The sequence below is a fragment of the Sphingobium sp. JS3065 genome (assembly GCF_026427355.1).
In the GTDB taxonomy this organism is placed as follows: domain Bacteria; phylum Pseudomonadota; class Alphaproteobacteria; order Sphingomonadales; family Sphingomonadaceae; genus Sphingobium.
Genome location: NZ_CP102664.1, coordinates 2,917,501 through 2,972,388, shown reverse-complemented (window position 1 = coordinate 2,972,388; position 54,888 = coordinate 2,917,501). Strand labels below are relative to the sequence as shown.

Below are 54,888 nucleotides of genomic sequence, written 5' to 3'. Positions count from 1 at the left end.
ACGGATCTTAGCTATTATCCCGAAGCCAGCTTCGATTATGCCATCCTCAGCCAGACGCTCCAGACCACCCGCCGCCCGGACCGCGTGGTGGAGGAATTGCTGCGCATCGGGCGGCAGGCCTTCGTCTCCTTCCCCAATTTCGCCCATTGGCGCGGGCGGCTGTCGCTCTTCTGGGGCGGAAGGATGCCGGTGACGCGGCTGCTGCCGGACACATGGTATGACACGCTCAACATCCACCATGTCACGGTCGACGATTTCCGGGCGCTGGTGAAGGAACGCGGCTGGACCATAGACGGCCAGTGGTTCCTGAAAGGTGACAGGGAAACCACCCATGCGAACGCCAATCTGTTCGCGGAACATGCGGTGTTCCTGCTGCGGCGGTGAGCGGGTGGGGTGGGGAGCCGTCATTCCCCTCCCGCCTGCGGGAGGGGAATATGTTGGGTTGGCCACTTGCGGCCACCCCGCGTCACCGCTCCTTGGTGGCGCTGAACTTGACCTTGGGGTGGCGTTCCTGCTGATAACCGATGTCCCAGGCGCTCTTCGCCATGAAGACCTGGTTGCCATCGCGATCCTTGGCCATGTTGGCGCCATTGAACGACACCAGATCCTTGATCGCGGCCTCATCCCCGGAAATCCAGCGCGCCGTGTCGAAGGGGGAAGCCTCCAGCCCCGCCGCGACCTTATATTCCGCCTCCAACCGCGAAATCAGCACGTCCAACTGCAACTGCCCGACCACGCCGACGATCCAGTTGGACCCGATCTCCGGATAGAAGACCTGGATCACGCCCTCCTCGGACAGGTCGTCCAGCGCCTTCCTCAACTGCTTCGTCTTGGTCGGGTCTTTCAGCGCCACGCGCCGCAATATTTCCGGCGCGAAGTTCGGTAGGCCGGTGAACCGCACCCCCGCCTTCTCGCTCAGCGTATCCCCGACCCGGAGCGTGCCGTGGTTGGGAATGCCGATGATGTCGCCGGGATAGGCCTCATCCGCTATCTCGCGGTCCTGCGCGAAGAAAAGGATGGGCGAATGCACCGCGATCGGCTTGCCGCTGCCCGAAGGGGTCAGTTTCATGCCCCGCTTGAACTTGCCCGAACAGAGCCGCATGAACGCGATCCGGTCGCGATGCTGCGGGTCCATATTGGCCTGCACCTTGAAGATGAAGCCGGTGACTTCGCTATTCTCCGGCTCGACCGGCGCGGGTTCGGCCGGCTGCGCGCGCGGCGGCGGCGCATGGGCGGCCAGCGCCTCGATCAACTCGGTCACGCCGAACAGCTTCAGCGCAGACCCGAAATAAACCGGCGTCAGGTCGCCATGCCGATAGGCGGCGAGATCGAAATCGGCATAGCCGCCAACCGCCAGTTCCGCCTCCTCCCGCAGCCGCGCCAGACCCTGTTCCGACAGCGATCCCGCCAGCGCATCGTCGTCTATGCCGGAGAAAAAGGCTTCCTTCCCCTCAAACTCCTTGCTGGCTCCGGTGGGCTGGCGCAGCCGGTTCTTCGCGAAGTCGTAAATCCCCTCAAACTCGCCGCCCATGCCGACCGGCCAGCTCATCGGGCACACGTCCAGCGCCAGCGCGTCCGCCACCTCATCCAACAGGGCGAAAGCGTCGCGCCCCTCCCGGTCCACCTTGTTGACGAAGGTGATGATGGGAACATTGCGCAACCGGCACACTTCGAACAGCTTGCGCGTCTGCGGCTCTATGCCCTTGGCGGCGTCGATCACCATCACCGCCGAGTCCACCGCCGTCAGCGTGCGATAGGTATCCTCGGAAAAATCCTCGTGCCCCGGCGTGTCGAGCAGATTGAAAGTGATCCCGTCCCGCTCGAACGTCATGACCGAGGAGGTCACGGAAATCCCGCGCTGCTGTTCGATCTTCATCCAGTCCGACCGCGCGCGCCGGTTCGCCCCGCGCGCCTTGACCTCTCCGGCCAGATGGATCGCGCCGCCCTCCAGCAACAGCTTTTCGGTCAGGGTGGTCTTGCCCGCATCCGGATGCGAGATGATGGCGAAGGTGCGGCGGGAGGGAATGCTCATGGGCGGCCCATATAGCGATTCGCGGGGAATTCGCCAGCCGCGCCTCAGCCGGTGATGCCGACATCCATCCGAAATCGCCGTTCCCCGCCGGGCGCCAGCCGCATGATCCCCTGCTTGCCCCAGATATCGCCGGTGAAGCCGACCGGATCGGCCATCCCCGCCCACGGTTCGACGCACAGATAATGCGCGCCCGGTTTCTGCCACAGCCCCAGCCAGGGCGTATCGGGAAAGTCGATCTTCAGTCCCCTGCCGCCCGGCACGCCCCAGAACAGGCTGCGGCTTTCCAGCCGGTCCCAGATCAGCGCATCGCCTTCGAACATCGCATGGGTCGGCGCCAGCGCATGGCCCTCGACCGGGGTTTCCACGCTCTCCAGCGCGATCAGTCCCGGCTCATCGCCCACCTTGCGGATCGGCGCGGGTTCAGCCTTTTCGAACAGCACCCGATGCGCCTCCACCGCGCCGCCATAGGGCAGCGGCCAGGCGAAGGCCGGATGATAGCCGAAGGAAAAGGGCATGTCGGTCGCCCCTAAATTGCCGACCGTCGCCGTCATCCGCAACGTCTGCCCCTCGACCGCGAAGCGCATGTCCAGCCGGAAATCGAAGGGATAGACCGCCCGCGTCTGCGCATCCGCCTCCAGCCGGAAGGTCACGGCGTCGGCGCTCCGCTCCACCGCCGCGAAATTCCTCTGCCGCGCAAAGCCGTGCTGCGGCATAGGATAATCCCGCCCCTCGAAGCGGTAGACGTCACCCCGCGACCGCCCCACGAAGGGAAAGAGCAAGGGCGCATGCCCCGCCCACCAGCGCGGATCGGCGTCGGTCATCAACTCGCGCCCGTCGGCATCCCTGAGCGACCATAGTTCCGCGCCAAGAGGATGGATGCTGGCGCTCATGCCGTCCGAGCCGATGCCGATATATTCGTCCGCCATGCGTCAAGAATCTCCCATTGCCTGGCAAAGGCATAGCGATGAAGCGGGCCGGGAACCACGCCCCATGTCAAAGGGTTGGAAGTCCGGGAGAAAAACGGATGAAATGGATATTCTTGACCGCGCCGCTGCTTTTTTCGACTGCCGCTATGGCGCAGGAACAGGAAAAAAAGGACGACACCCTCAAAAAGGCGGGCGATATCGCCACCCAACCGGCGCGCGACGTCGGCATCGACAAGGACAAGATTCCCGAAGTGCTGCAACAGGCGGTCGAAGACCCTTATGCACGCCCCGCCTCGCGCAGTTGCAAGAACCTCCAGGCATCGCTGGCCGAACTGAACGCCGTCCTGGGCGCGGACTTCACCGTGGGGCAAAAGGCCAATGAAAACCGCACCGGCAAGATCGCCGAGGCGGTGGGCAAGACGATCGTCAATTCGATCATCCCCTTTCGCGGCCTGGTGCGGGAGATCAGCGGCGCCGCCCCCGCCGAGCGCCGCCTGGAAGCCGCCGTCACAGCTGGCATAGCCCGGCGCGGCTATCTGCGCGGGATTGCTGCGGAAAGGGGCTGCAAGATCACGAGTCCGCCGCCGACCGCTCAGGAGAAGGCCGAGGACGCCAAAAAATAAACAGCGAAAGCGCGAAGGCGGCTTCGGCCAGCAGCGCGACTATATCCGCCTGAATCACCGTCGCGTCGGCAAGCTCCGGCGCGACCAGCGCCACTGACCGCACCGCCATCTGGACGAAGCCGCCCAGCGCCAGCCCGATGCCCACCGCCCTGGGCAACCGCCCCGACCGAAAGGCCAGCAACCCGATCAGCAGCAGATAAAGCCCGATGAAGATGCGCCCGATCCCCTGAACCGCCTGGCCCAGCGCGAGGGAGAGTTGCACCAGCGAATGCGCCTCCGTCATGCCGATGCCCGGATGCGGCGCACCGTCGAGCAGGACCGACGGCGCCATGGTCATGATGCCGCTCGCCGCCAGCGTGGCGACCCCGGTCAGCGACATCAACGCCGCCACCCGCGCCAGATTGCGTCCCATGGGCGCGAATAGCGCATAAAGCAGCGCCGTCGCCACGATCATCCCGCACAGCATCGCCACGTCGGCGGCTTCCCCGGCGCGATAGAGCCAGGGATAATCAGCGATATTGCGCGCCGTTTCCCGCCCATTGCCGGGCACGACCAGCGCCGCCCGGACCACCGCATCGCCAAAGATATGCGCCGCCATCGCGCCGAGGGTGAAGAGTCCGGCGAGCCGCGCTTTCCCTTCCATCCCGGCGAACGGCTTCATAGCGCGCCCCTCAAGCCCTGAGCGTGCCGCCCAGCTTCTCGGCGGCCTTGACCACCGCCGCGCTGATCGCGTCCAGTTCCTCCTGGGAGAAGCTCTTTTCGCCCGGTTGCAGGGTGATCTCGATGGCGAGGCTCTTCTTGCCCTCTTCCACGCCCGGCCCGACGAAGAGGTCGAACAGCCGCGCATCGACGATGGCCTTCTTGTCCGCGTTCCTGACGGCGCGGACCAGCGCATCGGCCTCGACCGCCTGATCGATGACGAACGCGAAGTCCCGCTTCACCGCCTGCAAGGCTGGCGGCGCATAGGGCGCACGCATGAAGCCGCTCGCCCGCCTGGCCGGGATGGCGTCGAGGAAGATCTCGCCCGCGACCACCGTGCCGGTCAGGCCGAACTGCCTGGCGAGGGAGGGGTGCAGCACGCCGAATTCGGCCAGCACCACTTTCGGCCCCAGCCGCAATGTGCCCGACTGGCCGGGATGATAGGCGCCCGACGCATCGCCATAGCTCTGCAAATTGGCGACCGGCGCGCCCGCGGCGGCCAGCAGCGCGATCACCTCACCCTTGGCGTCGAAGGCGGTGAAGGGCTGCGCCTTGCCCGTCTGCCAGCCACGGGCGACCTTCTCGCCCGCCAGCACGAAACCGACCGTAGCCCGTTCCTTATCGGCAAAATAGCGCCGCCCCAGTTCGAACAACCGCACCGCAGCCGCGCCGCGATCCATGTTCCGCCGCGTGGCCGACAGCAGGCCGGGCAGCAGCGAAGGGCGCATGACCTTCAAATCTTCGGAGATCGGATTGGCCAGCGTCCAGTCGCCGCCGCCGACCGAAGCCGCTTCCTTTTCCGAGATGAAGGACCAGTTGATCGCCTCGGCCAGGCCACGCGCCGCCGCCGTCCGGCGCACGCGCCGTTCGACATTCTGTTCGGGCGTGGCGGTCGGCTTGGCGACGCCGGGTGCGCGGGGCAAGGGGGTGGAAGGCACCTGATCCAGGCCGACGATGCGCACCACTTCTTCTACAATGTCGGGCCAGCCGTCGACGTCACGACGCCAGCTCGGCACGCTGACGGTCCAGTTGGCCGGCGTCGTCACCGGCACCCCGTCCTGATATTCGAAGGTGGAATCATTGCCGGTGATCCCGAAACCCAGGCTTTCGAGGACGCGCTTCTGCTCATCCTCGGGCACATCGACCCCCGCCAGCGCCAGGCACTGCGACGGTTCATAGGTCACGGTCTTGTCCGCCACCGGCGGCGAACCCGCCCGCGTCGCCTCGCTCGCGGTGCCGCCGCACAGCTTCACCACCAGATCGGTCGCGATGGACAGGCCGTCGTCCAGGAAAGCCGGGTCCACCCCCCGCTCGAACCGTCCACGCGCATCGCTGGTCAGCGCCAGCTTCTGCCCCGTCACGGCGATCCGTTCCGGCGTGAAATAGGCGCATTCGATCAGCACGTCGGTCGTGCCGTCCTGCGCGCCCGAATGCTCGCCGCCCATGATGCCGCCAATGTCGTGCACGGCTTCGTCGTCCGCGATCACGGTCATCGTCGCGTCGACGGTGTAGCTCTTGCCATTGAGCGCCAGCACCTGCTCGCCGGGGCGCCCCTTGCGCGCCACCAGCGGCCCCTTGAGCGTCGCCATGTCATAGACGTGCAGCGGCCGCCCCAGGTCGATCATGATATAATTGGTGATGTCGACCAGGGTGCTGATCGGCTTCTGCCCGATGGCCTTCAACCGCTTCGCCATCCATTCGGGCGACGCGCCGTTCGTCACGCCCTTGACCGTTCGCGCGAAGAAAGCGGGGCAGCCATCGGCATCCTCAACCCGCACATCCGGCCCCGGCCCGACGCCCTGGACGGTCGGGACGACGATCGCGTTCAGCGTGCCCAGCCCCGCCGCCGCCAGATCGCGGGCGATGCCGCGCACGCCCATGCAATCCTGCCGGTTCGGCGTGATCGACACGTCGATGACCGGATCGTCGAGGCCAGCCCATTGCGCATAGACCTGTCCCACCGGCGCGTCCGGGCTGAGTTCGATGATCCCGTCATGATCCTCGCCCAGTTCCAGTTCGCGGAAGGAACACATCATGCCGTTGGATTCGACGCCGCGAATGGCGGTCTTTTTCAGCACCATGCCGTTGACCGGCACCACCGCGCCCTCGGTCCCGAACACGCCGACCAGACCGGCCCGCGCATTGGGCGCGCCGCAGACGACCTGCAACGCGCCGTCGCCCGCATCCACGGTCAGCACCTGCAACTTGTCGGCCTGCGGATGGGGATCGGCGGTCAGCACCTTCGCGATGCGGAAGGGGGCGAGTTTTTCCGCCGGATTCTCGACGCCCTCGACCTCCAGGCCGATATTGGTCAGGCCCTTGAGGATCGTCGGCAGATCGGCACCGGTGTTGAGATGCGTCTTGAGCCAGCTCAGGGTGAACTTCATGCGCCCACTCCCCCGCTCAGCGTGGGAACATCCAGCGCCGAGAAGCCATAATGTTTCAGCCAGCGCAGATCGCCGTCGAAGAAAGCGCGCAAGTCGTTCATCCCATATTTCAGCATGGCGAGCCGGTCGACGCCGGTGCCGAAGGCAAAGCCCTGCCACTCATCCGGGTCCAGCCCGCAAGCCTCGATCACCCGGCGATTGACCATGCCGCTGCCCAGCACTTCCAACCAGCCGCCGCCGGGCGCATCGCCGTCGCCGCCGATCACCCGCTGGCCGTTGGTCAGGGTATAGCCCACATCGACCTCGACCGAAGGTTCGGTGAAGGGGAAATAGCTTGGCCGCAGGCGCAGCACGATGTCGTCCCGCTCGAAGAAGGCCTTGAGGAAGGTCTCCAGCGTCCATTTGAGATGCCCAAGGGTGATGCCCTTGTCGATCACCAGCCCCTCGATCTGATGGAACATCGGCGTGTGGGTCGCGTCGGAATCGGAGCGATAGACCCGCCCCGGCGCGATGATGCGGATCGGCGGCTCGCCATTCATCATCGTCCGGATCTGCACCGGCGACGTATGGGTGCGCAGCAGCATCTTCTTGCCGTCTTCGGCGTCGGGGAAATAGAAAGTGTCGTGCATCGCCCGCGCCGGATGGGTTTCCGGAATGTTGAGCGCGGTGAAATTATGCCAGTCGTCCTCGATCTCCGGTCCCGTCGCGACGGAAAAGCCGAGGTCCGCGAAAATCTCCGCCAGTTCGTCCATGACCTGCGACACCGGATGCACGGAGCCTTGCGCGCCCATGTCGGCGGGCAGGGTCATGTCGATCTTTTCAGCCGCCAGCTTCGCATCCAACGCGACCTGCTCCAGCGCCGCCTTCCTGTCGGCCAGCGCCGCGGTCACGCTTTCGCGCAAGTCCTGGATCGGCGGGCCTTTCTCCAGCCGCTCCTCCGGGCTCATGGAACCCAGAGTCTTGAGCAGGCCCGTCACCACGCCGTTCTTGCCCATGGCGCCCACGCGCAGCGCTTCCAGCGCCTCCAGCGTGTCGGCGGCCTCGATGTCGGCGATCAGACCGGCTTTCAGTGCGCTAATCTCAGTCATTCGTCTTCCAGATGGAGATGGCGGAAATATGCCCGCGCCTTAGCGGGGTGCGCCGCACAAGAAAAGGGTCAGGCCCGCGTGCCGAGCAGCGCGCCACCAAAACCCAAGAACATCAGCCCCGTTCCCCGGTTGAACAGCCTCTGCCGGTTCGCGGGCGCAAGCCAGCAGGCGAGTTTCATCCCGCCCAGCGCATAGACGCACTGCCAGCCGAACTCGATCGCCACGAAGCTGACCACCAATATCGCCAACTGCATGGCGAAAGGGCGGCCGGTGTCGATAAACTGCGGAAACAACGCGGCGGCAAAGATGATGAGCTTGGGGTTGGACAGACCCGTCAGCAGGCCAGTGCCATAGAGCGCACGCAAAGACCGCGTCCGCGTCGCGCCGACTTCCCCCGCGTCGCCGACCGGTGCGCGCCACGCCTTGATGCCCAGCCAGATCAAATAGGCGACCCCCGCATAGCGCAACCCGTCGAACAGGCGCGGCGAAGCCTTCAGCAACGCCCCCAAGCCTAGAGCGGAGGCGAGCAGGCACAGCAGAATCGCGCTCATCAGCCCCGCCATGGTGGCGATGGCCCGTCGCGGTCCATGATGAATGCTCTGCGTCATCACATGCAGCATATTGGGTCCCGGCGTGGCCGAGATCAGGAAAACCGCCGTGACATACAACCACCAGACATGCAGCGACATGGGCTTGCCTCCCAGGAGACCCTGATCCCGTTCGGGCTGAGCGAAGTCGAAGCCCCTGCCTGAGCGTAGCGAAGGCGCTTCGCCTGCGGCTCAGCGGAGCCCTTCGACTTCGCTCAGGGTGAACGGAAGTCAGGACAATCCAAAACGAAAAGGGCGCCGAAGGCATCTGCCCCGGCGCCCCTTCAGGACGATCTTGCGACCGATCCGGTTCAGGCCGCGGGCAGCGCAGCCTTCGCCTGGGCGATGATGGCGCTGAACGCCTCGCCCTCGTGCATCGCGATGTCGGCCAGAACCTTCCGGTCCAGCTCCACGCCGGCCAGCTTCAGGCCGTGCATGAACTGCGAATAGGTCAGGCCTTCGGCGCGGACGCCGGCGTTGATGCGCTGAATCCACAGGCCACGGAAGGTCCGCTTCTTGACCTTGCGGTCACGATAAGCGTACTGGCCGGCCTTTTCGACGGCCTGGCGGGCGATGCGGATCGTGTTCTTGCGACGGCCATAATAGCCCTTCGCCTGTTCCAAAATCCTCTTATGCTTCGCCTTGGTGGTCGTACCACGTTTTACGCGTGCCATGTGCCCTGCTCCTTACTTCAGGCCGTAGGGCGCCCAGAGGCGCACATGTGCCACGTCGGCGTCGGACAGGACCGAGGTGCCGCGATTCTGGCGGATATATTTCGCATTGTGGCTGATCAGGCGGTGACGCTTGCCAGCGACGCCGTGCTTGACCTTGCCGGAAGCGGTGAACTTGAAGCGCTTCTTCACACCGCTCTTGGTCTTGAGCTTGGGCATTTTCGTCTCCTTTTTCAGCGCGACGATTACGGACAGCCACGGCAGCCCTGGTTAGCCGGGCGGTCCTTCCAAATATCGCGAAGGGCGGCCCATAGGCGGCCCTGCTCCGAAAGGCAAGCGATTCGGCGGCAAATCAGCGTGCGGCGGAAAGTTCAGCGGGAAAGCGTCAATGCCCTAATGCCCCTCATGTCCCTCGGCCAGCGCCTCCAGCACGTCGTCCAGCCGGGCCGGATCGCCCAGGGCGATCACCCGACCGTCGCTGTCGTGGGTCAACGGGTCGCCCGACCAGTCGCACATGCGCCCGCCCGCGCCCTCCACCACCGGCACCAGCGCCGCCAGATCGTGCAGCTTCAACCCCGCCTCGACCACGATGTCGACATGGCCCGACGCGGCCAGCCCATAATTATAGCAGTCGCCGCCCCAGACCGTATCCCGGCACTGCGCCGCCAGGCGCGCAAAATGCTCCCCCGTGCAGCCGGGAAAAAGCTGCGGCGCGGTGGAGGCCAATATCGCCTGATCCAGATCGCGGCAGGCCCGCGCCCTCACCGGCTTGCCGTTGAAAGTGGTCGGCTGCCCCATCATCCCGGCCCAGCGCTCCCCCGCGATCGGCTGGTCGATAATGCCGATGGTCGGCCAGCCCGCCTGCGTCAGCGCGACCAGAGTCCCGAAAATCGGCCGCCCGGCGATGAAGCTGCGCGTCCCGTCGATGGGGTCCAATATCCACACCCGCTCCGCATCCTCCCGCGTCGCGCCATATTCCTCGCCGATGATGCCGTCCTGGGGCCGCTCCTTCTCCAATATCGCCCGGATCGCCGCTTCCGCCGCCTTGTCGGCTTCGGTCACGGGCGACTGGTCGGATTTGAACTCCATGTCGTAGCGCGCACGGAAAAAGGGTCGGATCGCCGCTCCAGCAGCGTCGGCAAGGCGGTTGGCAAGGGCCAGGTCATCGCGGGTCGTCATGCCCTTCCGCCTAGCGCCAATGGGGGTGAAAGGCTAGGCTGAGCATCCCCGATTCCTTGATCGTGAAGGAGGGATTTCGATGCCCGGTTCACCCGTCATCCCTGGCCTGCGCTATGCCGACGCGCCCGCCGCGATACAGTTCCTATGCCGCGCCTTCGGTTTCGAAGTGCGCGCCAGTTATGAGGATGAGGGCGATCCCCACATCGTCCACCATGCCGAACTGGTGCTGGGGGACGGCATGGTGATGCTGGGCAGCGCCCGCGACGGAGAGGCCGAATCGCTCTACAACTGGACCACGGCCAGGGAAGTGGGCGGCGTCACCACCTGCATCTATGTCGTCGTGCCCGATGTGGACGCCCACTGCCTCCACGCCCGGAACGAAGGGGCGATCGTCGTCCACGAACCGCATGACAATATCGGCTATCCGGGTCGCGGCTATGAAGCGCTCGATCCCGAAGGCAATGTCTGGAGCTTTGGAAGCTACGACCCCTGGAAGGTTTAAGGTTCAGCAACTTCCGCCGTCTATCCTCCCTGACAATAAAGGGAGTCGTGCGTGGCGCTGTTAGGCTGGATCGTGAGTTTCATCGCCCTGTTCGGCGCCCTGGCGCTGCGGCAGGACATGCCCACCGGTGGATCGGCCATGCTGTCGGGCATGCTGTTCCTGCTCGCGCTGCTGAGCTGCCCGATGATCTGGCGCGAAAAGCCGCTCGGCATTTCACGCGGTCAGCGCATCATCGTGACGTTGATCTTGTTCCTGAGCGTGCCGCTGGTTCTGCTGCCGACGGGCTGACAGTCGCGCGGCGCGACTTTGCTTCCGCAAGAGACCCCGGCTCCCGCCGGGGTGACGCAAAGCCTCAATCGAACAGGCTGGAAACCGAGCTTTCGTCCGCGATGCGCTTGATCGCCTCGCCCAGCAGCGGCGCGATCGGCAGATGGCGGACGCTCTTCGCATTGTTCACCGCATCGGTGCCCTGGATCGAGTCGGTGATGACCAGTTCCTTGAGTTCCGACGCCTCGACGCGGGCCACCGCTCCGCCCGACAGCACGCCATGGCTGACATAGGCGACCACATCCTCGGCGCCCGCCGCCTTCAGCGCGGCGGCGGCGTTGCAGAGCGTGCCCGCCGAATCGACGATATCGTCGATCAGCACGCAGAAACGACCCTTCACGTCGCCGATGATGTTCATGACTTCCGATTCGCCGGCGCGCTCCCGCCGCTTGTCGACGATGGCCAGCGGGGCGTTGTCCAGCCGCTTGGCCAGCGCCCGCGCGCGCACCACGCCGCCGACGTCGGGGGACACGACCATGATATTCTTGTCGCCGAAGCGTGCCTGGATGTCCGCCGACATGACCGGCGCACCGAACAGATTGTCGGTGGGAATATCGAAGAAGCCCTGGATCTGACCCGCATGCAGATCGACCGACAGCACGCGGTTGGCGCCCGCCGTGGTGATGAGGTTGGCGACCAGCTTGGCCGAGATCGGCGTGCGCGGGCCGGGCTTCCGGTCCTGCCGGGCATAGCCGAAATAGGGGACGACCGCCGTGATTCGCTTGGCCGAGGCGCGTTTCAGCGCGTCGATCATGATCAGCAATTCCATCAGATTGTCGTTGGTGGGATAGCTGGTGGATTGCAGCACGAACACGTCTTCGCCGCGGACATTCTCATGAATTTCCACGAAAACCTCTTCGTCGGCGAAGCGGCGGACGCTCGCGTCGGTCAGGGGGATTTCGATATAGTCGGCTATGGCGGCCGCGAGCGGCTTATTGGAATTGCCGGTCATGAGCTTCATGGCCAAACCCCCGTGACATATTGATGACGCTGTCGGAACGCGGCCCCTTTAGCGGTGCAACCTCTCGCTGAAAAGGCGCTTTTGCGCCTTACGGCAAAATGCATTAGGGGCGCTCGATATGACCGACAAACTTGTGATAGCCCTCGCCCAGATGACGCAGTCGGTGGGCGACCTGCAGGCCAACGCCGACGCGATGCTGGAATGGCGCGCGCGGGCGATGGATGCGGACCTCATCGTCTATCCCGAACTGCAACTGATCGGCTATCCGCCTGAGGATCTGGTGCTGAAGCCCGCTCTGGTCGACCGCGCCAATCACGAACTGGATCGTCTGGCCCAGGCGACGGCGGACGGCGGACCGGCCATGCTGGTCGGCACCGTGGTCGCGTCGCACGGCGTCCTGTTCAACGTCGTCGCCCTGCTGGAGGGCGGCGCGGTCACCGCCATCCGCCAGAAGCGCGAACTGCCCAATTACGGCACATTCGATGAAAAGCGGCTCTTCGCGCCCGGCCCGCTGCCCGCGCCCATCGACTTCCGCGGCGTGAAGATCGGCGTGCCGATCTGCGAGGATATCTGGTTCCCCTTCGTCACCGCGCATCTGCGGGCGGAGGGCGCCGAAATCCTGATCAGCCCCAATGGCTCCCCGTTCGAGGTGGACAAGGACGACCGACGCATCAACGCCGTCGCGGGCACCCGCGTCCGCGAAACCGGCCTGCCGCTCATCTATCTGAACCGCGTCGGCGGGCAGGACGAACTGGTGTTCGACGGCGCTTCCTTCGTGATGAACGGCGACATCAGCATCGCCCGGCAGCTTCCCGATTGGGAAGAGGCGCTGGTCATCACGACCTGGGAAAAATGGGAAGGCCAGTGGGTCTGCCTGCCCGGCGAGCGCCACCTGCTGGATGAGCGCCCGGCCGACATCTATAACGCCATGGTCCTGGGCCTGCGCGACTATGTGAACAAGAACCGCTTCCCCGGCGTCGTCCTTGGCCTGTCGGGCGGCATCGATTCCGCCCTCTCCGCCGCCGTCGCCGTCGATGCGCTGGGCGCCGACCGGGTCTGGTGCGTGATGATGCCGTCCCGCTTCACCAGCCGGGAAAGCCTGGACGACGCCGTCGAATGCGCCCGGCTGCTTGGCGTCCGTTACGACACCATTCCGATCGAACCGGCGGTCGAAGCCTTCGATTCCATGCTGGCCGAGGTTTTCACCGGCCGCCAGCGCGACCTGACCGAGGAGAATATACAGTCCCGCATCCGGGGTGTGACGTTGATGGGTCTGTCCAACAAATATGGCCATATGCTGCTCACCACCGGCAACAAGAGCGAGATGTCGGTCGGCTACGCCACCATCTATGGCGACATGGCGGGCGGCTATTCGGTGTTGAAGGACGCCTACAAGACCACCGTGTTCGACCTGTGCCGCTGGCGGAACGCAAATATGCCGTCCCTGGGCGAAGCCTTCGGCCCCAAAGGCCCGGTCATGCCCGAGCGCGTCATCACCAAGCCGCCCAGCGCCGAACTGCGCGACAATCAGAAGGATGAGGACAGCCTGCCCCCCTATGAGGTGCTGGACCCGATCCTCTACGGCCTGGTGGAGGAGGAACTGTCGGTCGAGCAACTGGTCGCCCGCGGCTTCGATAAGGACATCGTCGCCCGCATCGAGCGCCTGCTCTACGTCGCCGAATATAAGCGCCGCCAGTCGCCCCCCGGCGTCAAGCTGGGCATGCGCAATTTCGGCCGCGACCGCCGCTATCCGATCACCAACGCTTTCCGAACTTTGTAACGGCAACCTATGACCGTCATCACCCGCTTCGCCCCATCGCCGACCGGCAACCTGCATGTCGGCAATATCCGCGCCGCGCTTCACAACTGGCTGTGGGCGCGCAAGAGCGGCGGCCAGTTCCTGCTGCGTCTGGACGACACCGACCTCGAACGATCCCGCCCCGAATATGCAGAGGCGATCAAGGCCGATCTTCGCTGGCTCGGCCTGCATTGGGACGGTGAGGAGAAACAGTCCGACCGCTTCGCTCTTTACGAGGCGCGGTTCGAAGCGCTCAAGGCGTCGGGCCATGTCTATCCCGCCTATGAAACGGCGCAGGAACTGGACCTGCGCCGCAAGGTGCTGCTGGGCCGGGGCCTGCCCCCGGTCTACGACCGCGCCGCCCTGTCCCTGACCCCGGACCAGATCGCGGCTTACGAAGCCGAGGGCCGCCGGCCCCATTGGCGTTTCCGGCTGGACCATGGCCAGCCCATCGCCTGGACCGACCTGATCCGCGGCGAACAGCGCTTCGATCCAAAGCTGCTTTCCGACCCGGTCATCCGCCGCGCCGATGGAAGCTGGCTCTACATGCTGCCTTCGGTGATCGACGACATCGCCATGGGTGTCACCCATGTCCTGCGGGGAGAGGATCATGTGTCCAACACCGCCACCCAGATCCAGATGTTCACGGCGCTGGGCGCCAGCCTGCCCGCCTTCGCGCATGAAGCCCTGCTGACGGGCAGCGAAGGCAAGCTCTCCAAGCGTCTGGGTTCGCTGGGCGTCGCCCATTTCCGTGAAATCGGCCTGGAACCCGCCGCCATCGCCTCACTGCTCGCGCGCCTTGGCAGTTCGATGCCGGTCGAACCCTTCGCGGACATGCAGCCGCTGATCGACAGCTTCGACTTCACCCATTTCGGCCGCGCCCCGGCGCGCTTCGACGAGGCGGAACTGGCGACCCTCAACCAGAAGATCGTCCACCTGTTGCCCTATGCCGCCGTCGCGGCCCGCCTGCCCGAAGCCATGGACGAAACCGCCTGGGAAGCGATCCGCCCCAATCTGGAGACCGTCGCGGGCGCGGCCGACTGGTGGCGGATCGTCACCGGCCCGATCGACGCGCCCGCCCCGGCGGAGGAGGACCGCGATTTCCTGGCCCTCGCGCATGCGACCCTGTCGGCCGCGCCCTTCGACGCCGCCATCTGGCGCACCCTTACCGAAGCGCTGAAGGCGGAGACAGGCCGCAAGGGCAAGGCGCTGTTCCTGCCCCTGCGCCGCGCGCTGACGGGCATGGATCATGGTCCCGACATGGGGCAGATGCTGCCGTTGATCGGCAGGGATGAAGCGCTGGCCCGGCTGAAATTCTTATAGAAGCGGACGTTGATAATATCGTCATCCCAGCGTCCGCTGGGATGACGGCTTTCAATATCCGCCTTCCACCTAAATCGACCCAAGGCAAAGCCCGGCAGGCCTCAACCCCGCGCAACCTCCAACGCCTTGCCCACCGCCAAAATCCCCTCCGGCGATACGGCAAAGCCCATATGCGTGCAGTCGACCTCGATCGCCCGATCCCGCTCCCCGGCGCGGCCCTTGGCGCATCGCGGCAGGATCACGCCATCGCGCCGCGACCATAGCGCCACGGTCGGCACTGGCGGCTTTTCCTCGCGATTGCAGGCAAAGGGCGGCCGGTCCACGGGAAAGCCCGACACCAGTTGATACAGACGCCAGGCATGGTTGGCGCGGGGATCGCCGGAAAAGGGCGTGCCCATCGTCACCACGCCGCCGACCTTCTCCGTCGCATATTTCGCATATTCCCGCGCAAACAGCCCACCCAGGCTCCAGCCCACCAGCGTCACCCTGGCGCCCGTCTCGCGGCGGATGGCGTCCACCCGCCGGTCGATCCGCTCCAGACTGTCGGGCCTCGGCCCGAAATTGCGCCCCATGCCCCAGCCATGCGCATCATAGCCCGCCGCGTTCAGCACGGCGCGCAACGGCTCCATCCGCTGTTCGCCCGCCATGAAACCGGGGATCAGCAGCACCTGCCGTCCATCGCCCTGGATCGCCCGCGCCAGATCGGCGGATTGCGCCCGCGCCCGCGCCAGATCGAAAGGCACCGACGCATTGCCCAGCAGATGCTGGAGCGACGGCCGTTCGGCCGCGCGCGGGCCGTTGGCTAGACGGCCCTTCCAGAAGCTGGCGATGACGTTGGCATAAGGGGGCACGACAATGTCTTTCCTTTTCCCAAGGGGGAAAATGACATTCTCATGACATGGACCGCCGAGTCCATGGACTTTCATCCATCGGAATCAACGGTTCATCGTTTGTGACAGCGGGTTCAGGGCGCCAGCGGAGAGGTCTGCGCCACCGCTGCCCCATCGGCGGCGCGCAACTGGCGCGGTTCCAGGATCGCGGCCGTCTCGATCAGGTCCAGCGCCCGCCGCGCCTCCATATAGCGCCGCGCAAATTGCATCCAGCGGTCCGCCGCCGCCCGCCCCGGCATCTGCTCCACCTCCGCCAGCGCCGAGCCGACCCGCGACCCGTCCAGATAGCGGATCGCCCGGTCCAGCGCCGCCTGCGGCCGGGGGGAAGGGGTGGACGCCCTGTGGATGGTGATGATCTCCCGCGCCTCATGCTCCAGCGCCTGCCACCAGCTTGCATCGGCGGGCGGCACCGTCACCCGGTCAGCCACCGCCGTCAGCCCGGCGCGCAGATCGGCCAACGTCACCGGCTCCCGCGCCGCGTTGATGATGGTCGCGACGGCCCGCGGCTGCGCCTGTCCGAAGCGAAGGCGCAACTGCCCCTCTATATAGCCGAGCGGCGTCCCGCTATCGAGCGCGCGCCGCGCCGCGAAGGCCACCAGCAGTCCCTCCGCCCGCGCCGCATTGCCGGACGCCGCCTGCGCCTCCACGGTGATGCGGTTGAGCCGTTCCTCCAGTTGCACGACCCGCGCATCCAGCATCTGCGCGGCATCCGCCGACAAGGGACGCATGGGCGCGCCTGGCGCGACGCCGTTCAGCAACGGATCGGCCAGCGCCGATTGCCGTTGCGGCGCATTCCATCGCTGGATTCGCGGCAGTGCCAGAACGGTCAGCACGACCCCGACCGCGAAGGCGAGCAGGACCAGCAACGCCGTCAGCCAGGAACCACGCCGACGCACGGGGGGCGATACCGTCACGCTGTTCGCCGCGCCGTCCGTGTCGCTCATCAAGGGCCTTTCCTCCATAAGAGGCGAATCATTCGCATAATCGGACGGCAAGGGCCAGCATCCTCTCATCATCGGGCTTGTCGGGCGTCTGGGCGCTGGCCCAGCCGACGCCGCAGGCCGCCAGCGCCGCGGGGCTGATCGCGATCAGGTGCAGGGCGGCGCGCTGTTCCCGCTGCACAAGCTGAGCCAGCACCTCCCCGGCGCGCGGCGAATGGACCAACAGCACATTGTCCCGTTCCAGCCGTTCCGCCAGCCCGGCATCGCCGGTCCGCAGCATCTCATAAACGGCGATCCGGTCGATCCGCAGCGCGCCCGCATCGATCGGCGCGACCGTCCGCCCGGCCAGATGCAGCACATGGCCATGCCCGTCCGCCGCGATCCGCCGCGCAATGGCGGTGCCATCGCCATCCCCGGCGACGACCTGCGCGAAACCCGCCGCCTCCAGCGCCTTCGCCGTCGCCCGGCCGACCGCATAAGCGGGCAGGCTCCGGTAATCGGCCAGCCGTTCCCCCGCCAGCCGGGCCGCATGGGCGCTGGTCAGCAGCAGGGCGTCGAAGCGATCCGGGGCGGGGGCGTCCCATTCCAGCGCCCGCGGCGCGAACAGCGGAATGACCCGCGCTTCCAACCCCAATGCCGCCGCCCGCTCCGCCGTCTTGGCGGCGCCCGGTTCGGGCCGCAGAATGACGAGCGGCCTCACGCCTCGAACAGGGCGCGCAGCGCCGGACTGGCCCGATCCAGCAGGCCGCGTCCCATGGCCTTTGCCGCCGTCCTATCGTCCCGCTCGATCCGCAGCCAATCCCCGACCGTTTCCCGCCCGTCAGGACTGATGATCTCGGCGCGCAGATGGATCTTCCCGTCCTCCAGCCGCGCCAGCGCCGCAATCGGGGAATGACAGGTGCCGCCCAGCCCGACCAGCACCGCCCGTTCCGCCATGACGCAGTCGAAGGTGTCGGCGTCGCTGATCGCCGCCAGACATTCCAGCATCGCCGCATTGCCGCTCAACGTCTCGATCCCCACCGCGCCCTGCGACGGCGCGGGCAGCATGACCTCTACCGGAATCGTCACGCCCACATCGCCCTGGCCCAGCCGGTCCAGACCCGCCGCAGCCAGCAAGGTGGCATGCGCCTCGCCCTTCGCCAGCTTGGCGAGGCGCGTCGCCACATTGCCGCGAAACAGCACGACCTCCGCATCGGGCCGCAAGCGCTTCACCTGCGCCGCCCGGCGGGGAGAACTGGTTCCGACCACCGGCTTTTCGGGAAGCGCCTCGAAACTTTCCACGCCCACCAGCCGATCCCGCACATCCGCGCGCGGCAGCATCGCGGCGATCCGAATCTCGGCTGGCCGGATCGTCTCCACATCCTTCATCGAATGCACCGCGAAATCGATCTCGCCGCTTGTCAGCGCCCGGTCCAGTTCCTTGGTCCACAGCGCCTTGCCGCCGATATCGGCCAGCGCCCGGTCCTGTATCCTGTCCCCGCTGGTCTGCACCACGACGATCTCGATATCGCCTTCATCCCAGCCATGGCGGGCGCGCAGCGCCGCCATCGTCATATGCGCCTGCGCCAATGCAAGCGGGGAACCACGGGTGCCAAGGCGAAGGGGAGTCTGGGGCTTTTGCATGATCTCGCTTGCTCTAATGGTCGCGGACATTAGATGGAAGCGACAATGACGATCATCCTTGGCCTGGAATCAAGCTGCGACGAAACCGCGGCGGCGCTGGTGACGGCGGAGGGCAGGATCCTGGCCCACCGCCTCGCCACGCAGGAGGAGGCGCACCGCCCCTATGGCGGCGTCGTCCCCGAAATCGCCGCCCGCGCCCATGTGGAGGCGCTCGCGCCGTTGATCGAAGCGGCGCTCAAGGACGCGGACCTTACCCTCAGCGATGTCGACGTGATCGCCGCCACCGCCGGTCCCGGCCTGATCGGCGGCGTGATGGTCGGCCTGGTCACCGGCAAGGCGCTTGCCCATGCGGCCAACAAGCCGCTGATCGCGGTCAATCATCTGGAAGGCCACGCCCTCTCGCCGCGCCTGGCCGATCCCAGCCTGAAATTCCCCTATCTGCTGCTGCTGGTGTCGGGCGGCCATTGCCAGTTGCTCCATGTGCGCGGCCCCGGCGACTATGCCCGGCTTGCCACCACCATAGACGACGCCAGCGGCGAAGCCTTCGACAAGACGGCCAAGCTGCTGGGCCTGGGCTATCCCGGCGGCCCGGCGGTCGAGAAGGCCGCCGCCCAGGGCAATTCCAAGGCCGTCCCGCTGCCGCGCCCGCTGGTCGGCACGGCGGAACCCCATTTCTCCTTCGCGGGCCTGAAAAGCGCCGTCATGCGCGCCGCCCAATCCGGCCAATATTCGACCGAGGACATCGCCGCCAGCTTCCAGCAGGCCGTGATCGACTGCCTGGTCGACCGCACGGAGCGCCAACTGGCCGACCTCAAGGATATCACCGCCCTCGTCGTCGCCGGGGGCGTCGCCGCCAACCAGTCGATCCGCGCCGCCCTGGAAGGGCTGGCGGCCAAGCACGACCTGCCCTTCGTCGCCCCGCCGCTCTGGCTCTGTACGGACAATGCCGCGATGATCGCCTGGGCCGGAGCGGAGCGCTATGCCGCAGGACTGATCGACGATCTGACCGTCCCGGCCCGCCCTCGCTGGCCGCTGGACCCCAGCGCGGAAAAAGCGCGCGGAGCAGGAGTGAAAGCATGAAGGCCCCATCCCTGAAAGCAGGTGTCATCGGAGCAGGCGCCTGGGGCACCGCGCTCGCCCAGACCCTCGCGGCGGGCGGGCAGCATGTCCGCCTCTGGGCGCTGGAACCCGAAGTGGTGGAGGCCGTCAACAAGGACCGGCAGAACCCGCTTTACCTGCCACAAATCCCGCTCAGCCCCTCGATAGAAGCCACCGGCGACATGGCCGACATGGCCGATCGCGACATGCTGCTGATCGTCAGCCCCGCCCAGCATCTGCGCCGGGTCGTCGCGCAAACCCCTGCCGGCACCCCGCTCATCCTCTGTTCCAAGGGCATCGAAGCGGGCACCAGCCTGCTCATGTCCGAAGTCGCGGCGGAAGCGCAGCCGACATCCCCCATCGCCGTCCTTTCCGGCCCCACCTTCGCCCATGAGGTGGCCAGGGGCCTGCCCACCGCCATCACCCTGGCCTGCGCCGACGCCGATCTGGGGGGCAAGATCGCCGCCCGCATCGCCCGCCCGGCTTTCCGTCCCTATCTCTCCGACGATGTGGTCGGCGCGGAGATTGGCGGCGCGGTGAAGAATGTCCTCGCCATCGCCTGCGGCGTCGCGGAGGGCGCTGGCCTGGGCCTCAACGCCCGCGCCTCGCTGATCAGCCGGGGTTTTGCGGAAATGACCCGCTTCGGCCTTGCCAGAGGCGCTCGCCCCGAAACCCTCGGGGGCCTTTCCGGCCTTGGCGATCTGGTCCTTACCTGCTCCTCGACCAACAGCCGCAACTTCTCGCTGGGCAAGGGGCTGGGCGAGGGGCAGTCCGCCGACGACCTCCTCTCCAACCGCCGGACCGTGGCGGAAGGCGCCTTCACCGCTCCCGTCCTGCGCGAAGCGGCCAGCGCCGCGCGGGTCGAAATGCCCGTGGTCGAAGCCGTCTGCGCCCTGCTCGAAGACGCCGCGCCGCTCGCCCAGGTGATCGACGCGCTGCTCGCCCGTCCGCTGCGCGCCGAATAAAAACTCGCGCTCATTCCAGATATTGCTACAGTCCGGCTCCAGAAAAAACACCACAGCATCGATGTCACAGGGGGACCATAGTTCGTTGCCGGTTGAAGGGGCCTCTCCCGCGCAGCAGGATGACATTGCGGCGCTCGCCAAAGGCGGACGGACCAATGTGTTCGGCTTTCTGCTCCGCCTCGCCGCGCGCCTGCCCTTCCTGTTCATCGCCGGTCGCTGGTATGGCGCGGATGCGCTGGGCCGCTTCGCCTATGCCGTGCTGGTGGTGGAGTTCATCGCCCAGCTCGCCACCCTGGGCCTGAAGCGCGGCCTGGCCGGCGCGCTCGCCCAGACCGAACGCCCGCACAGCCATGTCGTGACCGACGCCATGCTGGTGACGCTGATCGCGTCCCTGATCGGCAGCGCGCTCCTGGTCGTCTTCCCGCAGGCCATGTTCCCGAACAGCGGCATCAACGGCCTCGACCGGCTGCTCGCGCTGATCGTGATCGCGGTGGCGGGGTCCGACGTGGCGCTGGCCGCCTGCGCCTATCGTTTCGACATCGGCGCCACCGTGCGCGCCCGTTCGATCATCGAACCCTGGGCGATCAGCATCGGCGCCTTCGCCTTCGCCTTCTATTCGACCCGCGACGGCCTGATCCTGTCCTATGTCGTCTCCATGATCGCCGCGCTGGTCGCCTCGATCATTCCGATGACCCGCCATTACGGCATTCCCTATGGCTGGCGTCCCGATGTCGGCAGGCTGTGGCGGCTGGCGCGGCGGAACCTGCCCCTTGCGGCGGCGGACGGCGTCGAATGGGGTTCCCGCCGCCTCGACATGGCGATCCTCGGCCTGTTCGTCAGCCCGGCGATAGTCGGCATCTACTATGTCGCGCAGCAGGTCGCCTCCCTGCCCCAGAAACTGAAGACCAGCTTCGACCCGATCCTTGGCCCCGTCATCACCCGCAACCTGGCGGAGGGCAATCTCAACGCCATCGCCCGCCAGGTCAGCCAGGTCGGCTTCTGGATCATCGCCGCGCAGGCGGGAATCGCCCTGGCGCTCGGCATCCCCGGCGAGGCGGTGATGGGCCTTGTCGGTCCGCATTTCGTCGGCGGAACCGGGGCGCTGGCCTTCCTGCTGCTGGCCGAAGTGGTCGCGGCCACCGCCGTCGTCAGCGAATCCGCGCTGGTCTATATCGCCCGACACCGCAATCTGATGATCTCGCTGCTGATGATCGGTTTGCAGGCTGGGCTGAGCTTCGCGTTGATCTTCCTCGCAAAGCGCCTTGGCTTCCACGACATGGCGCTCGCCGCCGCGCCCGCCCTCGCGCTCAGCATGGCGCTCGGCGTCAGCGCTCTTGTGAAGGCGCGCCTGCTTTCCCACCTGCTCGGCGCGAAGGTGAACGCCTGGCGCTGGCCGTTGCTTGGCGCTTCGGGGGTGGCATGCGTCGTCGGCGCCGCCTTCGTCGCCCTGCCACCCAGCCTCGAATGGGTGGAACTGGTCTTCGGCGTATTCACTATCCTGGGTGTCTATGGCGTCGTCATCTGGCGCTGGGGCTTCGGCCCGGACGACCGCGCCCTGTTCAGGAAGCAGAAGGCGACGTGATTGGAAAAGGGCCGGACTTCCGCCCGGCCCCTGCCGCTTATCCCAGCGTCTTCGCCCGGATCGCCTTGAGATCCTCTTCCGGTCGCGCCCCCCAGTGGGAGATCACCTCGGCCGCCGCCGCCGCGCCCAGTTTCAGGCACTTCTCGACCTCCAGCCCCTCCAGATGACCGGCAAGGAAGCCCGCCGCGAACAGATCGCCCGCCCCGGTTGTGTCGATCACCTCGGCCACCGGCGCGGCGAAGGCTTCGTACCGCACGCCGTCGACCACCGCGATCGCGCCCTTCTCGCTGCGCGTCGACACCAGCACCGGCACCTTCGCCGCGATGGCGGCCACCGCCTTCTCGAAATCGTCGACCCGCGCCAGCGACTGGATTTCCCCCTCATTGGAAAAGAGGATGTCGATCATCCCCTGGTCGATCAGGTCGATGAAGTCCGCCCGATGCCGGTCGATCACGAAATTGTCGGACAGGGTGAAGGCGACCTTCCGCCCCGCGCCCCGCGCCGCGTCGATCGCCGCGCGCATCGCCGCCCGCGGCTGCTCCGGATCCCAGAGATAGCCCTCCAGATAGAGGATCGATGCCGACCGGATCAGGTCCAGGTCCAGCGCCGCTTGTGGAAGGAATTGCGAAGCCCCCAGGAAGGTGTTCATCGTCCGCTGCGCATCGGGCGTCACCAGGATCAGGCAACGCGCCGTCGGCACGTCGCCCTGCATCACCGGCGTGTCGTAACGGATGCCGAGCGCCCTGACGTCATGGGCGAAGACCGCACCCAACTGGTCGTCATTGACCTGCCCGATGAAACCGCATTTCTTGCCCAGCGCCGCCAGCCCCGCCAGCGTGTTCGCCGCCGATCCGCCGCTGATCTCCTTGCCCGCGCCCATATCGGCATAAAGGCTCTCGGCGGTTTCCGCGTCGATCAACTGCATGCCGCCCTTGGTCAGCGCATGTTCGGCCAGGAAAGCGTCGTCGCTCCGGGCGAGCACGTCGACAATGGCGTTGCCGATGGCGACAACATCAAGCGTGGGGGCAGCAGCGGTCACGCAATATCCTTCGTGAATGGGGGGGGAAAATCCCGCCGTCTCTACCGATCCGCGACGCGCCACGCAACGCCGCTGATTGACGCTGCGCCCGCAGCCGGGAATAGCTTGCATCATGATCCTGACCGCCGCCTTCCGGGCCTTTCCCTCGATCTTCCACGGCGCCGCGCTGCGCCTGCTGCTCAAGACGCTGCTGCTGACCCTGTTCGCCTTCGCGCTGCTCGCCGCCGCGCTGTGGAGCGGCATTCACGCCGCCCGGCTGCATTTCGGCTGGGACGCGCAATGGGGCGGGCTGGCGGAGGCGACGGCCACCGCGATGGTGATGATCGCCGCCGCCTGGCTGCTGTTCCGCGCCACCGCCATGGCCATCATGAACCTGTTCGCGGACGACATCATCGGCGCGGTCGAACGCGACAGCTATCCGCAAGCCGCCGCCCGCGCCTGCCCGGTCGGCTGGGGGCGCAGCCTGCATTTCGCGCTGCGCTCCCTCCTGCGGGCCGTCGGCTGGAACCTGCTGGCGGTGCCTGCCTATGCGCTGCTGCTGGTGACGGGGGTCGGCACCATCGGCCTGTTCCTGATCCTCAACGCCGCCCTGCTGGGCCGCGACCTGGCCGACATGGTCGAGCCGCGCCATCCCGACCTGCCGCCCATCCCGCGCGGCAGCCGGTGGCTCATGGGCCTCGTCTCGGCGCTTCTGTTCCTTGTACCGATCCTCAACCTGCTTGCGCCGATCTGGAGCGCGGCTATGGCGGTCCACATGCTGCACGGTGCCCGAAGGAAAATGCCATGACCCGCCTCCATCCGGCACTCGCCGCAGCCCTGTCCTCGACCCTCGCAGCCTGTGGAGGCGTGGTGCCGCCGCCCGCCACCCAGATCGCCCGCCCGCCCGCCGGTCCGCCTGCCAGCGCCTTCACCCGGCCCGGCCTGTTGATCGGAACCGACGCCCGGCATCTCGTGCAGATGTTCGGTCAGCCCCGGCTCGACATCCGCGAAAGCACCATGCGCAAGCTGCAATTCGCCAACGGGCGCTGCGTGCTGGACGCTTATCTCTACCTCCCGCCGCAGGGGAAGGAACCGCTCGTCACCCATGTCGATGCGCGCACGCCCACGGGCACGGATGTGGACGCGGCGAGTTGCGCGGCGGCGCTTCAGGCGAAATGACCGGCTTTAGTTGAAGTGCCGCGTCCCCACGACCAGCTTTAGGCCAGCCGCGCCAACGCCCAATCGGCTGCCTCCGCCACCGCCGGATCGTCGTCCGTCACCAGCGCCTGCAACGGCCCGATCAGCCGCCTGTCGCCGCTGTTCCCCGCCGCGATGGCGGCGTTGCGCACCATCCGGTTCCGCCCGATCCGCTTGATCGGAGAGCCTGAAAAAATCTCGCGAAAACCCGCATCCTCCAGCGCCAGCAGATCGCCCAGTTCCGGCGCCGCCAGCTCCGCCCGCCCGACAAAGGCCCGGTTCGCCGCCGCACGATCGGCAAATTTGTTCCACGGACACACCGCCAGACAATCGTCGCAGCCATAGATGCGATTGCCGATCGCCGCCCGGAACTCCTCCGGAATCGGTCCCTTATGCTCGATGGTGAGGTAGGAAATGCACCGCCGCGCATCGACCACATAGGGCGCGGGAAAGGCATCGGTCGGGCACGCCGCCTGACAGGCGGAACAACTGCCGCAATGGTCCTCCTCCGGCGCATCGGGGACCAGCGCGATCTCGCTGTAGATCGCCCCCAGGAACAGCCAGCTTCCATGGACACGGCTGACCAGATTGCTGTGCTTCCCCTGCCAGCCCAGCCCCGCCGCCTGCGCCAGCGGCTTTTCCATCACCGGCGCGGTGTCGACAAAGACCTTGAGCGCGCCCGGCTGCTGATCGACCAGCCAGCGGGCCAGCGCCTTCAGCCCCTTCTTGACGACGTCATGATAATCCCGCCCCTGCGCATAGACCGAAATCCGCCCCCGGTCGCCGACCTCCGCCAGGGCCAGGGGATCGCGCCCCGGCGCATAGCTCATCCCCAGCATGACGACGCTGCGCACATCGGGCCACAGCCCTTGCGGCGACCCCCGCTGCCCGGCGCGTTCCTCCATCCACAGCATGTCGCCATGATGCCCGGCGTCCAGCCAAGCCTCCAACCGCTTCCCTGCCAATGGCGCGGCATCTGAGCGCGCGATGGCGCAGGCGGCAAAGCCCAGCCGCGACGCTTCGGCCTTAAGCCGCTGTTCCAATGTTTCGTTTTGCGTTGGCATGCGATGCGACTATCAGAGGCCGATGATCGGGGTTCCTCAACCGACCTATGCCGTCGAAGGCCATGGTCTTGTCAAGACATTCGGCGATTTCCGGGCGGTCGACGGCATCGACATCGCCGTGCCCGCCGGGTCGATCTACGGCATTCTCGGCCCCAATGGCGCGGGCAAGACGACGATGCTGCGCACCCTGCTGGGCATCATCGACCCCGATGAAGGGTCGCGCAGCCTGTTGGGCGATGCCGTTCCGCTGCGTCAGGCCCGCAATGTCGGCTATCTGCCGGAAGAACGCGGCCTTTACCCCTCGATGAAGGCGTTCGAGGCGGTCGCCTTCATGGGCGCGCTGCGCGGCCTGCCGCTCAAGGCCGGGCGGGAACGCGCCCGCGCCATGCTGGCGGATTACGGCATGGGCGCCTCCGCCGAAAAGCCGATCCGCCAATTGTCGAAGGGCATGGCCCAGACCGTCCAGCTTTTCGGCACGATCATCCACGAACCGCGCCTGATCGTCCTGGACGAGCCTTTTTCCGGCCTGGACGCCTTCAACCAGGGCAAGCTGGAGGCGCTGATCCGCGACCAGGCCCGGCGCGGCGTGACGGTGCTCTTTTCCACCCATGTCATCGCCCATGCCGAACGGCTGTGCGAACGGGTCGCCATCGTCGCGGGTGGCCGCGTCCGCTTCGAAGGCACGGTGGACGATGCCCGCAACCGCCTGCGCCCGCAGGTCCGCCTGCGCACCCGCGCCAGCGACGGCGGCTGGCGCCGCGCCCTGCCCGCCGAAACCCTGGCGCAGGACGGCACATGGCATTTCGCCCTGCCGCAGGACGGCATCGAACCGCTGCTGCGCGCTTTGCTCGACAGCAATGCCGGGATCGAAAGCCTGTCGATCGAGCGGCCCGGCCTGCACGACGCCTTCGTCGCCATCGCCGGGGAAGCGGCGGCGCGGCAGATGCGGGACGATCAGGCGCGGGAGGAAGCGGCATGACCGAAATGCTGCGCGCCGCCTTCGTCATCGCCCGGCGGGATTTCACCGCCGTCGTGCTGTCCCGCACCTTCATCTTCTTCCTGCTTGGCCCGCTGTTTCCCATCGTCATCGGCATGGCGTTCGGCGGCTTGGGCGACCGGATCTCCACCACCGACCTGCGCCCGGTCGTCGGCATCGCCATGTCGCCCGCCGATACGGCGCGGATGCAGCGCGCCCACGCCCGGCTGGCCGAACGCATGGGGCCTCAAGGGCTGCCTGTGCTGCGCGGCGTGCCCCTGTCGCCCGCGCCCCGCATTCAACTGGCGAAGGCGAATGCCGACGTCATGGTGATCGTGTCCGGCTCCCCCGCCCGGCCGGTGATGACCGGCCAGCCGCAGGATATCCAGCGGCTGGAGGGTGACATCAGCCTGCTCGCCAGCGCCGCGATGGCCGAAAAGTCGCTGCATATGGTGCATGTGGAGGCGCAGCAGGTCGCGACCAGCGTCGGCGCGCAGACCCAGGGCAGGCTGGTGATCGGACGGATCGCCCAGATCGTGATCTTCTTCCTGACGATATTGCTGGCGGGCATGATCCTGTCCAATCTGGTCGAGGAAAAGACGAACAAGATCATCGAGATACTGGCCGCCGCCGTGCCGGTCGACGCGATCTTCCTGGGCAAGCTGATGGCGATGCTGGCGATGAGCTTCGTCGGCATCCTCTTCTGGGGCGCGACGGCCTTCAGCGTGTTCCTGGCGTTGAAGCCCCCCGGCGTCGGCCTGCCGGTTCCTGCCGTCGGCTGGCCGGCCTTCCTGATCCTTGCCATCGTCTATTTCGCCATGGCCTATACGCTGCTCGGCTCCCTCTTCCTGGGGATCGGCGCGCAGGCGGCGACGGTGCGCGAAGTGCAGACGCTGAACATGCCCGTCACCATGGGGCAGATGCTGATCTTCTTCTTCGCCACCTACGCCGTCGACAAGATGGGATCGCCGCCGGAAATCGCGGCGGTCATCCTGCCCTTTTCCTCCCCCTTCGCCATGATCGCGCGGGCGGCGCAGTCGGACGCGCTCTGGCCCCATCTGCTCGCCATCGCCTGGCAGATGCTCTGGGTCGGGCTGATCATCCGCATCGGCGTGCTGCTGTTCCGCCGCCATGTGCTGAAATCGGGCGGCGGCTGGTGGAAACAGCTATTCAGAAGCGCGACAGGTTGACCCAGCTATGACGCTGTCCATGGATCGGCGGCGATTTCTCGGCATCGGCGGCTGCGCCGCGACGATGCTTGTCCTGTGGCAATCGGGGCTGGGCAGGGCCGAAGCCGCCTATCCCTTCGCCCTCGGCGATGCGGAATGGCGCAAAAGGCTGAGTCCGCTCGCCTATCGGGTGCTGCGTCGGCGCTCGACCGAACATCCCTTCACCAGCCCGCTCAACAAGGAACATCGTCCGGGCACCTTCGCCTGCGCGGGCTGCGCCCAACCGCTGTTCAGTTCAAAGACCAAATTCGATAGCGGCACAGGCTGGCCCAGCTTCTGGGCGCCCCTGCCCCGATCCGTCGGCACGTCACGCGATTTCGAACTCGGCTATCCCCGCACCGAGGTGCATTGCAGCCGTTGCGGCGGGCATCTGGGCCATGTCTTCGACGACGGGCCGAAGCCCACCGGAAAGCGTTACTGCATGAACGGCGTCGCGCTGACCTTCGTGCCGGGCTGAGCCACGACCTTGTAGATGCGGAGCGGCCCCTTGCCGGGGACGGGCTGCAACCAGCGTGGCGGCTTGTTGCGCGCCAGGACCGCGGCCAGGCTCTGCGGGAAATCCGCGCGATAATGCTTGACCTCGTTCAGTTCATGGCAGGTCACGATATAGTCCGCGCCTTTCCCGCCATTCAGGCCCATGATGATGGTCTGGGCTTTGTCGGGCGTAGCGGTGAACCCTTCGATCACGGTGGTGATGCCGACCGCGTTGCGATGATGGGCCGTGCCGATCACGCTATGGCTGGTCTGCACGAGGATGTCGGGGCCCAGATCGAGCGGGGCGAACAAGGTCGCTTTGGGGAGGGCGCGCAACGACGCCAAGATGGCCGACGTCCGGCAATTGACGGTTTCGGGCTGCTCCTTCTCCGCCACGCCGCTCGCGATCAGAACCCACGCCCCGCAAAGGCCCGCCGGCGTGAACAATATGGCGACGGCCGCCGTCACCAATATCCTCGCCGCGGCCTTCGTCCAGGTCTGGATATGCTGGAATATCGTCAGCAGCAGCCATGCGATGCCCGGCAGCGCCAGGACATGCGCCACCGACATGGCGCGCAGCACCAGGATCGCGACGGCGATGGCGCCGCCCAGCAACAGCGCGATGACGATCCAGCCTTCCCGCGCTTCGCGGTCCCTGGTCGCCCTGGCGGCGAAGATCGTACCGATCAGGCCCATCACCGCCGGAAGGAGGATGATGCCCCCCATCAACAGGCCCTGTTCCCAGATCGGGCGGCCTTCCTTCACCTGCAGATACCAGAGGCGATAGGCCACGGGGCCAAGGGCCTTGAACGGATCGCCCGAAAGACATGCGCCCCCGGTCAGCAGGAACAGGCCGATCGCAGAGACGCCCCCTGCCGCCGTCGCCAGGAAACGACGTTGGATCGAGGCTGAACCGAGCAGGCGCAAGGCCAGGGGCATCGCCAGCGCAAAGGCCATGAGCGGCCAGACATAGGCCGCCGACAGGCCGTCGCATTGCCGGATCAGCGGCGCCTGCAAACCGCGCAGCACCAACAGCAGGGCGAGCGCGCCGCCGCCAAGCGTGACGGCGAAGGCGCGCAGCCGCGCCCCCTCCCCCGCGTCAAGCCAGTAGCGCAGGGCGAAGGCGCCCGCGAACAGCGCGGCATAGGGCAAGGCTTCGCTGGAAATCTGAAGCCAGACCGCCAGCGCCAGTCCCGCCGTGACGCCGCCCCTGGCGCGGCGCCCGTCCATCGCTCCGCACAGGGCCATGGCGGCCATCCAGATCTGCCACCCATGATGGTCGATCCGAAGCGGCGTGAACTGGACCAATATGGTGGGCGTCGTCAGCAGCAGGACCAGCGCGAGGAGGGCGGTGACGCTTCTGCCGGTGGCCCGCCTGACCGCCAGGAAAAGCGTGCCGGTCAGCGCGCCCAGCGTCAGCAGGGGCGCCAACGCACAGGCGACGAGTTCCGCCGCCGCCGTTCCCAATAGCGGGCGCAGCAAAAGAATCAGCGCGGCGATCGGCATGTCGACGATGCGCGACCAATGCATCGGTCCCCCCATCGGCGGATTGACGCGATGCTGGCTGACATCCCGGAAACCCTGCCCATGCAGCCAGTCGCGGACCTGCTGCAACCGCATGGCGTCGTCGGGGTCGCGGAAATCAAGCCTCGTCAGGCCGTTGCGCGACAGCCAGAGCATGACGGCGCAGCATAAAAGCCAGGCCAGCAACACCCCGACGCCGATCTGCCAGCGAGCGATCAGGGGTTTGACGGGAAGGGAGCTGGATTCAAGCGCGGGCGAAGATGCCATATTTCCGGATCGCATAGACGGACAGGAAGCTGACCGGAACCGCCATCAGCTTGGCCATTGCGGGCGACAGGCCCAGGCCGCTCAAGCCGCCGACCACCGTCATGGTGATCGCCATGCCGATCAGCGCGCTGGCGATGAAGGCGATGCGCTGCGCATGGGTGGCCGGTTGCGGCATTTCGAAGACGAAGCGAACGCTGATCAGCCAATGCAGGACAAGTCCGCCCGAATAGCCGCCAAGCGCGGCGAGGGCGGGCGGCAGGCCCATATGGTTCAACATCATGAACAGCGCAAAGTCGCCCGACAGGGCGCAGATGCTGGCCAGCAGATAGCGCGTGAAGGTGAAACGGCCAATGACGGCGTTCACCGGCCCGGCCATAGTGCGCACCCAATGGGGCATGTCGGTCAGGCCGCCTTCAATCGGTTGGGCACCAGGCGTTCGCTCGACAGGGCGGCGTGCTGTCCGGCTGCGTCCTGGCCTTCCTCCCCCGCCTCATGATATTCGGCGTCTTCATTGACCGCCCAAATGTCGTAAAGCTGTTCGCCCGCCTCGATGTTGCGGACGGTCAGCATCGCCGTCATCATCGCATGGTCCTGATTATTGTAGCGGTGCATGCCGTTGCGGCCGACCAGATGCAGCGTGGGGTAAAGCCGCTGCAACTCCGTCCGCGTGGCGAGGACATTGGCGGCATAGCTGTCGTCATAGACCGGATAGGCCTTTTCCTGCCGCACCACCGCGCCGCCAACGACATCGCCGGGATCGCACAGGCCAAGGATCGCCATTTCCCTCTTCGCCAGGTCGATCAGATCGGCGTCGCTCGCCGACCAGAGGCCGTCGCCCTCGAAACAGAAATATTCCAGGCCGACGCAGGCCAGGTCCGGATCGGGCACCATTTCGGGCGACCAGCTCCGGAAATTCTGGATGCGGCCGACCTTCACCTTGCTGTCGTGGATGTAGATCCAGTTGTCGGGGAAGATATCCCGACCCTTCACCATCAGCGCCACGGTCAGGAAGTCGCGATATTTGAGTTCCATCGCATGGCCCAGCGTCGCAGGCAGCGGATGGATGCGCCCGGCCAGTTCGCGCATCGGCGCGGAACTGATGACATGGGCGGCGTTGATCGCGACTTCGCCGTCCGGTCCCTGCGCGACCATGCGCCAGCGACCGTTGGCCTGATCCTGCGAAAGCTGGTCCAGGCTATGGGCCATCAGCACTTGATTGCCGCCCTCCACCACGAAATCGCGCGCCGCGTCCCACATCATGCCGGGGCCGAGGCGCGGATAGCGGAAGCTTTCCAGCAGCGTCTTGGTCGCCATGCCGTCATTGGGCCGCCTGTTGAGGCCGAGCGACCGCTTCAGGCCGTCCACGACCGCGCCCCAGAGCGACAGGCCCTTGATGCGCTGCGCCGCCCAGTCCGCCGACATCTCGTCGCAGGGCATGCCCCAGACCTTCTCCGTATAGGTTTTGAAGAAGATGGAGAACAGCTTGTGGCCGAAGGCGTTGACGGTCCAGTCCTGGAAGGAGCGGACGTCGCGATTGGGGAACAGCTTTGCCTTGGCGAAACTCGCCATGCAGAGCGTCGAGCGCCAGATGCCCAGATTGCCGAGCGCTTCGAAGGCGCGCAGCGGATAGCTGTAGAATTTGCCCTCATAATAGATGCGGCTCATCCGGGGGCGCTGGATGAAATCATCGGGCAGGATTTCGTTCCAGAGGTCGACGACCTCCTTCGACTTGGAAAAGAAGCGATGGCCGCCAATGTCGAAACGAAAGCCCTCCCATTCCACCGTTCGGCTGATCCCGCCAACATAGACGGGATCCTTTTCGATCACCCGGACCGAATAACCTTTTTTGGTCAGCAAATAAGCAGCGGTAAGGCCAGCCGGACCCGCGCCAATAATGGCGACATCCACATTGTGGTCGTTCTGCGGCATCCAAGGCCCCCCGATGAAATCCTTCGCCGATCTAGGTGAAGAAAATCTTCTAAGGAGTAGTTAATGCCCGGTAAAAATGCAAGTTCAGAGGGTGCCGGCAACCATCAGGCCGCCGGCTCCGGTCTTCGGGATCAGCCCTGACGCTGCGACTGGATCAACGTATCAAGGTCCGTGCGGGCGCCGTCCAGCGCTTCGCCGAAACAGGCGCGATAATCAGGCGTTTCGGGCAGGATCGATCCGCTCATCCAGCCGCACACCTTCTTGGCGGCCTTGGTGATGCGCGAATCGGCCATGCGCGCGCCATGCGTGCTGGTCAGGTTGAGATCAGCCATCGATACCGCGATGCTGCGGGTTTCCGCGCCTGTGCGGCCGTCGACGACCACATCCATGTCGTTGATGCCGGCAAAGGCATTGGCGGCGGGCAGCGCGAGAACCATAGCGGCGGCAAGCGCCACCAGCGTCTTTCTGGTCATCCTATATTCTCCTGTCGAACTAAGTCGGTCCGCCCCTCGCCTGACATGGGAGAAGGGTCATGTTCCCAAATAGGCTTCGTGCAGGCCGTTGGAAAGGGCCAGTTCACGGAAATTGGCTGAAAACCGCTATTTTTGCGGATGCGAAAGGATCGAATCCACCTTCGCACCCGCGTCATTTTACGATCAGTGACGGAAGTGGCGCATGCCGGTGAAGACCATGGCGAGGCCCGCTTCATCGGCGGCGGCGATCACCTCGTCATCGCGGATCGATCCGCCCGGCTGGATCACCGCCGTCGCACCCGCCTCGACCGCTGCCAGCAGGCCGTCGGCAAAGGGGAAGAAAGCGTCGGAGGCGACCGCCGATCCGATGGTGCGGGCTTCGCTCCAGCCCGCCTTTTCGGCAGCGTCCCTGGCCTTCCACGCGGCGATGCGGGCGGATTCGAGACGGTTCATCTGCCCCGCGCCGATGCCTGCGGTGCCGTTGTCCTTCGCATAGACGATGGCGTTGGACTTCACATGCTTTGCGACGGTCCAGGCGAACAGGCAGTCGCTCAGTTCCTGTTCGGTCGGAGCGCGCCTGGTCACGACCTTCAACTGGTCGCGGCTGATGCGGCCATTGTCGCGGCCCTGCACCAGCAGCCCGCCGGCGATGCTCTTGATCTGAAGGCCGGGACGCGCCGGATCGGGCAGTGCACCGGTCAGCAGCAGGCGGAGGTTCTTCTTCTTCGCGAAGATCGCCTTGGCATCCTCGTCCGCGTCGGGCGCGGCGACGACTTCGGTGAAGATACCGCTGATCGCTTCGGCGGTCGGGCCGTCGAGCGGGCGGTTCACGGCGATGATGCCGCCGAAGGCCGAGACGCTGTCGCAGGCGAGCGCGGCTTCATAGGCCTCGATCAGCGTATTGCCGGTCGCCACGCCGCAGGGATTGGCGTGCTTGACGATGACGACGGTCGGCGGCCCGTCGCGGAATTCGCTGACCAGTTCCAGCGCGGCGTCGGCGTCGTTGTAATTATTGTAGCTGAGTTCCTTGCCCTGGATCTGCTTCGCCTGGGCGATGCCCTTCGCCGAAGGGCCGACCGGCAGATACAGCGCCGCCGACTGGTGCGGATTCTCGCCATAGCGCAGGGTCGAACCCAGCTTGCTCGACACGGCGAGGGTTTCGGGGAACTGCACGCCCTGATCGGCGAAGGCGAACCAGCTTGCGATCATCGAGTCATAGGCGGCGGTGGCGGCATAGGCCTTGGCCGCCAGCATCCGGCGGAAGTCGTAGCTGGTCGCGCCGCCCTTTTCCTCCATTTCCGCGATCAGGCGGGCATAGTCGGCGGGGTCGGTGACGATCGCCACGCTCTCATGATTCTTCGCGGCGGAGCGGACCATGGAGGGGCCGCCAATGTCGATATTCTCGATGATTTCCTCGCGCTCCGCGCCCTTGGCGACAGTGGCGGCGAAGGGATAGAGGTTGACGACGACCAGGTCGATCGCGCCGATTTCATGCTGCTGCATGGAGGCGACATGATCGGGATTGTCGCGCACGGCGAGCAGGCCGCCATGCACCTTGGGATGCAGCGTTTTGACGCGGCCGTCCATCATTTCCGGGAAGCCGGTGAGGTCGGAGATATCCTTCACGGCAAGACCCGCGTCGCGCAGCGCCTTGGCCGTGCCGCCGGTCGACACCAGTTCCACGCCATGCTTGCCCAGCGCCTGGCCCAGTTCGATGAGGCCGGACTTGTCCGACACGGAAAGAAGGGCGCGTTTGATGGTGACGTCTGACATGAAGGTGCTTCCTGCTGTTCGGGTGCCGCGTTCAGGCTTGCCGCAGCCCTCTAGTCCCGCTTGACCGTTGCGGCAAGCGTGTAAGGGACATGACGGCGGCGCGAAAATGCGGGGCCGGAAAGGGCCGAACCCGTCTATACCCGCAGAACGCAGGCGCCCCAGGTGAAGCCGCCGCCCATCGCTTCCAGCACCAGCAGGTCGCCGGCCTTGATGCGCCCGTCCCGCATGGCGAGATCGAGCGCCAGGGGCACCGACGCGGCGGAGGTGTTCGCATGGCGGTCCACCGTCATCACCACCTTTTCCCGCGCCAGCTTCAGCTTCCGCGCGGTGGCGTCCAGGATGCGGGCATTGGCCTGATGCGGGACCAGCCAGTCGATGTCCGCCGGGGTCATGTCGGCGGCGGCCATCACTTCGGTCAGTACCGAGGCCAGGTTGGTGACGGCGTGGCGGAAGACTTCTTGCCCCTTCATGCGCAGCTTGCCGACCGTCTGCGTAGTGGAGGGGCCGCCGTCGACATAGAGAAGCTGGTTGTGGCGGCCGTCGGCATGGAGTTTCGAGGCGAGGATGCCGCGCTTGCCGTCAGCGCTTTCCTCCGCGCCCAGCACGACCGCCCCCGCGCCGTCGCCGAAAAGGACGCAGGTGGTCCGGTCTTCCCAGTCGAGAATGCGGCTGAAGGTTTCCGAACCGATCACGATCGCATTGCGCGCCGCGCCGGAGCAGATCATGCTGTCCGCCACGGTGATGGCGTAGAGGAAGCCGGAACAGACCGCCGCCACGTCGAAGGCGACGCAATCGTCGATGCCCAGCGCAGCCTGAACGATGGTGGCGGAGGCAGGAAAGGTCTGGTCGGGTGTTGCCGTCGCCAGGATGATGAGGTCGATGTCCTGCGCGGACATGCCCGCGGATTCCAGCGCGGCCCTGGCAGCGTCCGTGGCGAGCGTGGCGGTGGTTTCGCCCTCGCCCGCTATGTAGCGGGTGCGGATGCCCGTGCGCTCGACGATCCATTCGTCGCTCGTGTCCACGGTTTCCGCCAGTTCGGCATTGCTGACGGAGCGGACCGGCAGGGCGGAGCCCGTGCCCAGGAGAACGGATCGGCGGATCACTTTGCGGGCAGCTCCATCCTGGATGCGGGGGCGGTCAGCCCCTCGATCCCATGCATGTCGGCGGCGATGCGCCGGGTGATGTCTTCTTCCAGCAGGCGCGCGGCGACATGGACGGCATTGGCCACCCCCTTGTCGTTGGCGCTGCCATGGCTCTTCACCACGACGCCGTTGAGGCCCAGGAAGACGGCCCCATTATGGTTGTTGGGGTCAAGATGGTGGCGCAGCAGATGCATCGCCGGCTTGGAGATCAGAAAGCCCAGTTTCGAGCGGATCGAGCTGGTGAAGGCGGTGCGCAGCAGGTCGGTGACGAAACGGGCCGTGCCCTCCGCCGTCTTCAAGGCGACATTGCCGGAAAAGCCGTCCGACACGATGACGTCGACATCGCCCCGGCCGATCTTGTCGCCTTCGGTGAAGCCTTCGAAGGACAGCGGCAGGCTGGTCGCGGCGCGCAGGATCGCGGCGGCGTCGCGGATTTCCTCCGTCCCCTTCATCTCCTCCGTGCCGATGTTCATCAGCCGGACGCGAGGGCGTTCGAGGTCAAGGGCGATGCGGGCATAGGCCGCGCCCATCACCGCGAACTGCACCAGGTTGCGCGCATCGCATTCGGTGTTGGCGCCCAGGTCCAGCATGACCACGTCATTGTCGCCGAGCGTCGGCAGCATGGCGGCCAGCGCGGGCCGGTCGACGCCCTTCATGGTGCGCAGGGCCAGCTTCGCCATCGCCATCAGCGCGCCGGTATTGCCGGAGGAGACAGCCGCGCCGCAATCACCCGCCTTCACCGCCGCGATGGCCATGCTCATGGAGCTGGTCTTCTTGCGAACGGCTACGCTGGGCTTGTCGCCCGCATCCACGACATCGGGCGCGTGGACGATTTCCGATGCGGCGCGCAGATTGGGGTGGTTGTCGAGCGCGGACTTGATCCGCGCTTCGTCTCCGAAAAGGGTGAAGCGCAGCCCATCGTGACGGCGACGGGCGAGCGCCACGCCCGCCATCATCACGCGCACGCCTTCATCCCCGCCCATCGCGTCGATTGCGATTCGCGGTTGGCTGGACAAGTTAACGCACCCTTTTCAGGAGAAATTCTTAGTCGTCAGGCCCCGACGGCGACGATTTCGCGACCGTTATAATGGCCGCAGGCGTCGCACAGATTGTGCGGGCGCTTCAGTTCGCCGCAGTTCGAGCATTCCTGGAACGCTTCGACGCGCAGCGAATCGTGGCTGCGGCGCATGCCGCGACGGGAGGGGGACGTTTTCCTCTTGGGGACAGCCATGTCGGCACCTTATTCCGTAATTGATCGTTTAGTGCGACTGGCCAGTTCCGTATGGATGCGGACGCCAACGGCGCCGCAGACCCATGCGGCCCGGATGATCGCGAAGCCCTGCGCCTATAGCGTTTTTTGACCCGTGCGCAAGTCCTTCTTGCCCCTTCGCCGTGGCGCCCTATTCTGGCGACATCACGATAAACGGGGGGAAATCCGATGTTGCTGCCGATCACGCTGACTCTGGCGGGGGCCTGCGCGCTGCTCAATATGTGGCTGGGGATACGCTGCACGCGAATCCGGATCGCGGACCAGGTGCTGCATGGCGATGGCGGCAGCACGCTGCTGGTCAAGCGGATGCGGGCGCACGCCAATTTCGTCGAATATGTGCCGGTGACGCTGATTCTCTTCGCACTGGTGGAACTGGCGGTCGGCACGTCGATCTGGCTGTGGGGCGCGGCGCTGATTCTGGTGGTGGCGCGAATCGCCCACGCATTCGGCATGGATGCGGACAAGCCGACGGTGTGGCGCGGCGGCGGGGCGACGCTGACCTGGCTTGTGATGGTCGGGATGGCGGCGACGGCGCTCATCATCGCCTATGGGGCGACGCGAGAGGTGCCTGCGCCGCCCGCCATGGCGATGATTCGGTAGGATCAGGCCAGGACGGAATCCGCCACGAAGGGATTGGTGCGGCGTTCATGGGCGAAGTTGCTCATCGGGCCATGGCCGGGGACGAAGGCCGTATCGCCGCCCAGGGGCCAGAGCTTGCCGGTGATCGCGTCGATCAGATCCTGATGATTGCCCATAGGGAAGTCGGTTCGGCCAATCGACCCCTGGAACAGCACGTCACCCACGACGGCGAGCTTGCTGGGGGCGTGGTGGAAGACGACATGGCCCGGCGTGTGGCCGGGGCAATGATAGACGTCGAGCGTCAGATCGCCCACCGTCACCCGGTCGCCGTCCTGTAGCCAGCGGTCGGGTTCGAAGCTTTCGCCCTCGATGCCATATTGGGCGCCGTCTTCGCCGAGCCTGTCGATCCAGAAGCGGTCGGCCTCATGCGGGCCTTCGATCGGTACGCCAAGGTCGCGGGCGAGCATGCCCGCCTGGCCGCAATGGTCGATATGGCCGTGGGTGACCAGGATCTTCTCGATGGTGACGCCATGCTGTTCCGCCGCCTTTTTCAGCATGGGAAGATCGCCGCCCGGATCGACGAAAGCGCCCCGATTGGTCGCCGTGCACCAGAAGAGCGTGCAATTCTGCTGAAGCGGGGTGACGGGGATCAGGGCGGCTTTAAGGGGCGGATTCGTCATGCCGTTGATGTGGCGAAGCTGCGGGCCGGGCGCAAGGCTTAGGCTGTATCCTCTGTCGAGAAGTGTTCCGCCAGGCTGATGCTGTCCAGCACCTTGGCCGTTTCGTCGCGCACGCGCAGCATCACGCGATGCAGGCGGCATTCCGATTCGGGCAGGCAATTGGTGCAGGTCTCGTGCGCGAAGCGGCTGGCGCAGGGCGTGAGCGCCAGCGACCCCCGCGTCAGCCGGACGATGTCGCCATAGCTGATGTCGACCGGCGCCAGCGCCAGCCAATAGCCCCCGTCGCGCCCGCGCTGCGTCGCCACCAGCCCTTCCCGCGCCAGTTCCGACAGGATCACCGTCAGGAATTTGGACGGGATATTCTGGCGCGTGGCGATCTCGTTCAGGGGCACCGGTCCTTGCCGGTAACGGTCTGCGAGATGCTGGAGGGCGCGGATAGCGTAACGGGTCTTCTGCGAAAGCATAGGGCTGTTATTCGCCCCCGCCGAGGATTTGACAAGTCATCAAGGCGCGGGATTCAGCGCGTCACGCGCCTGTTTCGGAAAATCGCTGAACATGGCGTCGACCCCGGTGCGGGCGACCGCCCGGACATAGCCGGAAAAATCGCCCCGGCCCTGCGGATCGTCGGGGCGCTGGAAGGCGGCGGGCAGGAAGCCGTTTTCCATGCGCAGCGTCCAGACATGGACTTCCAACCCCGCCTGATGCGCGCGCTCGACCAGACCCGTCGGGCCTTCCGGCGCCAGCACCATGGCGGTCGCCGGGCCAATGCCGTCGGCATAGTCCGCGATCTGCTTCAGCCCCTGCGTCGTCAACATGTCGGCATAGGTTACGCCCGGCTCATCGGCGGGACCGCCCTCGCTATAGACGAGCTGGATCAGGCGCAGGCGCGACAGGGCGCGCAGGGCCTTCAGATTGCCGACCTCGAACGACTGGATGAAGACCGGATCAGCCTCTGTCTGGTAGCCATATTTGCCGAGCAGCGCGAGCAGCGGCGCCTGATGCGGCAGGCCGATGCCAGCGAAATAGCCGGGATGCTTGGTTTCGGGATAAAGGCCGATGCGGCGGCCGGTTTCCGCTTCCTTGGCGCGGACCAGCTTCAATATCTCCTCGAAGGTGGGGATGGGGTAAAGGTCGTTGAAGCGGCTGTTGGCGGAACGAAGTTCGGCCAAGCGCTCGCGGGCGCGCAGGGTGCGCAGTTCCGCCAGGGTGAAATCCTCCGTAAACCAGCCGGTGACGGGCTGGCCGTCGATGGTCTTGCTGGTCCTGCGGGCGGCGAATTCGGGATGATCGGCGACGTCCGTGGTACCCCCGATCTCATTTTCATGCCGGGCGACGAGGATGCCGTCACTGGTCAGCACCAGATCGGGTTCGATATAGTCCGCGCCCTGGTCGATGGCGCGTTCGTAACCGGCGAGCGTATGTTCGGGCCGCTCGCCGCTGGCCCCGCGATGGGCGATGATGAAAGGTTCCGCCATCACGGGCGCCGCCGTAGCGAGGGTCAGGAGGAGGATGGCAATCGTCTGGAGCATCCTCCCCAGGATCATGCCTTCACGCCCTCCAGAGCGTCCTCATAGGTGGTCGCCTTGAAGCCGACGATGGTGCGGTCGCCCAGGTCCAGGATCGGGCGCTTGATCATGGACGGGTTGCCCATCATCAATTGCACCGCCTTGTCCGCGTCGATATGGGCCTTGTCCCCGGCATCCAGCGCCTTGAAGGTCGTGCCGGACCGGTTGAGGATCGTTTCCCATCCATGTTCCCCGACCCAACCGCGCAGCGCCGCCTCATCGACGCCCGAAACCTTGTAATCGTGGAAGCTGTAGGGCTTGCCGCTATTGTCGAGGAAATTGCGCGCCTTCTTGATCGTGTCGCAATTTTTGATGCCGTACATGGTCAGCATGGCTGTCATCCTTTGAAAGCGGTGACTTCGATCTCGATCTTCATCTCCGGCTTGATCAGGCCGGTGACGATGCAGCTTGCGGCGGGGCGGATTTCCCCGAAGACCGGCGCGGTCGCTTCGCCCAGCACGTCCCAATAGGCGGGGTCCGTGATGTAATAGGTCACGCGGACGACGTCGGCGAAGGAGAATCCCGCCTCTTCCAGCGCACGGCCGATGACCTTCAGCGCGTTCCTGCCCTGCTCGACCACGCTTTCGGGCATCGCCTTGGTTTCGGGATCGGTGCCGGTGGTGCCGGCGACGAAGCACCAGTCGCCCTGGACGACGGCGCGCGAATAGCCGACCTGCGCCTCGAAAGGCGAGCCGGAGGAAATGAGCTGGCGGGGCATGATATTCCCTTTGTGCGGAGCGAAGAGCGATGGACGGAAAGGATCGGCGGCTCTTGCCCGGTCGGCAGGATGCTGTCCAGAGGCTTTATGCGGCGCGGAACAGCCGCATGGTTGACCCGTTGATGGGGGGAAGGAGACAGGCGATGGACGATGCCGACAAGAACCGCTTCCCCGACCCGGACGAGGAGAATAGCGAGCAAGCCGAGCGCGGTTCGCAGGCGCAGGATGTGGCCGACGATGCGCGGGTCCGTTCGACCGATCCGGCCGGGGACAGCGAACATGGCGGCAAGGCCAATCCAGCGCAGATATTGCCCGACGATACCCCCGATCTGGTGGACAAGATGAAGGAAATGGTCAGGTCGGGACGGATCGATACCGATGCCTTCGCCGGAGAGCCGCAGATGGACGATGAAGAAGACAGTCTTGGCCCGACTGAGGATGAGGATTAGCGTTTGACGCCCATCGAACCGACCCATAAAAAAACGCCCCGGCCGAACGGCGAGGGCGTTTTTTTTGATCGAAGGCGGAAAGCGTCAGAACGGCACTTCGTCATCCAGGTCATTGTCGAAATTAGGGCCGCCCGCGCCGCCGCGCCCGCCGCCCGATGAACGGCTGGCCCCAGAACCGGAGCCGCCGCCGCCGAAATCGTCATAATCGCCGCCGCCGAAGCCGCTCGATCCACCGCTCCAGTCGCCACCACCCTGCGAACGGCCACCACCGCCGCCGCCCGGCGCTCCGTCGAGCATGGTCAGCACGGCGCTGGGGCCCTGCAACACGACTTCGGTGGTATAGCGGTCATTGCCCGACTGGTCCTGCCACTTGCGGGTCTGCAACTTGCCTTCGATATAGACCTTGCTGCCCTTGCGCAGATAGCGTTCGGCGACGCCCGCCAGACCTTCGGAGAAGATCGCGACGCTGTGCCATTCGGTGCGCTCTTTACGCTCCCCGCTGTTGCGGTCTTTCCAGCTTTCGGACGTCGCGATGCGGATGTTGCACACCTTGCCGCCATTCTGGAAGCTGCGGACTTCCGGGTCCGCGCCCAGATTGCCCACCAGAATGACCTTGTTGACCGAACCCGCCATGTTTCCTCCGAAGCGTTACCAGGCCCTTATAGAAGGCTCTCAGGCGGACGCTACCCCAAACCCGCCGAAACCGCCGCCCAATAGGTGAACCCGGCGGCGGCATAGGCCAGCGCGAACAGATAGCCCATCATGAACAACGGCCATTTCCAGCCGTTGGTTTCGCGGCGAGTGACGGCGATGGTGGAAATGCATTGCGGCGCGAAGACGAACCAGGCGAGGAAGGCGAGCGCCGTCGCCAGCGACCAACGCCCCTGCAACCGCTCGCCCAATGTGCGGTTCAGCGCATCCTCGTCATCGCCCGCGTCGATCGCATAGACGGTGGCGATGGCCGACACCGCGACCTCCCGCGCCGCCATGGAGGGGAGCAGCGCGAGGCTGATGTCGCGATTGAAGCCGATCGGCTCCACCAGCACATGGATGCCGCCCGCGATCCGCCCCGCAATGCTGTATTCGCTCTGGCGGACGCCTGCGGGCGCCTGCGGGAAGCTGGCCAGCACCCAGAGGATGATATTGGTCATCAGGATGATGGTGCCAGCGCGCTTCAGGAAGATGACGGCGCGCTGCCACAGGCCGATAAGGATATCCTGCGGGCGGGGCCATTGATATTTCGGCATCTCCATCAGGAAACCGCCGCTCTGCCCCTTGGTCACGGTCAGGCGCAGCGCCCAGGCCGCCACCATCGCGCCGACGATGCCGGCGACATAGAGGAGGAAGAGGACCAGCCCCTGGAGACCGACACCCGGTCCCACGCTGCGCGCCGGGATGAAGGCGGCGATGATCAGGCCATAGACCGGCAGCCGCGCCGAGCAGGTCATCAGCGGCGCGATCAATATGGTGGTCAGCCGGTCCTTCGGGTCGGAGATGGTGCGGGTCGCCATGATCCCCGGCACAGCGCAGGCGAAGGAGGAGAGCAGCGGAATGAAGGCCCGGCCCGACAGGCCGACCCGCGCCATCAGCGCATCCATCAGGAAGGCGGCGCGGGCCATATAGCCGGTCGCCTCCAGCATCAGGATGAAGAAGAAGAGGATCAGGATCTGCGGCAGGAACACCACCACCGCGCCGACCCCACCGATGACGCCCTGCAGCAGGAAGTCGTGGAGGATGCCTGGCGGCAGCGTGGCCGTGATGGTTTCGCCCAGCGCCGTGACCCATCCTTCCAGCAGGTCGGCGGGCGCGGCGGCCCAACTGAACACCGCCTGGAACATCACGAACAGCAACGCCATCAGGATCAGGAAACCGGCGACGGGTTGCAGCAGCACCCGGTCGACGGCGGCGGTCATGCGGCGGGACGGGGTTTCGCGCACGATGGCGGCGCGGGCGATGCGGCGCGCTTCCTTGCGCAGCCCTTCGAAATCGGGCTGCTCGCTGGAGGAACGAACCCTGCCCGCGCTGCCGTCCAGCATGGATTCCAGTTCGGCGCGCAGATGATCGAGGCCGCGCTTGCGCACCGCGACGGTGGAGATCACCGGCACGCCCAGTTCGCGGGAGAGGATATGGGCGTCCAGTTCCAGCCCGTCGCGTGTGGCAAGGTCGACCATGTTGAGCGCCACGATGGTTGGCAGGCCAAGCGCGATCAGCTCCAGCGCGAAGCGGAGATGGTTGTCCAGATTGGAGGCGTCGACCACCACCACCAGCGCGTCGGGCAGGCGTTCGCCCTCCTGCTTGCCCAATATGACGTCGCGGGTCACCTGTTCGTCCGGACTGGCGGGATTGAGGCTGTAGGTGCCGGGCAGGTCGACCAGTTCGATCGGTCGGCCGTCGGACAGGGAAAAGCGGCCCGCCTTGCGCTCCACCGTGACGCCGGGATAATTGCCCAGCTTCTGTCGGGCGCCGGTCAGGGCGTTGAACAGGGCGCTCTTGCCGGCATTGGGATTGCCGACCAGCGCGATCAGCGGCAGGCCGGTCATGCGTCTTCTTCCTGCGGCCCAGCTTCTTCCTGCGGTCCCGTGCGCACCGTGATGGCGGCGGCGTGGTTGCGGCGCATGGCGATGGTCATGCGGCCGACCTTGCAGGCGATGGGGCCGCGTCCCAACAGGCCGCCATGGTGCAGCGCCTCGACGCTGGCGCCTTCGCACAGGCCGAATTCGCGGAGCCGCTGGCCGTCGGATGCGGACAGGGCGTTCCAGTCGATCAGGTCCACATAAGCGGGTTGGCGCAGCGGCAGGTCGGTCAGGCGCAAGGGTAAGGCACTCGTCATTTACTTCTGCGAGTGACTATCAATACCGATTGGAAAAGACCAGCGCGAATCCTTGCCGGCCCGCGCCGGTCATATGGCGGGGTAACGCAGCCGCCCGACGAAACGGGCCAGGCTCAGCCGTTCGCCGCCGCCGATACCCTTCCACTGGGCCTTGGCGCGCTCGAACCGCATCACGCCCTCTATCCGGCGGGCCAGGAAAGCCCGGGTTTCCGCCCAATCCTCGCTCTCGTCATCGACGAAGACCAGCAGGGTCGCGGCATAGACGCCCGCCAGCGTCAGCCGCTTCGTATAATGGTTGAGGTCGGTCGTCTCGTCGCCCGCCGCGCGCCACATGGCGTCCGCCGCGCGCCAGCCCAGCTTCACGGCGCGGGCGGCGTTGCGCGGCATGGCCAGGATCGCCTGGGTCCGGCGCAGCGCCTCGCGGTCGCGGGCCAGCAGGGTCAGGCGGGTTTCGACAAGCGAGATGATGCGTTTGCGAATCGACAGGGCAGCCAGCTTTTCCGGCGGCAACGCCTCCAGCATGCGCGCATCGATGCTGGCGAACCAGGCGTCGATCATGTCCATCGCGCCGCCGGGAAAGGCCAGCGCGGCAATATCGGCATCGATGGCGCACTGCTCCGCCGCCATGGCGACCGCTTCCGCCCGCCAACCGTCGAAGGCGGCGTGGCGGGGCAGGATCGGGGCAAGCGCGGCGCGGACTTCGTCCAGCGTCATGTCCTGGTGCGTCGGGGTCATGACAGGCTATTACGCCCGGCAGGGCGGGCGCACAAGCGCCGGCGCGGGTCCAGCCGCAGGATGACATTAGCCAAAATCAATGCGGGGATAGCAAATCTTGGTATCGCTCAACAGGAAAGAGGGGTTGAAGCAGCCTTGATGGCTTCTTAGCTGGCTTTGGCAGGCATTCCCGTTGCAATATGCAACTTTTAAGAGGGAAAATTTTCATGGCCAATCTGTTCGAACCGCTGCAACTCGGCGCGATCCATGCGCCCAACCGCGTGCTGATGGCGCCGCTGACGCGCAGCCGCGCGACCCGCGACCATGTTCCCACCCCGATCATGGCGGAATATTATCGGCAGCGCGCCTCGGCGGGCCTGATCATCAGCGAGGCGACGGGCATTTCGCGGCAGGGCCTGGGCTGGCCCTACGCGCCGGGACTCTGGTCGGACAAGCAGGTCGCCGCGTGGCGGCCGGTCACGACGGCCGTGCATGAGGCAGGCGGGCGGATCGTTGCGCAACTCTGGCATATGGGGCGCGCGGTGCACAGCAGCGTGACCGGCGAACAGCCCGTGTCGGCCAGCGCCAGCGCCGTGCCGGGCAATGCGCACACCTATGAAGGCAAGCAACCCTATGAGGTGGCGCGGCCGCTGGGCATCGATGAAATTCCCGGCGTGATCGCGGATTATGCCCACGCAGCGAAAAACGCCGTCGCCGCCGGTTTCGACGGCGTGCAGATCCATGCCGCGAACGGCTATCTGATCGACCAGTTCCTGCGCGACGGCAGCAACCATCGGGACGACGATTATGGCGGATCGATCGAGAACCGCATCCGCCTGTTGCGGGAGGTGACGCAGGCGGTGGTCGACGCCATCGGCGCCGAGCGCGTGTCGGTGCGCCTGTCGCCCAATGGCGATTCGCAGGGCGTCGACGACAGCGACCCCTCGTCGTTGTTCGCGGCGGCGGCGGAGGCTTTGCAGCGGATCGGCATCGCCTTTCTCGAACTGCGGGAACCGGGACCGGACGGCACCTTCGGCCGCACCGACGTACCGCGCCAGTCGCCGGTCATCCGCCAGCATTTTTCCGGGCCGCTGATCCTGAACAGCGATTATGATCTGGAGCGGGCGCAACGGGATCTGGACAGCGGCCTGGCGGACGGCGTGAGCTTCGGCCGCGCCTTCATGGCCAATCCGGACCTGCCGAAACGCCTGCTGATCAACGCGCCGCTCAACAACCCGGACATGGCGACCTTTTACAGCCAGGGCGCGGAAGGCTATGTCGATTATCCGGCACTGGAAAAGGCAACGGCATAGAGACGCCCGGATTCGATTGCGGAAGCCAAGGACGGGAGCGTTTCCACTCCAGTGGAGACGCTCTCAGGCGGCGCGCAACTGCGTCGTCGCGATCAGGGCGCGGGCCTGACGCTGGGCTTCGGCGATTTCGCGCGCCGACATTTCCCCGGCCACTTCCGCCCGCATCGTCTGGCCTTCCTCGCTGCCCTTCAGGGCGGCCAGGTTGAACCATTTATGCGCCTCGATCAGGTCGACGGGCAGGCCGCCAGTGCCGCAGCTATAGGCGACCCCCAGATCGAAACAGGCTTCCGCGGTTCCGCTCGCCGCGCCCGAAAGACGGCTCTCCATCAGAAACTGCGCGCTTTTCAGACCATTCGCCATGACCGAATCCCCCTCATGGATTTCGACTAGATGGTTTTCGATGAGGGGCAGGCTGCACCGGCGATGGATAAAAAATGGTTAACGTCTTTTATACCAAATATTGTCGCAATTGCCGTCGGGCGGACGTGAGGGGCGTTAACGCCTCCTCACAGCACTAAAAGGGTGGCGCGAGCGTTCGATTGTCCCCATAGCCACCGGCATGACAGATCATCGCGAAATCCCCGGAGAACAGCCGAAAAAGGACATTGCTTTCCGCGAGTTCGTCATACTCTGCGCGTGCCTGATGGCGATCAACGCCCTGTCCATCGACCCGATGCTGCCAGCCCTGCCCGCCATCGGCCAGGACTTGAAGGTTCCGCATCCCAATGACCGGCAGTTGATCATCAGCGTCTATTTTCTGGGGCTGGGGGTCGGATCGCTGCTGTTCGGCGTGCTGTCCGACCGATTCGGGCGGAAGCGCGTGCTGGGCAGCGCCATGGTGCTGTTCATCCTCTCCTCCATCGCCTGCGCCTGGGCGCACAGCTTCGCCACGATGCTGGCGGGGCGCGCCTGCGCCGGTTTCTTCGCCGGCGCCAGCCGCGTCATCACCGTCAGCATCATCCGCGACCGCTTCAGGGGCGATGCGATGGCGCGGGTCATGTCGCTGATCTTCGCCGTGTTCATGCTGATCCCCGTGATGGCGCCGGCTTTCGGTCAGGCGATATTATGGATCGCCCCCTGGCGCTGGATATTCTGGGCGCTGGCGATTCTGGCGACGCTGCTGCTGCTGTGGATGATGACGCGCCTGCCGGAAACGCTGCTGCCTGAAAATCGCTTGCGGATCAGCGCGGGCGTCATTTTCCGGACGGTCGGGTCGATCTTCCGCACGCGCAGTTCGATCGGCTATATGCTGGCGAGCGGGGTGGTGATGGGCGGCCTGATCGGCTTCATTCTGTCCGTGCAGCAGATATTTTTCGACATTTTCGGGGCGCAGGAGATTTTCCCCTTCGCCTTCGCTGCCATCGCGGGCAGCATGGGGGTCGGCAGCCTGCTCAACAGCCGCCTCGTTTCCCGCTTCGGCGCGCGGCGATTGAGCCAGACGGCGCTGCTGTGCCTTGTGCTGATCAATGCGGTGCATCTGGCGGTGATCCTGGCGGGCCATGAGACGATTGTCAGCTTCATGATCCTGCAGTCGTGCACGATGATGACGGTCGCCTTCACCGCGTCCAATTTCAGCGCCATTTCGATGGAACCCTTCGCGAGGGGGGCAGGCGTCGCCTCCTCCTTCCAGGCGTTTTTGACCACGGCCTTGTCCAGCGCGCTCGGCAGCCTGATCGGCCTCGCCTTCGATGGGACGACATTGCCGCTGACTTTGGGACTGGCGGTGTTCGGCTCGCTCTCCTTCGTGATCGTCGCCTGGGCGGAACGGGGGAAATTATTCACCCGCCCCCACCTTGCGGGACTGCGCAATACCGAATTCGAAACCCTGCGGTAGAAAAAAGGGGGCGGTGTCCGCCCCCCTTCCATCAAGCGTCCTGGCCGCCCGGCGTGGGCGCGCCCGGCATGGGCGGCACCGGCTGCGGCGGAATGCCGACATCCTGTTCATGGATTTCGACCAGGCCGCGCCCGACATGGCTCTTGCGATAGCCATAGACGAAATAGAGTATGAGGCCCAGGCCGCCCCAGACCGGCAGGACAAGCTGCGCGTCGACGGGCAGGTTGAAGAAGAGGAAGACGCAGCCGAAGGCCGCCGTCGGCGCGATCACCCAAACCCCCGGCGTGCGGAACGGACGCGCCCGCCCCGGTTCCTTCACGCGCAGCACCAACACGGCGATGGACACCATGAAGAAGGCGAAGAGCGTGCCGGAATTGGAGATGTCCGCAAGCTGGCCCACGGGCAGCAGTGCGGCGCCGATGGCGACGAAGATGCCGGTCACGATGGTGACGACATGGGGCGTCTTGAACCGCGGGTGGATGCTGGCGAGCTTTTCAGGCAGCAGGCCGTCGCGCGCCATCACGAAGAAGATGCGGGTCTGACCGAACATCATCATCAGGATGACGGACGGCAGCGCGAGATTGGCGGCCAGACCCAGCGCATTGCCGACCACCGTCCAGTTGATCGATCGCAGCACATGGGCCAGCGCTTCGTTGGAGCAGACGAGATCCTGGGCATGGGCGGCGGTGGCGCAGGCGGCGGCAAAGCCCTGCGATCCGGGGGCGACCACCGAACCGTCCGGACCCAGCACGGGCTGCGCACCGATCGCGCCGATCGCGCCGGCCGCCACCAGCAGGTAGAAGACGGTGCATAGCGCAAGGCTGCCGATCAGGCCGATGGGGACGTTGCGTTGCGGATTCTTGGTTTCCTCGGCTGCGGTCGACACCGCGTCGAAGCCGACATAGGCGAAGAAGATCGATGCTGCGGCGCCGACGATGCCCATGCCGCTGGTGCCTTCCGGACCGAACCAGCCATTGGGCGCGAAGGGTGAGAAATTGCCAGTTTCGAGTGCAGGCAGCGTCAGAATGATGAAGGCGGTCAGCGCGGTCACCTTGATGGCGACGAGCACGGCGTTGACCCGGGCGCTTTCGGTGGTGCCGACGACCAGCAGGGCCGTCACTGCCAGCGCCACGACGATGGCGGGAATATTGATGACGCCATGGGTGAAGTCGGCGTGGGGAATCAGGCCGTTCATCGTCCAGACCGGCCCCGCGGCGAGTGCCTGTGGCAGTTCAAGCCCGGTTATACTTTTGAGAAGTCCCATAAAATAGCCGGACCAGCCCACCGAAACGGCGCTGGCCGCGACCGCATATTCCAGGATGAGCGCCCAGCCCACCATCCAGGCGAGCAGTTCCCCTACGACGGCATAGGTGTAGGTGTATGCGGAACCGGACACCGGCACCATGGAGGCGATTTCGGAATAGCAGAGCGCGGCGAAGGCGCAGACGGCGCCCGCGATCATGAAACTCCACATCATGCCCGGCCCCGCCTTTTGCGCGGCGGCTGCGGTCAGGACGAAAATGCCGGTGCCGATGATGGCGCCGACCCCCAATAGCGTCAGTTGAACCGGCCCCAATGTGCGGACGAGCGATTTCTTTTCGGCAGTGGCCAATATCGCGTCTAGTGGCTTTATGCGCCCGAAGATCATGGTGGAGCCCTTTATCTTTGATGTCTTTTGCCCGGGCGGCCGTTGCGGCCGCTCCCCTTTTGTGATGAAGCGGAGACTATCGCCTAATCTGGCGCACGCAAGTATGTTGCGCATTTGGGACATGGTTCAAAACACTTCCCAGGAAGGTCCGGAGAAATGAAGCATGGTTGAATTGCTGCGAGCGGCTGGCTTGGGCGATGTCTTGCACGGTTTCGCCGGGCGGCGCGGTGGCGTTTCGACGGGACTTCATGCGGGTTTGAATGTCGGATTGGGGTCGGAGGATGAACGGGACGCGGTGCTGCGTAACCGCGATCTGGCCCGCGATGCGCTGTTGCCGGGCGGGACATTGGTGACGGTGCATCAGGTTCACTCGCCCGATGTGGTCATGGTCACGGCGGCTATTCCCGCCGACGACCGGCCCGCGGCTGACGCCATGGTCACGAATCGGCCAGGACTGATATTGGGGATTCTCACGGCGGATTGCGTGCCGGTGTTGTTCGCCGATGCGACGGCAGGCGTCATCGGCGCGGCCCATGCCGGATGGAAGGGCGCGTTGACAGGCGTCACTGACCGCACAATCGGGGCCATGGAAGCACTGGGCGCTTCGCGGGGCCGGATCGCCTGCGCGATCGGTCCATGCATCGGGCGGTCGTCCTATGAGGTGACTGTCGATTTCGCCGCGCGTTTTGCGGCGGAGGATGCGGAAAATGACCGCTTCTTCACGGCGGGGCGGGAGGGGCACTGCCAGTTCGACATCGCGGCCTATGTGGCGGCTCGGCTGGCGGGCGAAGGGATCGGCCAGATCGAATTGCTGGACGAGGATACCTACAGCCAGCCCGATCGCTTTTACAGCTATCGGCGGTCATGCCATCGCAACGAGCCGGATTATGGCCGGCAAATTTCGATGATCGCTTTGCGGGGATAACGGCGGAATCGCGCCATAGTGGCGGCATCCAAGGCTGATTTTGAGACTAGAGTATCCGTGATGGTCAACCCTGAGATTGTGCCCAGCACCTATCGGCCTTGAGCAATGCGTTTGCGGTGACGACGAGCTTTCGCATGACGGCGGTGATCGCGATTTTGGCGGGCTTCCCCGCGTCGACGAGTTGTTGATACTTGGCCTTGAGGTCAGGGTTGTATCGGGCGGCGACGAGTGCCGGCATATAGAGAGCCTGCCTCACGTTGGCGCGTCCGCCACGGATGAAGCTTTTGCCTTTCCATTGTCCGGACTGTCGCGCGACGGGGGCGAGACCAGCAAGCGATGCGGCCTGTTTGTTCTCAAGGCTGCCGAGTTCGGGCATGGTGGCGATGAGCTGGTTGGCGGTCAGCGTTCCCACACCCGCAATGCTGGTCAGGATCTGGTGCCGGCGCGTAAGTACGGCATCGGCGGCGATCAGGTTGGAGATCTCGGTGTCGAGAGCCTCGATATGCCGATCGATTTGTTCGAGCCGCTGGCGACACTGGCGCTTGAGAAAGGCGATGGTGAGATTTTTCTCGCGATTCTTGAGCGCCGTGCGGTCACGAACCAGGCCGTCGCGGGCATTGATGAGCTCCGCCATGTGGGCCTGCTGTGCGCTTCGAGCGGGTCTGACCGGTGGTTGCAAGGTTGCGGCCATACGAGCCAGCAGGATGGCGTCAATGCGATCGGTCTTGGCCAGCGTGCCAGTCGCCTGGGCGAAGCGCCGGGCAGCTTCACACAGGGCCAGTTGGTCAGCGCCGCCTCCAGTGCGCGATGATAGGTGCCGGTTGCCTCATAGGCGATCCGTTCGACCGGCCATTGTCGTAGCCAGGCGATCAGCGCCTTGTGGCCCCTGGCCGTGTTGGCGAACTGGCGCTCGAAGCCGGCGGGGTAGGCATGGCAATCAAGGCTCGCTTTGGAGATGTCGATGCCGATCGTCTGTGGTAGATTGTCGCTCATCTTTTCCGCTGGCCCATGCTTGTCATCCGGGTCCAAAACCCTGGTATCCGTTCGGGCCTGATGGAAAAGAAAGGGGCGATCCTACTCTAACCCGGTCCCTAGAGGTGGCCGGGTTGGTCTGAACGGCGATCGGCATTGGATAAGTGGACCGTCTGCCGATTGTTTGCTCGCACTGCCGATATGGGGCGTCATGCAGGAGGGCGTAGCCCGACCGGAGTGACGCCCCATATCGGCGGCCAAATTCATGCTGCCATCGCCACGGGCAGGTTGTCAAAATATGCCTGGTCCGGGGTCTTGGCGCTAAGGCTCGAATGCGGCCTCTTCGCGTTGTAAAAGCTCAGATAACGACCGATCGATCCCCGGGCTTCGCTGACCCCGCCGTAGGCGTGCAGATAAACCTCCTCGTATTTCACCGAGCGCCACAGGCGCTCGACCACCACATTGTCGCGCCATGCGCCCCGCCCGTCCATGCTGATGGCGATTTTCTCCCGGTGCAGCACGCTTGTGAAGGCGAGCGAAGTGAACTGACTGCCCTGGTCGGTGTTGAGAATCTCCGGTTTTCCGAAGCGCGCGAGCGCTTCCTCCAATGCCTCGACACAGAAGTCGGCCTCCATCGTGATCGACACCCGCCAGGCCAGGACCTTCCGGCTGAACCAGTCAACGATGGCCACGAGATAGACGAACCCCCTCGCCATCGGGATGTAGCTGATGTCAGTCGCCCAGACCTGGTTGGGCCGCACAATCGGCAGTTTGCGCAGCAGGTAGGGGTAAATCTTGTGCCCTGGTGTCGGCTTCGATGTGTTCGGGCGACGGTAACTCGCTTCGATCGCCATCTTCTTCATCAGCGTGGCGACATGCTGGCGGCCGATCTCGATGCCTTCCTGCCGCAGCAGATCGCGCAGCATCCGACTGCCCGCGAATGGAAATTCCAGGTGTAGTTCGTCGATGCGCCGCATGATCGTCAGATCAGCCGCCGAAACCGGCCTGGGCAGGTAATAGACGCTGCCCCGGCTGATCCCAAGTGTCCGGGCCTGCCGCGCGAGCGGCAAGCTGTGCGATCGATCGATCATCGCTTTGCGTTCGGCAACAGACCCGCCTTGCCGAGCGCGCCTGACAAAAAATCGTTCACCAGCGTCAGTTCGCCAATCTTGGCGTGCAGCGTCTTTACGTCGATCACCGGCTCGGCAGCGTCGTTCCGCGTCTCGCTGCCGAACACACCAGCGGCCCCTTCCAGAAGTTGCCCGCGCCATTGCGTGATCTGGTTGGGATGCACGTCAAACTGCTGCGCCAACTCGGCCAGCGTCTTCTCGCCCTTCACGGCAGCCAATGCCACCTTCGCCTTGAATGCCGGGCTGTGATTCCGGCGTGGTCGTTTGCTCATCTCTGCTCCTGTCTCGCGGCTACTCTGGCCGCCGTCAGGCAGAAAATCCACTTATCCCACTGTCCAATTTTGCCAGGCCACCTCTCCTGAACGACCCGCGGTTTTGCGATCCGTCCCCTTCCGCCCGGGCCGGAGTGGCCACCCCGGCCCGGGCAATCCAGCATGACCCAAACGGATGGCAATGTCATAAGACAAGCGGTTTTCGATCTGATTGAATCAGATCGACCGCTCTATTCCTTTGTTTTACCGCGATTTCTTAAACGTCAGATGATGCCATCTGACTGGAAATCGATCTAGCGCCATATTTTTATGAAAGGATCGAATGGAAGAACGCTGTGCGTTGGGATCGATCCGAAAGGCCGATGCGCCGAACCCATCATCAGGGCGGTATGCTATCTTGACGTATCTTGCGGCCTCTGGTTGCGGGAGTAGGATTTGAACCTACGACCTTCAGGTTATGAGCCTGACGAGCTACCGGGCTGCTCCATCCCGCGACACTAGAGATCGCTGCGGAGGCCGCATTTGTTTTGTGATTGGGTTTTTATTTCAAAGCGCGAGCTTCAATGCCTGGCGACGCCCTACTCTTCCGGGGCTTGAGCCACAGTACCATCGGCGCAGACTGGTTTCACGGCCGAGTTCGGGATGGGATCGGGTGGGTCACAGACGCTATGGTCACCAAGCAATGAAGCTTGCGCTTTGGGTTTTTCGATGCCGTGCACGTTTTGCTATGTGTGTTTGTTATCTGGCATGAGCTTATCACCACGCTCGATGGCTGACGCTGGGTTTTATTCCAGTGTTGTCATTGATGGTGGGACTCTCAGGCGCGATCAGAGCAATTAGGACCGGTTAGCTTCATATGTTACCACACTTCCACATCCGGCCTATCAAGGTCGTGGTCTACGACCGCTCGAAGAAATCTTATCTTGAGGGAGGCTTCCCGCTTAGATGCTTTCAGCGGTTATCCCGTCCATACATAGCTACCCTGCTGCGCCGTTGGCACGACGACAGGTACACCAGAGGTATGTTCAACCCGGTCCTCTCGTACTAGGGTCAACTCCTCTCAAATTTCGACGCCCACGGCAGATAGGGACCAAACTGTCTCGCGACGTTCTGAACCCAGCTCACGTACCACTTTAATTGGCGAACAGCCAAACCCTTGGGACCTGCTCCAGCCCCAGGATGTGATGAGCCGACATCGAGGTGCCAAACGATTCCGTCGATATGAGCTCTTGGGAATCATCAGCCTGTTATCCCCGGCGTACCTTTTATCCGTTGAGCGATGGCCCTTCCACGAGGGACCACCGGATCACTATGACCGACTTTCGTCTCTGCTCGACTTGTCAGTCTCGCAGTCAGGCGGGCTTATGCCATTGCACTCTAACAGACGGTTTCCAACCGTCCTGAGCCCACCATCGCGCGCCTCCGTTACTCTTTAGGAGGCGACCGCCCCAGTCAAACTACCCGCCACAGAGGGTCCCTGCACCGGATAACGGTGCGAGGTTAGACATCAGAAAACAACAGGGTGGTATTTCACCTATGGCTCCACCGGAACTGGCGTCCCGGCTTCAAAGCCTCCCACCTATGCTACACAGTTCTTTCCTAATGCCACTCTGAAGCTGCAGTAAAGGTGCACGGGGTCTTTCCGTCTAACCGCGGGTACTCCGCATCTTCACGGAGAATTCAATTTCGCTGAGCATATCCTGGAGACAGTGGGGAAGTCGTTACGCCATTCGTGCAGGTCGGAACTTACCCGACAAGGAATTTCGCTACCTTAGGACCGTTATAGTTACGGCCGCCGTTTACCTGGGCTTCAATTCAGTGCTTGCACACCTCCTCTTAACCTTCAGGCACCGGGCAGGCGTCAGGCCCTATACGTCGTCTTGAAGCCGACTTAGCAGAGCCCTGTGTTTTTGCTAAACAGTCGCTACCCCCTGGCCTGTGCCCCCCACAAAAAGTTGCCTTCATGTGGGGCCTCCTTCTTCCGAAGGTACGGAGGCAATTTGCCGAGTTCCTTCAGGATACTTCTCTCAAACGCCTTGGTATACTCTACCATTCCACCTGTGTCGGTTTAGGGTACGGTCTATACGGAGGGGCTATTTCCTGGGACAACTTCCCTGCCTGGACCAATCCAATAAGGCCAGACAAGTTACGCCATCCGTCACACACCTCCAGGCCCACGAATATTAACGTGGTTCCCATCGACTACCCCCTTCGGGCTCGTCTTAGGGGCCGGCTTACCCTGCTCAGATTAGCTTTAAGCAGGAACCCTTGGAATTTCGGCGACAGTGCATCTCACACTGTTAATCGCTACTCATGTCTGCATTCGCACTTCCGATACCTCCACCACCCATTACCAGATGGCTTCAACGGCCTACGGAACGCTCCGCTACCGCGTGATCATGAAGATCACACCCTAAGCTTCGGTGCACGTCTTGAGCCCCGTTACATCTTCGCCGCAGAACCTCTTGTTTAGACCAGTGAGCTGTTACGCTTTCTTTAAAGGATGGCTGCTTCTAAGCCAACCTCCTGGTTGTTTTGGAAGTTCCACATGCTTTCCCACTTAGACGTGACTTGGGGACCTTAGCTGTAGGTTAGGGCTGTTTCCCTTTTGACGACGGACCTTAGCACCCGCCGTCTGTCTGCCGAACTAGACTCGTTGGTATTCGGAGTTTGGTTAGAGTTGGTAGATCTCGCGACCCCCGCATCCATCCAGTGCTCTAC

Annotated in this window: 55 protein-coding genes, 1 tRNA gene, 2 rRNA genes and 1 pseudogene (2 of these 59 cut by a window edge); 19 read left to right on the top strand and 40 right to left on the bottom strand. The window is 65.1% G+C overall.

The window, feature by feature from the left end; genetic code table 11:
• Window positions 1–384: the 3' portion of a methionine biosynthesis protein MetW gene (gene metW / locus NUH86_RS14575; protein WP_267250160.1), read on the top strand. 204 nt of this gene lie to the left of the window's left edge; the window shows 384 of its 588 coding nt (coding positions 205–588); the start codon falls outside the window, past its left edge; it ends in the stop codon at window positions 382–384.
• 82 nt (window positions 385–466) lie between these two features.
• On the opposite strand, the gene NUH86_RS14570 is transcribed toward metW, so the two are convergent.
• Together NUH86_RS14570 and NUH86_RS14565 are read right to left on the bottom strand one after the other, a co-directional pair.
• Window positions 467–2,032: a peptide chain release factor 3 gene (locus tag NUH86_RS14570; protein WP_267250159.1), complete on the bottom strand. Its 1,566-nt coding sequence runs from the start codon at window positions 2,030–2,032 to the stop codon at window positions 467–469.
• A 44-nt stretch (window positions 2,033–2,076) separates the two neighbouring features.
• A complete protein-coding gene (locus tag NUH86_RS14565) occupies window positions 2,077–2,958 on the bottom strand; it encodes an aldose 1-epimerase family protein (protein ID WP_267250158.1) in 882 nt (293 codons plus the stop codon).
• Window positions 2,959–3,056: 98 nt separating this feature from the next.
• Between NUH86_RS14565 and NUH86_RS14560 the strand changes: the two genes are divergently transcribed.
• Entirely contained in the window at window positions 3,057–3,581 is a 525-nt protein-coding gene (locus NUH86_RS14560; RefSeq protein ID WP_267250157.1) for a hypothetical protein, read from the top strand.
• Here the strand turns inward: NUH86_RS14560 and NUH86_RS14555 are convergent.
• The 7 genes from NUH86_RS14555 to hisN all read right to left on the bottom strand — a co-directional run bounded on the left by NUH86_RS14555 (window position 3,529) and on the right by hisN (window position 10,192).
• On the bottom strand, window positions 3,529–4,242 hold the full coding sequence (locus NUH86_RS14555; protein ID WP_267250156.1) for a DUF4386 domain-containing protein: 714 nt from the start codon (window positions 4,240–4,242) through the stop codon (window positions 3,529–3,531). The genes NUH86_RS14560 and NUH86_RS14555 overlap by 53 nt on opposite strands.
• Before the next feature lie 10 nt (window positions 4,243–4,252).
• On the bottom strand, window positions 4,253–6,667 hold the full coding sequence (gene pheT, locus NUH86_RS14550; RefSeq protein WP_267250155.1) for a phenylalanine--tRNA ligase subunit beta: 2,415 nt from the start codon (window positions 6,665–6,667) through the stop codon (window positions 4,253–4,255).
• Window positions 6,664–7,755 (bottom strand): phenylalanine--tRNA ligase subunit alpha, encoded by a 1,092-nt coding sequence (pheS, locus tag NUH86_RS14545; RefSeq protein WP_267250154.1) that lies wholly within the window; start codon window positions 7,753–7,755, stop codon window positions 6,664–6,666. The genes pheT and pheS overlap by 4 nt, the downstream gene beginning before the upstream one ends.
• Window positions 7,756–7,823: 68 nt before the next feature.
• The gene (locus NUH86_RS14540) at window positions 7,824–8,444 is read right to left on the bottom strand and encodes a LysE family translocator (protein ID WP_267250153.1); all 621 of its coding nucleotides are present in this window, start codon (window positions 8,442–8,444) and stop codon (window positions 7,824–7,826) included.
• A gap of 209 nt (window positions 8,445–8,653) precedes the next feature.
• Window positions 8,654–9,016 carry a 50S ribosomal protein L20 gene (gene rplT, locus NUH86_RS14535; RefSeq protein WP_267250152.1) on the bottom strand — a complete coding sequence of 121 codons (363 nt, stop codon included), beginning with the start codon at window positions 9,014–9,016 and terminating at the stop codon, window positions 8,654–8,656.
• A 12-nt stretch (window positions 9,017–9,028) separates the two neighbouring features.
• Window positions 9,029–9,232 (bottom strand): 50S ribosomal protein L35, encoded by a 204-nt coding sequence (gene rpmI, locus NUH86_RS14530; RefSeq protein WP_004208916.1) that lies wholly within the window; start codon window positions 9,230–9,232, stop codon window positions 9,029–9,031.
• Window positions 9,233–9,406: 174 nt separating this feature from the next.
• On the bottom strand, window positions 9,407–10,192 hold the full coding sequence (gene hisN / locus NUH86_RS14525) for a histidinol-phosphatase (RefSeq protein ID WP_267250151.1): 786 nt from the start codon (window positions 10,190–10,192) through the stop codon (window positions 9,407–9,409).
• 79 nt (window positions 10,193–10,271) lie between these two features.
• On the opposite strand from hisN, the gene NUH86_RS14520 reads away from it, so the two are divergent.
• Together NUH86_RS14520 and NUH86_RS14515 are read left to right on the top strand one after the other, a co-directional pair.
• Window positions 10,272–10,694, top strand: a complete 423-nt coding sequence (locus NUH86_RS14520; protein WP_267250150.1) for a VOC family protein — start codon at window positions 10,272–10,274, stop codon at window positions 10,692–10,694.
• A 51-nt stretch (window positions 10,695–10,745) separates the two neighbouring features.
• A complete protein-coding gene (locus NUH86_RS14515; RefSeq protein WP_267250149.1) occupies window positions 10,746–10,982 on the top strand; it encodes a hypothetical protein in 237 nt (78 codons plus the stop codon).
• 64 nt (window positions 10,983–11,046) lie between these two features.
• On the opposite strand, the gene NUH86_RS14510 is transcribed toward NUH86_RS14515, so the two are convergent.
• Window positions 11,047–11,982: a ribose-phosphate pyrophosphokinase gene (locus NUH86_RS14510; protein WP_267250148.1), complete on the bottom strand. Its 936-nt coding sequence runs from the start codon at window positions 11,980–11,982 to the stop codon at window positions 11,047–11,049.
• 118 nt (window positions 11,983–12,100) lie between these two features.
• On the opposite strand from NUH86_RS14510, the gene NUH86_RS14505 reads away from it, so the two are divergent.
• Together NUH86_RS14505 and gltX are read left to right on the top strand one after the other, a co-directional pair.
• Window positions 12,101–13,762, top strand: coding sequence for an NAD+ synthase (locus tag NUH86_RS14505; RefSeq protein WP_267250147.1), 1,662 nt, complete (start codon window positions 12,101–12,103; stop codon window positions 13,760–13,762).
• 9 nt (window positions 13,763–13,771) lie between these two features.
• Window positions 13,772–15,103 (top strand): glutamate--tRNA ligase, encoded by a 1,332-nt coding sequence (gene gltX, locus NUH86_RS14500; protein WP_267250146.1) that lies wholly within the window; start codon window positions 13,772–13,774, stop codon window positions 15,101–15,103.
• A 101-nt stretch (window positions 15,104–15,204) separates the two neighbouring features.
• Here gltX and NUH86_RS14495 read toward each other — a convergent pair whose 3' ends face one another.
• From NUH86_RS14495 to hemC, 4 genes are all read right to left on the bottom strand, one after another.
• Window positions 15,205–15,954 (bottom strand): esterase/lipase family protein, encoded by a 750-nt coding sequence (locus NUH86_RS14495; protein WP_267250145.1) that lies wholly within the window; start codon window positions 15,952–15,954, stop codon window positions 15,205–15,207.
• A gap of 113 nt (window positions 15,955–16,067) precedes the next feature.
• Window positions 16,068–16,955 carry a hypothetical protein gene (locus NUH86_RS14490; protein ID WP_267250144.1) on the bottom strand — a complete coding sequence of 296 codons (888 nt, stop codon included), beginning with the start codon at window positions 16,953–16,955 and terminating at the stop codon, window positions 16,068–16,070.
• Between the two features lie 10 nt (window positions 16,956–16,965).
• Window positions 16,966–17,634 carry a uroporphyrinogen-III synthase gene (locus tag NUH86_RS14485; RefSeq protein ID WP_267250143.1) on the bottom strand — a complete coding sequence of 223 codons (669 nt, stop codon included), beginning with the start codon at window positions 17,632–17,634 and terminating at the stop codon, window positions 16,966–16,968.
• Window positions 17,631–18,557, bottom strand: coding sequence for a hydroxymethylbilane synthase (gene hemC / locus NUH86_RS14480; protein ID WP_267250142.1), 927 nt, complete (start codon window positions 18,555–18,557; stop codon window positions 17,631–17,633). The genes NUH86_RS14485 and hemC overlap by 4 nt, the downstream gene beginning before the upstream one ends.
• Window positions 18,558–18,602: 45 nt before the next feature.
• Here hemC and tsaD point away from each other — a divergent pair, with 45 nt between their 5' ends.
• The 3 genes from tsaD (at window position 18,603) to NUH86_RS14465 (ending at window position 22,202) form a co-directional block, all read left to right on the top strand.
• Window positions 18,603–19,637 carry a tRNA (adenosine(37)-N6)-threonylcarbamoyltransferase complex transferase subunit TsaD gene (gene tsaD / locus NUH86_RS14475; RefSeq protein WP_267250141.1) on the top strand — a complete coding sequence of 345 codons (1,035 nt, stop codon included), beginning with the start codon at window positions 18,603–18,605 and terminating at the stop codon, window positions 19,635–19,637.
• 11 nt (window positions 19,638–19,648) lie between these two features.
• Window positions 19,649–20,620, top strand: coding sequence for an NAD(P)H-dependent glycerol-3-phosphate dehydrogenase (locus tag NUH86_RS14470; RefSeq protein ID WP_267252154.1), 972 nt, complete (start codon window positions 19,649–19,651; stop codon window positions 20,618–20,620).
• Between the two features lie 61 nt (window positions 20,621–20,681).
• On the top strand, window positions 20,682–22,202 hold the full coding sequence (locus tag NUH86_RS14465) for a lipopolysaccharide biosynthesis protein (protein WP_416365330.1): 1,521 nt from the start codon (window positions 20,682–20,684) through the stop codon (window positions 22,200–22,202).
• A gap of 37 nt (window positions 22,203–22,239) precedes the next feature.
• On the opposite strand, the gene NUH86_RS14460 is transcribed toward NUH86_RS14465, so the two are convergent.
• Window positions 22,240–23,241, bottom strand: coding sequence for an adenosine kinase (locus NUH86_RS14460; RefSeq protein WP_267250139.1), 1,002 nt, complete (start codon window positions 23,239–23,241; stop codon window positions 22,240–22,242).
• A 112-nt stretch (window positions 23,242–23,353) separates the two neighbouring features.
• On the opposite strand from NUH86_RS14460, the gene NUH86_RS14455 reads away from it, so the two are divergent.
• On the top strand, window positions 23,354–24,028 hold the full coding sequence (locus tag NUH86_RS14455) for an EI24 domain-containing protein (RefSeq protein WP_267250138.1): 675 nt from the start codon (window positions 23,354–23,356) through the stop codon (window positions 24,026–24,028).
• The gene (locus NUH86_RS14450; protein ID WP_267250137.1) at window positions 24,025–24,399 is read left to right on the top strand and encodes a hypothetical protein; all 375 of its coding nucleotides are present in this window, start codon (window positions 24,025–24,027) and stop codon (window positions 24,397–24,399) included. Before NUH86_RS14455 ends, NUH86_RS14450 begins: the two co-directional genes overlap by 4 nt.
• 38 nt (window positions 24,400–24,437) lie before the next feature.
• Here NUH86_RS14450 and queG read toward each other — a convergent pair whose 3' ends face one another.
• Window positions 24,438–25,481, bottom strand: coding sequence for a tRNA epoxyqueuosine(34) reductase QueG (queG, locus tag NUH86_RS14445; RefSeq protein ID WP_267250136.1), 1,044 nt, complete (start codon window positions 25,479–25,481; stop codon window positions 24,438–24,440).
• A 22-nt stretch (window positions 25,482–25,503) separates the two neighbouring features.
• On the opposite strand from queG, the gene NUH86_RS14440 reads away from it, so the two are divergent.
• From NUH86_RS14440 to msrB, 3 genes are read left to right on the top strand one after another with little or no spacing between them, the layout of a single operon-like run.
• Window positions 25,504–26,460 carry an ABC transporter ATP-binding protein gene (locus tag NUH86_RS14440; RefSeq protein WP_267250135.1) on the top strand — a complete coding sequence of 319 codons (957 nt, stop codon included), beginning with the start codon at window positions 25,504–25,506 and terminating at the stop codon, window positions 26,458–26,460.
• Complete coding sequence (locus tag NUH86_RS14435) at window positions 26,457–27,647, top strand: ABC transporter permease (protein WP_267250134.1); 1,191 nt, start codon at window positions 26,457–26,459, stop codon at window positions 27,645–27,647. The genes NUH86_RS14440 and NUH86_RS14435 overlap by 4 nt, the downstream gene beginning before the upstream one ends.
• 7 nt (window positions 27,648–27,654) lie before the next feature.
• Entirely contained in the window at window positions 27,655–28,143 is a 489-nt protein-coding gene (gene msrB, locus NUH86_RS14430; RefSeq protein ID WP_267250133.1) for a peptide-methionine (R)-S-oxide reductase MsrB, read from the top strand.
• On the opposite strand, the gene NUH86_RS14425 is transcribed toward msrB, so the two are convergent.
• The 8 genes from NUH86_RS14425 to rpmF all read right to left on the bottom strand — a co-directional run bounded on the left by NUH86_RS14425 (window position 28,101) and on the right by rpmF (window position 36,499).
• Window positions 28,101–29,951 (bottom strand): hypothetical protein, encoded by a 1,851-nt coding sequence (locus tag NUH86_RS14425; protein WP_267250132.1) that lies wholly within the window; start codon window positions 29,949–29,951, stop codon window positions 28,101–28,103. The two genes, msrB and NUH86_RS14425, sit on opposite strands and share 43 nt — an antisense overlap.
• Window positions 29,929–30,348, bottom strand: a complete 420-nt coding sequence (locus tag NUH86_RS14420; RefSeq protein WP_267250131.1) for a GtrA family protein — start codon at window positions 30,346–30,348, stop codon at window positions 29,929–29,931. The genes NUH86_RS14425 and NUH86_RS14420 overlap by 23 nt, the downstream gene beginning before the upstream one ends.
• A gap of 5 nt (window positions 30,349–30,353) precedes the next feature.
• The gene (locus NUH86_RS14415; protein ID WP_267250130.1) at window positions 30,354–31,880 is read right to left on the bottom strand and encodes an NAD(P)/FAD-dependent oxidoreductase; all 1,527 of its coding nucleotides are present in this window, start codon (window positions 31,878–31,880) and stop codon (window positions 30,354–30,356) included.
• A 131-nt stretch (window positions 31,881–32,011) separates the two neighbouring features.
• Complete coding sequence (locus NUH86_RS14410) at window positions 32,012–32,353, bottom strand: UrcA family protein (protein WP_267250129.1); 342 nt, start codon at window positions 32,351–32,353, stop codon at window positions 32,012–32,014.
• A 183-nt stretch (window positions 32,354–32,536) separates the two neighbouring features.
• Window positions 32,537–34,126 carry a bifunctional phosphoribosylaminoimidazolecarboxamide formyltransferase/IMP cyclohydrolase gene (gene purH, locus NUH86_RS14405; protein ID WP_267250128.1) on the bottom strand — a complete coding sequence of 530 codons (1,590 nt, stop codon included), beginning with the start codon at window positions 34,124–34,126 and terminating at the stop codon, window positions 32,537–32,539.
• A 134-nt stretch (window positions 34,127–34,260) separates the two neighbouring features.
• A complete protein-coding gene (locus NUH86_RS14400; protein ID WP_267250127.1) occupies window positions 34,261–35,229 on the bottom strand; it encodes a beta-ketoacyl-ACP synthase III in 969 nt (322 codons plus the stop codon).
• Window positions 35,226–36,251, bottom strand: coding sequence for a phosphate acyltransferase PlsX (gene plsX / locus NUH86_RS14395; protein ID WP_267252153.1), 1,026 nt, complete (start codon window positions 36,249–36,251; stop codon window positions 35,226–35,228). Before plsX ends, NUH86_RS14400 begins: the two co-directional genes overlap by 4 nt.
• 68 nt (window positions 36,252–36,319) lie before the next feature.
• Window positions 36,320–36,499 (bottom strand): 50S ribosomal protein L32, encoded by a 180-nt coding sequence (gene rpmF / locus NUH86_RS14390; protein WP_024021087.1) that lies wholly within the window; start codon window positions 36,497–36,499, stop codon window positions 36,320–36,322.
• Between the two features lie 207 nt (window positions 36,500–36,706).
• Between rpmF and NUH86_RS14385 the strand changes: the two genes are divergently transcribed.
• A complete protein-coding gene (locus tag NUH86_RS14385) occupies window positions 36,707–37,138 on the top strand; it encodes an MAPEG family protein (protein ID WP_267250126.1) in 432 nt (143 codons plus the stop codon).
• Window positions 37,139–37,140: 2 nt separating this feature from the next.
• Here the strand turns inward: NUH86_RS14385 and NUH86_RS14380 are convergent, their stop codons facing one another.
• From NUH86_RS14380 to NUH86_RS14360, 5 genes are read right to left on the bottom strand one after another with little or no spacing between them, the layout of a single operon-like run.
• A complete protein-coding gene (locus NUH86_RS14380; protein ID WP_267250125.1) occupies window positions 37,141–37,797 on the bottom strand; it encodes an MBL fold metallo-hydrolase in 657 nt (218 codons plus the stop codon).
• Window positions 37,798–37,835: 38 nt separating this feature from the next.
• A complete protein-coding gene (locus tag NUH86_RS14375; protein ID WP_267250124.1) occupies window positions 37,836–38,261 on the bottom strand; it encodes an RrF2 family transcriptional regulator in 426 nt (141 codons plus the stop codon).
• A 39-nt stretch (window positions 38,262–38,300) separates the two neighbouring features.
• A complete protein-coding gene (locus NUH86_RS14370) occupies window positions 38,301–39,326 on the bottom strand; it encodes a glycerophosphodiester phosphodiesterase (protein ID WP_267252152.1) in 1,026 nt (341 codons plus the stop codon).
• 11 nt (window positions 39,327–39,337) lie between these two features.
• Window positions 39,338–39,694 carry an ArsC family reductase gene (locus tag NUH86_RS14365; RefSeq protein ID WP_267250123.1) on the bottom strand — a complete coding sequence of 119 codons (357 nt, stop codon included), beginning with the start codon at window positions 39,692–39,694 and terminating at the stop codon, window positions 39,338–39,340.
• A gap of 5 nt (window positions 39,695–39,699) precedes the next feature.
• Complete coding sequence (locus NUH86_RS14360) at window positions 39,700–40,080, bottom strand: RidA family protein (protein WP_267250122.1); 381 nt, start codon at window positions 40,078–40,080, stop codon at window positions 39,700–39,702.
• 143 nt (window positions 40,081–40,223) lie between these two features.
• Between NUH86_RS14360 and NUH86_RS14355 the strand changes: the two genes are divergently transcribed.
• Window positions 40,224–40,529 carry a hypothetical protein gene (locus NUH86_RS14355; RefSeq protein ID WP_267250121.1) on the top strand — a complete coding sequence of 102 codons (306 nt, stop codon included), beginning with the start codon at window positions 40,224–40,226 and terminating at the stop codon, window positions 40,527–40,529.
• A gap of 84 nt (window positions 40,530–40,613) precedes the next feature.
• Here the strand turns inward: NUH86_RS14355 and ssb are convergent, their stop codons facing one another.
• The 4 genes from ssb to NUH86_RS14335 form a co-directional block, all read right to left on the bottom strand.
• Window positions 40,614–41,162: a single-stranded DNA-binding protein gene (ssb, locus tag NUH86_RS14350; RefSeq protein WP_267250120.1), complete on the bottom strand. Its 549-nt coding sequence runs from the start codon at window positions 41,160–41,162 to the stop codon at window positions 40,614–40,616.
• Between the two features lie 50 nt (window positions 41,163–41,212).
• On the bottom strand, window positions 41,213–43,069 hold the full coding sequence (gene feoB / locus NUH86_RS14345; RefSeq protein ID WP_267250119.1) for a ferrous iron transporter B: 1,857 nt from the start codon (window positions 43,067–43,069) through the stop codon (window positions 41,213–41,215).
• Window positions 43,066–43,341: a FeoA family protein gene (locus NUH86_RS14340; RefSeq protein WP_267252151.1), complete on the bottom strand. Its 276-nt coding sequence runs from the start codon at window positions 43,339–43,341 to the stop codon at window positions 43,066–43,068. Before NUH86_RS14340 ends, feoB begins: the two co-directional genes overlap by 4 nt.
• Before the next feature lie 87 nt (window positions 43,342–43,428).
• Window positions 43,429–44,094, bottom strand: a complete 666-nt coding sequence (locus NUH86_RS14335; RefSeq protein WP_267250118.1) for a COQ9 family protein — start codon at window positions 44,092–44,094, stop codon at window positions 43,429–43,431.
• A gap of 206 nt (window positions 44,095–44,300) precedes the next feature.
• On the opposite strand from NUH86_RS14335, the gene NUH86_RS14330 reads away from it, so the two are divergent.
• Window positions 44,301–45,386 carry an alkene reductase gene (locus NUH86_RS14330; protein WP_267250117.1) on the top strand — a complete coding sequence of 362 codons (1,086 nt, stop codon included), beginning with the start codon at window positions 44,301–44,303 and terminating at the stop codon, window positions 45,384–45,386.
• Window positions 45,387–45,449: 63 nt separating this feature from the next.
• On the opposite strand, the gene NUH86_RS14325 is transcribed toward NUH86_RS14330, so the two are convergent.
• Window positions 45,450–45,746, bottom strand: coding sequence for an SEL1-like repeat protein (locus NUH86_RS14325; protein ID WP_267250116.1), 297 nt, complete (start codon window positions 45,744–45,746; stop codon window positions 45,450–45,452).
• 199 nt (window positions 45,747–45,945) lie between these two features.
• Here NUH86_RS14325 and NUH86_RS14320 point away from each other — a divergent pair, with 199 nt between their 5' ends.
• On the top strand, window positions 45,946–47,220 hold the full coding sequence (locus tag NUH86_RS14320) for a multidrug effflux MFS transporter (protein ID WP_267250115.1): 1,275 nt from the start codon (window positions 45,946–45,948) through the stop codon (window positions 47,218–47,220).
• A gap of 31 nt (window positions 47,221–47,251) precedes the next feature.
• On the opposite strand, the gene NUH86_RS14315 is transcribed toward NUH86_RS14320, so the two are convergent.
• Window positions 47,252–48,868: an amino acid permease gene (locus tag NUH86_RS14315; protein ID WP_267250114.1), complete on the bottom strand. Its 1,617-nt coding sequence runs from the start codon at window positions 48,866–48,868 to the stop codon at window positions 47,252–47,254.
• A gap of 163 nt (window positions 48,869–49,031) precedes the next feature.
• Here NUH86_RS14315 and pgeF point away from each other — a divergent pair, with 163 nt between their 5' ends.
• Entirely contained in the window at window positions 49,032–49,793 is a 762-nt protein-coding gene (gene pgeF, locus NUH86_RS14310; RefSeq protein WP_267250113.1) for a peptidoglycan editing factor PgeF, read from the top strand.
• 64 nt (window positions 49,794–49,857) lie between these two features.
• Here the strand turns inward: pgeF and NUH86_RS14305 are convergent.
• The 5 genes and pseudogenes from NUH86_RS14305 to NUH86_RS14285 all read right to left on the bottom strand — a co-directional run.
• Window positions 49,858–50,786: pseudogene (locus NUH86_RS14305) on the bottom strand (IS110 family transposase).
• A 242-nt stretch (window positions 50,787–51,028) separates the two neighbouring features.
• Window positions 51,029–52,167, bottom strand: a protein-coding gene (locus tag NUH86_RS14300; protein WP_267249575.1) for an IS3 family transposase whose coding sequence is annotated in 2 segments (ribosomal slippage) — window positions 51,029–51,909 and window positions 51,909–52,167 — 1,140 coding nt in all. Because the reading frame shifts where the segments join, the coding sequence is not laid out codon by codon here.
• A 417-nt stretch (window positions 52,168–52,584) separates the two neighbouring features.
• Window positions 52,585–52,661 (bottom strand) — tRNA-Met (locus NUH86_RS14295).
• Between the two features lie 71 nt (window positions 52,662–52,732).
• A 5S ribosomal RNA gene (gene rrf / locus NUH86_RS14290) occupies window positions 52,733–52,847 on the bottom strand.
• Between the two features lie 136 nt (window positions 52,848–52,983).
• Window positions 52,984–54,888: ribosomal RNA gene (locus NUH86_RS14285) — 23S ribosomal RNA — on the bottom strand (it continues 891 nt past the right edge of the window).

What these genes read in the sequence shown, in the direction of transcription:
- NUH86_RS14570 (WP_267250159.1), bottom strand. Translation starts at nt 2,032, where the DNA reads ATGAGCATTCCCTCCCGCCGCACCTTCGCCATCATCTCGCATCCGGAT.
- NUH86_RS14565 (WP_267250158.1), bottom strand. Translation starts at nt 2,958, where the DNA reads ATGGCGGACGAATATATCGGCATCGGCTCGGACGGCATGAGCGCCAGC.
- NUH86_RS14560 (WP_267250157.1), top strand. Translation starts at nt 3,057, where the DNA reads ATGAAATGGATATTCTTGACCGCGCCGCTGCTTTTTTCGACTGCCGCT.
- NUH86_RS14555 (WP_267250156.1), bottom strand. Translation starts at nt 4,242, where the DNA reads ATGAAGCCGTTCGCCGGGATGGAAGGGAAAGCGCGGCTCGCCGGACTC.
- pheT (WP_267250155.1), bottom strand. Translation starts at nt 6,667, where the DNA reads ATGAAGTTCACCCTGAGCTGGCTCAAGACGCATCTCAACACCGGTGCC.
- pheS (WP_267250154.1), bottom strand. Translation starts at nt 7,755, where the DNA reads ATGACTGAGATTAGCGCACTGAAAGCCGGTCTGATCGCCGACATCGAG.
- NUH86_RS14540 (WP_267250153.1), bottom strand. Translation starts at nt 8,444, where the DNA reads ATGTCGCTGCATGTCTGGTGGTTGTATGTCACGGCGGTTTTCCTGATC.
- rplT (WP_267250152.1), bottom strand. Translation starts at nt 9,016, where the DNA reads ATGGCACGCGTAAAACGTGGTACGACCACCAAGGCGAAGCATAAGAGG.
- rpmI (WP_004208916.1), bottom strand. Translation starts at nt 9,232, where the DNA reads ATGCCCAAGCTCAAGACCAAGAGCGGTGTGAAGAAGCGCTTCAAGTTC.
- hisN (WP_267250151.1), bottom strand. Translation starts at nt 10,192, where the DNA reads ATGACGACCCGCGATGACCTGGCCCTTGCCAACCGCCTTGCCGACGCT.
- NUH86_RS14520 (WP_267250150.1), top strand. Translation starts at nt 10,272, where the DNA reads ATGCCCGGTTCACCCGTCATCCCTGGCCTGCGCTATGCCGACGCGCCC.
- NUH86_RS14510 (WP_267250148.1), bottom strand. Translation starts at nt 11,982, where the DNA reads ATGAAGCTCATGACCGGCAATTCCAATAAGCCGCTCGCGGCCGCCATA.
- NUH86_RS14505 (WP_267250147.1), top strand. Translation starts at nt 12,101, where the DNA reads ATGACCGACAAACTTGTGATAGCCCTCGCCCAGATGACGCAGTCGGTG.
- gltX (WP_267250146.1), top strand. Translation starts at nt 13,772, where the DNA reads ATGACCGTCATCACCCGCTTCGCCCCATCGCCGACCGGCAACCTGCAT.
- NUH86_RS14490 (WP_267250144.1), bottom strand. Translation starts at nt 16,955, where the DNA reads ATGGAGGAAAGGCCCTTGATGAGCGACACGGACGGCGCGGCGAACAGC.
- hemC (WP_267250142.1), bottom strand. Translation starts at nt 18,557, where the DNA reads ATGCAAAAGCCCCAGACTCCCCTTCGCCTTGGCACCCGTGGTTCCCCG.
- tsaD (WP_267250141.1), top strand. Translation starts at nt 18,603, where the DNA reads ATGACGATCATCCTTGGCCTGGAATCAAGCTGCGACGAAACCGCGGCG.
- NUH86_RS14465 (WP_416365330.1), top strand. Translation starts at nt 20,682, where the DNA reads ATGTCACAGGGGGACCATAGTTCGTTGCCGGTTGAAGGGGCCTCTCCC.
- NUH86_RS14455 (WP_267250138.1), top strand. Translation starts at nt 23,354, where the DNA reads ATGATCCTGACCGCCGCCTTCCGGGCCTTTCCCTCGATCTTCCACGGC.
- NUH86_RS14450 (WP_267250137.1), top strand. Translation starts at nt 24,025, where the DNA reads ATGACCCGCCTCCATCCGGCACTCGCCGCAGCCCTGTCCTCGACCCTC.
- queG (WP_267250136.1), bottom strand. Translation starts at nt 25,481, where the DNA reads ATGCCAACGCAAAACGAAACATTGGAACAGCGGCTTAAGGCCGAAGCG.
- NUH86_RS14440 (WP_267250135.1), top strand. Translation starts at nt 25,504, where the DNA reads ATGATCGGGGTTCCTCAACCGACCTATGCCGTCGAAGGCCATGGTCTT.
- NUH86_RS14435 (WP_267250134.1), top strand. Translation starts at nt 26,457, where the DNA reads ATGACCGAAATGCTGCGCGCCGCCTTCGTCATCGCCCGGCGGGATTTC.
- msrB (WP_267250133.1), top strand. Translation starts at nt 27,655, where the DNA reads ATGACGCTGTCCATGGATCGGCGGCGATTTCTCGGCATCGGCGGCTGC.
- NUH86_RS14425 (WP_267250132.1), bottom strand. Translation starts at nt 29,951, where the DNA reads ATGGCATCTTCGCCCGCGCTTGAATCCAGCTCCCTTCCCGTCAAACCC.
- NUH86_RS14420 (WP_267250131.1), bottom strand. Translation starts at nt 30,348, where the DNA reads ATGCCCCATTGGGTGCGCACTATGGCCGGGCCGGTGAACGCCGTCATT.
- NUH86_RS14415 (WP_267250130.1), bottom strand. Translation starts at nt 31,880, where the DNA reads ATGCCGCAGAACGACCACAATGTGGATGTCGCCATTATTGGCGCGGGT.
- NUH86_RS14410 (WP_267250129.1), bottom strand. Translation starts at nt 32,353, where the DNA reads ATGACCAGAAAGACGCTGGTGGCGCTTGCCGCCGCTATGGTTCTCGCG.
- purH (WP_267250128.1), bottom strand. Translation starts at nt 34,126, where the DNA reads ATGTCAGACGTCACCATCAAACGCGCCCTTCTTTCCGTGTCGGACAAG.
- plsX (WP_267252153.1), bottom strand. Translation starts at nt 36,251, where the DNA reads ATGGGCGGGGATGAAGGCGTGCGCGTGATGATGGCGGGCGTGGCGCTC.
- rpmF (WP_024021087.1), bottom strand. Translation starts at nt 36,499, where the DNA reads ATGGCTGTCCCCAAGAGGAAAACGTCCCCCTCCCGTCGCGGCATGCGC.
- NUH86_RS14385 (WP_267250126.1), top strand. Translation starts at nt 36,707, where the DNA reads ATGTTGCTGCCGATCACGCTGACTCTGGCGGGGGCCTGCGCGCTGCTC.
- NUH86_RS14380 (WP_267250125.1), bottom strand. Translation starts at nt 37,797, where the DNA reads ATGACGAATCCGCCCCTTAAAGCCGCCCTGATCCCCGTCACCCCGCTT.
- NUH86_RS14375 (WP_267250124.1), bottom strand. Translation starts at nt 38,261, where the DNA reads ATGCTTTCGCAGAAGACCCGTTACGCTATCCGCGCCCTCCAGCATCTC.
- NUH86_RS14370 (WP_267252152.1), bottom strand. Translation starts at nt 39,326, where the DNA reads ATGCTCCAGACGATTGCCATCCTCCTCCTGACCCTCGCTACGGCGGCG.
- NUH86_RS14365 (WP_267250123.1), bottom strand. Translation starts at nt 39,694, where the DNA reads ATGCTGACCATGTACGGCATCAAAAATTGCGACACGATCAAGAAGGCG.
- NUH86_RS14360 (WP_267250122.1), bottom strand. Translation starts at nt 40,080, where the DNA reads ATGCCCCGCCAGCTCATTTCCTCCGGCTCGCCTTTCGAGGCGCAGGTC.
- NUH86_RS14355 (WP_267250121.1), top strand. Translation starts at nt 40,224, where the DNA reads ATGGACGATGCCGACAAGAACCGCTTCCCCGACCCGGACGAGGAGAAT.
- ssb (WP_267250120.1), bottom strand. Translation starts at nt 41,162, where the DNA reads ATGGCGGGTTCGGTCAACAAGGTCATTCTGGTGGGCAATCTGGGCGCG.
- feoB (WP_267250119.1), bottom strand. Translation starts at nt 43,069, where the DNA reads ATGACCGGCCTGCCGCTGATCGCGCTGGTCGGCAATCCCAATGCCGGC.
- NUH86_RS14335 (WP_267250118.1), bottom strand. Translation starts at nt 44,094, where the DNA reads ATGACCCCGACGCACCAGGACATGACGCTGGACGAAGTCCGCGCCGCG.
- NUH86_RS14330 (WP_267250117.1), top strand. Translation starts at nt 44,301, where the DNA reads ATGGCCAATCTGTTCGAACCGCTGCAACTCGGCGCGATCCATGCGCCC.
- NUH86_RS14325 (WP_267250116.1), bottom strand. Translation starts at nt 45,746, where the DNA reads ATGGCGAATGGTCTGAAAAGCGCGCAGTTTCTGATGGAGAGCCGTCTT.
- NUH86_RS14320 (WP_267250115.1), top strand. Translation starts at nt 45,946, where the DNA reads ATGACAGATCATCGCGAAATCCCCGGAGAACAGCCGAAAAAGGACATT.
- NUH86_RS14315 (WP_267250114.1), bottom strand. Translation starts at nt 48,868, where the DNA reads ATGATCTTCGGGCGCATAAAGCCACTAGACGCGATATTGGCCACTGCC.
- pgeF (WP_267250113.1), top strand. Translation starts at nt 49,032, where the DNA reads ATGGTTGAATTGCTGCGAGCGGCTGGCTTGGGCGATGTCTTGCACGGT.